This window comes from Parerythrobacter lutipelagi, assembly GCF_005434975.1.
GTDB classification, from domain to species: Bacteria; Pseudomonadota; Alphaproteobacteria; order Sphingomonadales; family Sphingomonadaceae; genus Parerythrobacter_A; species Parerythrobacter_A lutipelagi.
In genome coordinates this window covers 509,789-565,295 of record NZ_SKCJ01000002.1, presented here as the reverse complement: position 1 = coordinate 565,295, position 55,507 = coordinate 509,789, and the positions used below count along the sequence as shown (strand labels likewise).

At 60.1% G+C, this 55,507-nt stretch carries 63 protein-coding genes and 1 riboswitch (2 of these 64 cut by a window edge); of the genes, 22 read left to right on the top strand and 41 right to left on the bottom strand.

The genetic code is table 11. The features are described from left to right. A riboswitch (cobalamin riboswitch) is annotated at positions 1-46 on the bottom strand (it extends 153 nt beyond the left edge of the window). A gap of 191 nt (positions 47-237) precedes the next feature. The 16 genes from E0502_RS11085 (at position 238) to E0502_RS11010 (ending at position 17,793) form a co-directional block, all read left to right on the top strand. Then, on the top strand, positions 238-1,371 hold the full coding sequence (locus tag E0502_RS11085; protein ID WP_137678067.1) for a cell wall hydrolase: 1,134 nt from the start codon (positions 238-240) through the stop codon (positions 1,369-1,371). A 114-nt stretch (positions 1,372-1,485) separates the two neighbouring features. After that, positions 1,486-1,791 (top strand): hypothetical protein, encoded by a 306-nt coding sequence (locus E0502_RS11080; protein WP_137678066.1) that lies wholly within the window; start codon positions 1,486-1,488, stop codon positions 1,789-1,791. 100 nt (positions 1,792-1,891) lie between these two features. Next, complete coding sequence (locus E0502_RS11075) at positions 1,892-3,856, top strand: putative bifunctional diguanylate cyclase/phosphodiesterase (RefSeq protein ID WP_137678065.1); 1,965 nt, start codon at positions 1,892-1,894, stop codon at positions 3,854-3,856. A 272-nt stretch (positions 3,857-4,128) separates the two neighbouring features. After that, complete coding sequence (gene mdh / locus E0502_RS11070; protein WP_137678064.1) at positions 4,129-5,103, top strand: malate dehydrogenase; 975 nt, start codon at positions 4,129-4,131, stop codon at positions 5,101-5,103. Next, positions 5,100-5,558, top strand: coding sequence for a hypothetical protein (locus tag E0502_RS11065; RefSeq protein ID WP_137678063.1), 459 nt, complete (start codon positions 5,100-5,102; stop codon positions 5,556-5,558). The genes mdh and E0502_RS11065 overlap by 4 nt, the downstream gene beginning before the upstream one ends. Continuing rightward, positions 5,558-6,448: a succinate--CoA ligase subunit alpha gene (sucD, locus tag E0502_RS11060; RefSeq protein ID WP_137678062.1), complete on the top strand. Its 891-nt coding sequence runs from the start codon at positions 5,558-5,560 to the stop codon at positions 6,446-6,448. Before E0502_RS11065 ends, sucD begins: the two co-directional genes overlap by 1 nt. Before the next feature lie 33 nt (positions 6,449-6,481). Further along, positions 6,482-9,328, top strand: a complete 2,847-nt coding sequence (locus E0502_RS11055; protein ID WP_137678061.1) for a 2-oxoglutarate dehydrogenase E1 component — start codon at positions 6,482-6,484, stop codon at positions 9,326-9,328. An 11-nt stretch (positions 9,329-9,339) separates the two neighbouring features. Further along, entirely contained in the window at positions 9,340-10,614 is a 1,275-nt protein-coding gene (odhB, locus tag E0502_RS11050; protein WP_137678060.1) for a 2-oxoglutarate dehydrogenase complex dihydrolipoyllysine-residue succinyltransferase, read from the top strand. Between the two features lie 21 nt (positions 10,615-10,635). Beyond that, the gene (locus tag E0502_RS11045; protein ID WP_137678059.1) at positions 10,636-10,959 is read left to right on the top strand and encodes a hypothetical protein; all 324 of its coding nucleotides are present in this window, start codon (positions 10,636-10,638) and stop codon (positions 10,957-10,959) included. After that, on the top strand, positions 10,952-12,382 hold the full coding sequence (gene lpdA, locus E0502_RS11040; RefSeq protein ID WP_137678058.1) for a dihydrolipoyl dehydrogenase: 1,431 nt from the start codon (positions 10,952-10,954) through the stop codon (positions 12,380-12,382). The genes E0502_RS11045 and lpdA overlap by 8 nt, the downstream gene beginning before the upstream one ends. Before the next feature lie 11 nt (positions 12,383-12,393). Further along, positions 12,394-12,807 (top strand): VOC family protein, encoded by a 414-nt coding sequence (locus E0502_RS11035; protein ID WP_137678057.1) that lies wholly within the window; start codon positions 12,394-12,396, stop codon positions 12,805-12,807. 71 nt (positions 12,808-12,878) lie between these two features. Continuing rightward, positions 12,879-14,246 carry a serine hydrolase gene (locus tag E0502_RS11030; RefSeq protein WP_161593766.1) on the top strand — a complete coding sequence of 456 codons (1,368 nt, stop codon included), beginning with the start codon at positions 12,879-12,881 and terminating at the stop codon, positions 14,244-14,246. Between the two features lie 59 nt (positions 14,247-14,305). Beyond that, entirely contained in the window at positions 14,306-15,643 is a 1,338-nt protein-coding gene (locus E0502_RS11025) for an amidase family protein (RefSeq protein WP_137678055.1), read from the top strand. A 10-nt stretch (positions 15,644-15,653) separates the two neighbouring features. Continuing rightward, complete coding sequence (locus E0502_RS11020) at positions 15,654-16,340, top strand: PepSY domain-containing protein (RefSeq protein WP_137678054.1); 687 nt, start codon at positions 15,654-15,656, stop codon at positions 16,338-16,340. Then, on the top strand, positions 16,337-17,131 hold the full coding sequence (locus E0502_RS11015; RefSeq protein ID WP_137678053.1) for a hypothetical protein: 795 nt from the start codon (positions 16,337-16,339) through the stop codon (positions 17,129-17,131). The genes E0502_RS11020 and E0502_RS11015 overlap by 4 nt, the downstream gene beginning before the upstream one ends. Then, complete coding sequence (locus E0502_RS11010; protein WP_137678052.1) at positions 17,128-17,793, top strand: trimeric intracellular cation channel family protein; 666 nt, start codon at positions 17,128-17,130, stop codon at positions 17,791-17,793. Before E0502_RS11015 ends, E0502_RS11010 begins: the two co-directional genes overlap by 4 nt. Positions 17,794-17,799: 6 nt before the next feature. On the opposite strand, the gene E0502_RS11005 is transcribed toward E0502_RS11010, so the two are convergent. From E0502_RS11005 to rpsL, 38 genes are all read right to left on the bottom strand, one after another. Next, positions 17,800-18,579 carry a hypothetical protein gene (locus tag E0502_RS11005; protein ID WP_137678051.1) on the bottom strand — a complete coding sequence of 260 codons (780 nt, stop codon included), beginning with the start codon at positions 18,577-18,579 and terminating at the stop codon, positions 17,800-17,802. A 125-nt stretch (positions 18,580-18,704) separates the two neighbouring features. Then, on the bottom strand, positions 18,705-19,253 hold the full coding sequence (locus E0502_RS11000; RefSeq protein ID WP_137678050.1) for a hypothetical protein: 549 nt from the start codon (positions 19,251-19,253) through the stop codon (positions 18,705-18,707). A gap of 181 nt (positions 19,254-19,434) precedes the next feature. After that, positions 19,435-20,886 carry a serine hydrolase domain-containing protein gene (locus E0502_RS10995; RefSeq protein ID WP_137678049.1) on the bottom strand — a complete coding sequence of 484 codons (1,452 nt, stop codon included), beginning with the start codon at positions 20,884-20,886 and terminating at the stop codon, positions 19,435-19,437. A gap of 9 nt (positions 20,887-20,895) precedes the next feature. Next, complete coding sequence (locus E0502_RS10990; RefSeq protein WP_137678048.1) at positions 20,896-22,044, bottom strand: saccharopine dehydrogenase family protein; 1,149 nt, start codon at positions 22,042-22,044, stop codon at positions 20,896-20,898. Further along, on the bottom strand, positions 22,037-22,705 hold the full coding sequence (locus tag E0502_RS10985) for a DUF4166 domain-containing protein (protein ID WP_137678047.1): 669 nt from the start codon (positions 22,703-22,705) through the stop codon (positions 22,037-22,039). The genes E0502_RS10990 and E0502_RS10985 overlap by 8 nt, the downstream gene beginning before the upstream one ends. Positions 22,706-22,854: 149 nt before the next feature. Further along, complete coding sequence (gene rplQ / locus E0502_RS10980) at positions 22,855-23,274, bottom strand: 50S ribosomal protein L17 (protein WP_137678046.1); 420 nt, start codon at positions 23,272-23,274, stop codon at positions 22,855-22,857. Between the two features lie 103 nt (positions 23,275-23,377). Continuing rightward, on the bottom strand, positions 23,378-24,433 hold the full coding sequence (locus E0502_RS10975; protein ID WP_137678045.1) for a DNA-directed RNA polymerase subunit alpha: 1,056 nt from the start codon (positions 24,431-24,433) through the stop codon (positions 23,378-23,380). Positions 24,434-24,551: 118 nt separating this feature from the next. Further along, on the bottom strand, positions 24,552-24,941 hold the full coding sequence (rpsK, locus tag E0502_RS10970) for a 30S ribosomal protein S11 (protein WP_137678044.1): 390 nt from the start codon (positions 24,939-24,941) through the stop codon (positions 24,552-24,554). A 55-nt stretch (positions 24,942-24,996) separates the two neighbouring features. Beyond that, on the bottom strand, positions 24,997-25,365 hold the full coding sequence (gene rpsM / locus E0502_RS10965; RefSeq protein WP_137678043.1) for a 30S ribosomal protein S13: 369 nt from the start codon (positions 25,363-25,365) through the stop codon (positions 24,997-24,999). 324 nt (positions 25,366-25,689) lie between these two features. Further along, a complete protein-coding gene (gene gdhA, locus E0502_RS10960; protein WP_137678042.1) occupies positions 25,690-27,051 on the bottom strand; it encodes an NADP-specific glutamate dehydrogenase in 1,362 nt (453 codons plus the stop codon). A gap of 171 nt (positions 27,052-27,222) precedes the next feature. Further along, positions 27,223-27,930, bottom strand: coding sequence for an SRPBCC family protein (locus E0502_RS10955; RefSeq protein WP_137678041.1), 708 nt, complete (start codon positions 27,928-27,930; stop codon positions 27,223-27,225). A gap of 62 nt (positions 27,931-27,992) precedes the next feature. Further along, a complete protein-coding gene (locus tag E0502_RS10950; RefSeq protein ID WP_137678040.1) occupies positions 27,993-28,640 on the bottom strand; it encodes an adenylate kinase in 648 nt (215 codons plus the stop codon). A gap of 32 nt (positions 28,641-28,672) precedes the next feature. Next, positions 28,673-30,037, bottom strand: a complete 1,365-nt coding sequence (gene secY, locus E0502_RS10945) for a preprotein translocase subunit SecY (protein ID WP_137678039.1) — start codon at positions 30,035-30,037, stop codon at positions 28,673-28,675. A gap of 105 nt (positions 30,038-30,142) precedes the next feature. Continuing rightward, the gene (gene rplO / locus E0502_RS10940; RefSeq protein WP_137678038.1) at positions 30,143-30,667 is read right to left on the bottom strand and encodes a 50S ribosomal protein L15; all 525 of its coding nucleotides are present in this window, start codon (positions 30,665-30,667) and stop codon (positions 30,143-30,145) included. Between the two features lie 87 nt (positions 30,668-30,754). Continuing rightward, positions 30,755-30,940, bottom strand: coding sequence for a 50S ribosomal protein L30 (rpmD, locus tag E0502_RS10935; RefSeq protein WP_137678037.1), 186 nt, complete (start codon positions 30,938-30,940; stop codon positions 30,755-30,757). A 6-nt stretch (positions 30,941-30,946) separates the two neighbouring features. Next, positions 30,947-31,669, bottom strand: a complete 723-nt coding sequence (rpsE, locus tag E0502_RS10930) for a 30S ribosomal protein S5 (protein ID WP_137678785.1) — start codon at positions 31,667-31,669, stop codon at positions 30,947-30,949. A gap of 228 nt (positions 31,670-31,897) precedes the next feature. Then, entirely contained in the window at positions 31,898-32,242 is a 345-nt protein-coding gene (rplR, locus tag E0502_RS10925) for a 50S ribosomal protein L18 (RefSeq protein ID WP_137678036.1), read from the bottom strand. A gap of 1 nt (position 32,243) precedes the next feature. Next, the gene (gene rplF / locus E0502_RS10920) at positions 32,244-32,777 is read right to left on the bottom strand and encodes a 50S ribosomal protein L6 (RefSeq protein ID WP_137678035.1); all 534 of its coding nucleotides are present in this window, start codon (positions 32,775-32,777) and stop codon (positions 32,244-32,246) included. After that, positions 32,777-33,172 (bottom strand): 30S ribosomal protein S8, encoded by a 396-nt coding sequence (rpsH, locus tag E0502_RS10915; RefSeq protein ID WP_137678034.1) that lies wholly within the window; start codon positions 33,170-33,172, stop codon positions 32,777-32,779. The genes rplF and rpsH overlap by 1 nt, the downstream gene beginning before the upstream one ends. 11 nt (positions 33,173-33,183) lie before the next feature. Then, entirely contained in the window at positions 33,184-33,489 is a 306-nt protein-coding gene (gene rpsN / locus E0502_RS10910; protein ID WP_137678033.1) for a 30S ribosomal protein S14, read from the bottom strand. 28 nt (positions 33,490-33,517) lie between these two features. After that, positions 33,518-34,096, bottom strand: coding sequence for a 50S ribosomal protein L5 (gene rplE, locus E0502_RS10905; protein WP_137678032.1), 579 nt, complete (start codon positions 34,094-34,096; stop codon positions 33,518-33,520). After that, positions 34,089-34,409, bottom strand: a complete 321-nt coding sequence (gene rplX / locus E0502_RS10900; RefSeq protein WP_137678031.1) for a 50S ribosomal protein L24 — start codon at positions 34,407-34,409, stop codon at positions 34,089-34,091. The genes rplE and rplX overlap by 8 nt, the downstream gene beginning before the upstream one ends. Continuing rightward, entirely contained in the window at positions 34,409-34,777 is a 369-nt protein-coding gene (gene rplN, locus E0502_RS10895; RefSeq protein WP_128892966.1) for a 50S ribosomal protein L14, read from the bottom strand. Before rplN ends, rplX begins: the two co-directional genes overlap by 1 nt. 71 nt (positions 34,778-34,848) lie before the next feature. Then, the gene (gene rpsQ, locus E0502_RS10890) at positions 34,849-35,145 is read right to left on the bottom strand and encodes a 30S ribosomal protein S17 (protein WP_137678030.1); all 297 of its coding nucleotides are present in this window, start codon (positions 35,143-35,145) and stop codon (positions 34,849-34,851) included. Between the two features lie 10 nt (positions 35,146-35,155). Beyond that, positions 35,156-35,374, bottom strand: a complete 219-nt coding sequence (gene rpmC, locus E0502_RS10885) for a 50S ribosomal protein L29 (RefSeq protein WP_137678029.1) — start codon at positions 35,372-35,374, stop codon at positions 35,156-35,158. A 3-nt stretch (positions 35,375-35,377) separates the two neighbouring features. Further along, entirely contained in the window at positions 35,378-35,809 is a 432-nt protein-coding gene (gene rplP, locus E0502_RS10880; RefSeq protein WP_137678028.1) for a 50S ribosomal protein L16, read from the bottom strand. Between the two features lie 20 nt (positions 35,810-35,829). Further along, a complete protein-coding gene (gene rpsC / locus E0502_RS10875; RefSeq protein WP_137678027.1) occupies positions 35,830-36,525 on the bottom strand; it encodes a 30S ribosomal protein S3 in 696 nt (231 codons plus the stop codon). A gap of 1 nt (position 36,526) precedes the next feature. After that, positions 36,527-36,904: a 50S ribosomal protein L22 gene (gene rplV, locus E0502_RS10870; protein ID WP_137678026.1), complete on the bottom strand. Its 378-nt coding sequence runs from the start codon at positions 36,902-36,904 to the stop codon at positions 36,527-36,529. After that, a complete protein-coding gene (rpsS, locus tag E0502_RS10865; RefSeq protein ID WP_137678025.1) occupies positions 36,904-37,179 on the bottom strand; it encodes a 30S ribosomal protein S19 in 276 nt (91 codons plus the stop codon). The genes rplV and rpsS overlap by 1 nt, the downstream gene beginning before the upstream one ends. 6 nt (positions 37,180-37,185) lie before the next feature. Then, a complete protein-coding gene (gene rplB / locus E0502_RS10860; RefSeq protein WP_137678024.1) occupies positions 37,186-38,022 on the bottom strand; it encodes a 50S ribosomal protein L2 in 837 nt (278 codons plus the stop codon). A 15-nt stretch (positions 38,023-38,037) separates the two neighbouring features. Then, complete coding sequence (locus E0502_RS10855; RefSeq protein ID WP_137678023.1) at positions 38,038-38,346, bottom strand: 50S ribosomal protein L23; 309 nt, start codon at positions 38,344-38,346, stop codon at positions 38,038-38,040. Further along, a complete protein-coding gene (gene rplD / locus E0502_RS10850) occupies positions 38,339-38,974 on the bottom strand; it encodes a 50S ribosomal protein L4 (protein WP_137678022.1) in 636 nt (211 codons plus the stop codon). Before rplD ends, E0502_RS10855 begins: the two co-directional genes overlap by 8 nt. 2 nt (positions 38,975-38,976) lie before the next feature. Beyond that, the gene (rplC, locus tag E0502_RS10845; protein WP_137678021.1) at positions 38,977-39,834 is read right to left on the bottom strand and encodes a 50S ribosomal protein L3; all 858 of its coding nucleotides are present in this window, start codon (positions 39,832-39,834) and stop codon (positions 38,977-38,979) included. Between the two features lie 281 nt (positions 39,835-40,115). Next, a complete protein-coding gene (gene rpsJ, locus E0502_RS10840; protein ID WP_061924928.1) occupies positions 40,116-40,427 on the bottom strand; it encodes a 30S ribosomal protein S10 in 312 nt (103 codons plus the stop codon). A gap of 146 nt (positions 40,428-40,573) precedes the next feature. Next, positions 40,574-41,749: an elongation factor Tu gene (gene tuf, locus E0502_RS10835; RefSeq protein WP_137678020.1), complete on the bottom strand. Its 1,176-nt coding sequence runs from the start codon at positions 41,747-41,749 to the stop codon at positions 40,574-40,576. A gap of 93 nt (positions 41,750-41,842) precedes the next feature. Then, complete coding sequence (gene fusA / locus E0502_RS10830) at positions 41,843-43,939, bottom strand: elongation factor G (protein ID WP_137678019.1); 2,097 nt, start codon at positions 43,937-43,939, stop codon at positions 41,843-41,845. An 86-nt stretch (positions 43,940-44,025) separates the two neighbouring features. Then, positions 44,026-44,496: a 30S ribosomal protein S7 gene (gene rpsG, locus E0502_RS10825; RefSeq protein ID WP_137678018.1), complete on the bottom strand. Its 471-nt coding sequence runs from the start codon at positions 44,494-44,496 to the stop codon at positions 44,026-44,028. Between the two features lie 292 nt (positions 44,497-44,788). Further along, a complete protein-coding gene (rpsL, locus tag E0502_RS10820) occupies positions 44,789-45,160 on the bottom strand; it encodes a 30S ribosomal protein S12 (RefSeq protein ID WP_137678017.1) in 372 nt (123 codons plus the stop codon). 604 nt (positions 45,161-45,764) lie between these two features. Here rpsL and E0502_RS10815 point away from each other — a divergent pair. The 3 genes from E0502_RS10815 (at position 45,765) to E0502_RS10805 (ending at position 50,000) form a co-directional block, all read left to right on the top strand. Beyond that, entirely contained in the window at positions 45,765-47,501 is a 1,737-nt protein-coding gene (locus E0502_RS10815) for an ATP-dependent nuclease (RefSeq protein ID WP_137678016.1), read from the top strand. A gap of 372 nt (positions 47,502-47,873) precedes the next feature. After that, on the top strand, positions 47,874-48,563 hold the full coding sequence (locus E0502_RS10810; RefSeq protein ID WP_240049025.1) for a hypothetical protein: 690 nt from the start codon (positions 47,874-47,876) through the stop codon (positions 48,561-48,563). Positions 48,564-48,866: 303 nt separating this feature from the next. Beyond that, positions 48,867-50,000 (top strand): endonuclease/exonuclease/phosphatase family protein, encoded by a 1,134-nt coding sequence (locus E0502_RS10805; protein ID WP_137678015.1) that lies wholly within the window; start codon positions 48,867-48,869, stop codon positions 49,998-50,000. A 29-nt stretch (positions 50,001-50,029) separates the two neighbouring features. Here E0502_RS10805 and E0502_RS10800 read toward each other — a convergent pair whose 3' ends face one another. From E0502_RS10800 to E0502_RS10790, 3 genes are read right to left on the bottom strand one after another with little or no spacing between them, the layout of a single operon-like run. Continuing rightward, on the bottom strand, positions 50,030-50,821 hold the full coding sequence (locus E0502_RS10800) for a LysR substrate-binding domain-containing protein (protein ID WP_137678014.1): 792 nt from the start codon (positions 50,819-50,821) through the stop codon (positions 50,030-50,032). Positions 50,822-50,861: 40 nt separating this feature from the next. After that, entirely contained in the window at positions 50,862-51,260 is a 399-nt protein-coding gene (gene apaG, locus E0502_RS10795; RefSeq protein ID WP_137678013.1) for a Co2+/Mg2+ efflux protein ApaG, read from the bottom strand. A gap of 50 nt (positions 51,261-51,310) precedes the next feature. Next, entirely contained in the window at positions 51,311-53,290 is a 1,980-nt protein-coding gene (locus tag E0502_RS10790; RefSeq protein WP_137678012.1) for an alpha/beta hydrolase family protein, read from the bottom strand. Between the two features lie 318 nt (positions 53,291-53,608). Here E0502_RS10790 and E0502_RS10785 point away from each other — a divergent pair, with 318 nt between their 5' ends. The 3 genes in view from E0502_RS10785 to E0502_RS10775 are tightly spaced (at most 6 nt apart) and all read left to right on the top strand, a layout consistent with a single transcriptional unit that may run on beyond the window. Then, entirely contained in the window at positions 53,609-54,856 is a 1,248-nt protein-coding gene (locus E0502_RS10785; protein WP_137678011.1) for a pilus assembly protein TadG-related protein, read from the top strand. Positions 54,857-54,862: 6 nt separating this feature from the next. Next, positions 54,863-55,342, top strand: a complete 480-nt coding sequence (locus E0502_RS10780) for a TadE/TadG family type IV pilus assembly protein (protein ID WP_137678010.1) — start codon at positions 54,863-54,865, stop codon at positions 55,340-55,342. Next, positions 55,342-55,507, top strand: the start of a protein-coding gene (locus E0502_RS10775) for a TadE/TadG family type IV pilus assembly protein (protein WP_137678009.1). Its footprint extends 227 nt past the window's final position; 166 of the gene's 393 nt are visible here — the first part of the coding sequence; the start codon lies at positions 55,342-55,344; its stop codon lies beyond the right edge, outside the window. The genes E0502_RS10780 and E0502_RS10775 overlap by 1 nt, the downstream gene beginning before the upstream one ends.

The following is a 55,507-nucleotide window of genomic DNA, read 5'->3' as shown; positions in this document are numbered from 1 at the left end:
CCCTCTTAGGCCCGCTCTCGCGAGCACCCGTGACGTGGCGCGTCCATTAGCTGCGGCGTTTGCGGCAGGCAAGCAATCTGCGCTTTAACCCATCCTTCACCTTGCGAATTAACCGCCGTTTGCCGCCTGTACCGCTAAGGGACGGCGGATACGCAAGTGTCGCGAGTTTCACCTTTTCGCGATACGCGCCAATGGCGCACCTTCGTTCAGGCGAAGCGGCACAAGCAAAGGAACGATTTGACCGAACAGCCCGCCTCGATCCGCAAGACCCGCCCGCCATCGCGGCACCGCGGGCGGCGTATCATTGCGCTGGCGGCAGCCGTAGCCGTTCCGGCCTTCGCCGCGCCGAGCGACTGGCAGCCGTTTGGCCAGCCTGCAGCAGAGCTGGCACAGGCCAGAGCCCCGGCCCTGATGCCGTTCGAAACCGCTGGCGAAAGCTTCCCCGGGTCGGCATTCTATTACCTCGAACAGGAGCCGGACCTCGCGTATGATTTCGAGCAGACGGAAACGCCCTTGTTCGACATGTCCGGTACGGGCGATCTTGGCGCAGTAGAGGAACTGGTTGCCAGCCGCGCCGGCCCGGCTGCCCGCGCCTTCAGAGGCGGCGGCAGCGGGATCGACAAGGCGCGCGCGCTGCAGTGCATGACGCAGGCGATCTATTACGAAGCGGCAAGTGAAGCGGTCGGCGGCCAGCGCGCTGTGGCGCAGGTCGTGCTGAACCGCGTGACGCATCCAAGCTATCCGAACAGCGTCTGCGGGGTGGTTTTCCAGGGCAGCGAACGGGTGACCGGATGCCAGTTCAGTTTCACTTGTGACGGATCACTCAGCCGCAAGCCATCGAGCGCCGCCTGGGCGCGCGCGCGCATGGTCGCGGCAGACTCGCTCGCCGGTCAAGTCTACGCGCCAGTCGGGCTGGCAACGCATTATCACACGATCTGGATTTACCCTTACTGGGCTCCCAGCCTGGACCCGGTAGGAACAATCGGCGCGCATCGCTTCTACCGTTGGAAAGGCAATGCCGGGAAGCCGGGCGCCTTCGTCTCGGCCTATCGCGGCAATGAACCACTCGCTGCGCCCAAACCGCGCAAGGCCAGTCCGGTTGAATCCGATCCAGCCGATCCGATAGCGCTGGCGCGCGCATTCGAACAAGCAAGGGCCAAAGCCGAAGCGGATAACCGCCGCAACGGAGTGCCTGAGCGCCCAGCTGCGCCGGTTTATGCACCACAAATCGAAAAGCGCGGCGGCGACCGGGTGTTCACCGCTGAAGACCTACCCGAATCCGGCGGCGTGAAACCCGAATATGCCAACAGCGGACGCTGGATTCGCGAGCCGGGCAAGGCAGCACAGGACGGGGCTGAAAACGGCCAATAGATTGCGCAAAGCGTCTAATTAATGCTCGCTAAACCTTGATTTCAAACCAAGGCTTAGCGGGACTTCAGTACAGCCTGCCCAACCAGAAAATTCTACCTCAGGAATGCCTTCGCCATGACGGTTCACTTTGCCGCTGCACGAACTCCCGCTCGTTCACCCGTCGCTCGTATACTGACGAGGCGGCCGGTCGAATATGCAGCCAACGACAACGGATCGCACCAGGGCGATGACAAGCTGTTGCACGCAGCATTGCGGCATTTTGCCGCGCACGGCCTTGGCGCTGCGCGCGCCGCGCGCCAGGAAGCGGAAAACGCCTTCTTCGCCGGTGACAGTGAACGCTATGAGTGGTGGGTCGGCGTTTGCCGGACATTGGACAAGCGCATGGCACAAGCCATTGCCACCGATCCGGTGGGCGTCTGAAGCATCGCCGCGAAAGCCAGGTAAACCCGCTCTTTTGCTGCGTAGATATGGTAAGAAATCCGTTAACCAGACGCGAACCTTTTACATTTAGTCAGAGCGAATGGATCGCTCGGCTCTGGCCAGAAAGCTGCTTGGCAGCCTTTCCCGTTTAAAAAGGGAGGACGCGCTGGACGAACGCGTTCGGCGCACTTTGGTTCGCACGCTGTATACGCAGCCAAGCAGCCTCGCGATCGGTGCCTTCAACGGCATCATGTCCAGCCTGATTGTTGCGATCTGGAGCGGTCAACAGCTGTTTGCGATCCTTGCTGCTGTTCTTTCCGTAATCGCGATAGCGCGTCTGGCTGCCGCGCTGCGCATGTCATCCGACGATAGCAGCCGGACAACCCGCCAGCTTGAACTGGTCTATGAAGTGGGCGCCTTTTCATACGCTTTTGTAATCGGAACGATGGCGGCGTTCACGCTCTATCTGGGGTTGAGTGCGGAACTCGAAGTGCTGATGATGGCGAATGCCACTTGCTATGGTGTGGGCATTTGCGCACGCAACGCCGGTCGGCCGACAATCGCACTTGGGCAATTGACGTTAGTGGTGCTGCCGATCCTGGCTGCGGCAGTGGCAATCGGCACCACACCGATGCTCTTCCTTGCATTCACCATGGTCCTGCTGCTGCCTGCGATGGCTTCGATCACGTTCAACGTCTTCAAGACCCTGCGCGATTCAATCGCCGCCGCCGAGCAGAGCGAACGGATGGCGCAACAAATGCGCAAGATCGCTCGGACCGATGTCGTCACCGGTCTGATAAACCGCGCCGGATTGAATCAGGATATCGTCGAAAAGATTATGGGGCTTCCTGAAGGTCAGATGCTCGCGCTGTTCTGGATCGATCTCGACCGTTTCAAGGAAGTCAACGATTTGCTCGGTCACCAGATCGGAGACAGGGTTTTGCTGGAGACCGCAAGCCGGCTACAGGAATCGACACCTGAAGGATCGACAATCGCCCGCTTCGGCGGCGATGAATTCGTCATTTTCGTTGAGGTCGCAGACCGGCGCGAGGCCGAACGCGTCGCGAGCGAGATCCAGGCTGAAATCATGACCCCCATGCGCGTCAGCGGTGATTTGCTTGAAGTGGCCGCGTCGATCGGTGTCGCGCTCCTGCCGGAAGACGGGATTGATGCTGACACACTGCTGCAGAATGCCGATCTCGCGCTCTATCACGCCAAGGTCAACGGCCGGAAACAGACCAGCTTCTACGCTCCGTCGATGAGCCGCGATCTGGTCCGTCGGCGCGAAATCGAGGCAGAACTGCGCTCTGCAATCGTCAAGGATGAACTGTCGATCTTCTTCCAGCCGATCGTCGATCTGGAATCCGGAAAAATCCGTTCGTTCGAAGCGCTGGTCCGCTGGTTCCACCCGAAAAAGGGCGAACTGCGCCCCGACGAATTCATTCCCGTCGCGGAAGAAACAGGTGTCATCGTCACGCTGGGCAACTGGATTACCGCGCGCGCGGCCAAGGTCGCAGCACAATGGCCGGAGGACGTCACGCTGGCGGTCAATCTTTCGCCGATGCAAATTCGCGCGCCCGGCGCCTCGCTCGGGATCCTCAATGCGCTGCGCCAGGCAAATCTCGACCCGCGCCGGCTTGAACTCGAAGTGACGGAAAGCCTGTTCATGGACGATCACACCGCAACCGACGCGTTCATCAGTGACCTGTCGGATGCCGGCGTGCAGTTTGCTCTGGACGATTTCGGAACCGGGTATTCCTCGCTTGCCTACATTCAGAAATACCCGTTCACGAAGGTAAAGATTGATCGCAGTTTCGTATCTGGGCCCGATGTCGGCACCAAAAGCGACGCCATCATCCACGCGGTTGCCGAATTGGGATCGAAGCTGGACATGGAAATCGTTGCAGAAGGCATCGAAACCATGGACCAACTGCGCAATGTCCGCGAAGCGGGCTGCACGCTCGGTCAAGGGTACCATTTCAGCCGCGCGGTGCCGGACTATCTGGCCACCATGCTGCTGGCGCAAGAACGTGACGATGATGCACCGAAGCAGGCCATCGCCTGATCGATGGCCACTGCGTGCCGCCAGCGTGCTGGTGGCAACCCAATCATCCGCACCAGATAGCCACATGATTTACGCAGTTCTGCGGCTCTTATTGCAATTGCGAACTATTTGCAGAAATTGTTTGTAAATCCTGACCTTTCGCGGTTGCATTCCCTTTTTCACAGGCCTAGGCCGACTGCGTTCACCGGGCGCGGCTTCCTCGCGGGACGCGGGCGCGCACCGGAAAGCTTCGGTTTAGCGGTCCCGCGCGCTTGGAAGGACAACTCCCGGATATGGCTCAGACTGTCGGACGCAAGAAGATCGCCCTAATCGGCTCAGGCATGATTGGCGGCACCCTCGCCCATCTCGCCGCAAAGAAGGAAATGGGCGACATCGTCCTGTTCGACATCGCCGAAGGCATGCCGCAGGGCAAGGCGCTCGATCTAAGCCAGTGCGGCCCGATCGAAGGCTTCGACGCCAGGATCACCGGTTCGAACGACTATGCCGACATTGCAGGTGCCGACGTCGTGATCGTGACCGCAGGCGTGCCGCGCAAGCCCGGCATGAGCCGCGACGATCTGCTCGGCATCAACCTCAAGGTGATGAAATCTGTCGGCGAAGGCATCAAGAACAACTGCCCCGACGCATTCGTGATTTGCATTACCAACCCATTGGACGCCATGGTCTGGGCGCTGCGCGAATTTAGCGGCCTGCCGCACACCAAGGTGGTCGGCATGGCCGGCGTGCTCGACAGCGCGCGCTTCGCGACCTTCCTTGCTTGGGAATTCGGTTGTTCGGTGAAGGACGTGAACGCCTTCGTCTTGGGCGGCCACGGTGACACCATGGTTCCGGTCAAGAGCTACACCACGATCAACGGCATCCCGGTTGACGATTACGCCAAGATCAAGGGTGTGTCGGCAAGCCGGATCGACGAAATTGTCGACCGCACCCGCAAGGGCGGCGGCGAGATCGTCGGCCTGCTCGGCAACGGTTCGGCCTATTACGCCCCCGCCACCAGCGCGATCAGCATGGCCGAAGCCTATCTGGGCGACCAGAAGCGGATCCTGCCCTGCGCAAGCTATGTCGAAGGCAAGTACGGCCTCGACGGGCTGTATGTCGGCGTCCCCACCGTGATCGGCGCAGGCGGCACCGAGGAAGTGATCGAAATCGAATTGTCGGACGAGGAAAAGGGCAACCTCAAGGTCAGCACCGACGCGGTCGAGGAACTGCTCGAAGCGTGCAAGGGGCTGGATAGCTCGTTGGCATGAGCTACGAAGTCATGGTCTTTGACCCGGCCTTCGCGCCTCGTGGACGCGAACCGTTCAGCGAGTGGTTCGCAAAGCAGGTCGATTGGGACATGGAGCACGACTACATGAACCCTCAGTCGACCACGCCAGCGCTCCGCGAATGGTATGATGGAATCCGGCTCGAATATCCTGCGATGAATGGGCCTGATGCGACTGACGATGACCATGAGATCGACCGGGCGGGCGACTACAACTTCGGCCCGCACTTCATATATGTGACCTACCCATGGTTCCTGGCCGAAGAAATCTACGACAGGGTCCGTGCAGTTGCCGTCGAAAAGCAGGTCGGGTTCTACGACGTCAGCAATGACGAAGACGAACAGGAAATCTATTTTCCGGGAGACGCACTAGCGCCTCCCTCGCAAGGAAGTTGGCGGTCAATCGCCAAGCAATATCGGGAGCTAAGCGAACACTAATGTCCATCCTCGTAAACAAAGACACCAAGGTCATCACCCAGGGGATGACCGGCGACACCGGTACCTTCCACACCCAGCAGGCGCTCGATTACGGGACGCAGATGGTTGCGGGCGTGACGCCGGGCAAAGGCGGCACGACGCATATCGGCCTGCCGGTCTACAACACTGTCGGCGATGCCAAGAAGGCGACCGGCGCGACCGCGACCTGCATCTATGTCCCGCCGCCCTTCGCTGCGGATTCGATCCTCGAAGCGATCGATGCGGAGATGGAGCTGATCGTTGCGATCACGGAAGGCATTCCGGTGCTGGACATGGTGCGCGTCAAGCGTGCGCTCGTAGGCTCCAAATCGCGCCTGATCGGCCCGAACTGCCCCGGCGTGCTGACCCCCGGTGAATGCAAGATCGGCATCATGCCGGGCTCCATCTTCAAGAAGGGCAGCGTCGGCGTTGTCTCGCGCTCCGGCACGCTGACTTACGAAGCTGTGCACCAGACCACCATGGTCGGACTTGGCCAGACCACCGCGGTCGGCATCGGCGGCGATCCAGTCAACGGCACCAACTTCATCGACGTGCTCGACATGTTCCTGAGCGACGATGAAACCCAGTCGATGATCATGATCGGCGAGATCGGCGGCAGCGCGGAAGAAGAAGCAGCAGAATTCCTCGCAAACGAAGCGAAGAAGGGCCGCAAGAAGCCGACGGTCGGCTTCATCGCAGGCCGCACCGCGCCTCCGGGCCGCCGCATGGGTCATGCCGGTGCAATCGTTTCCGGCGGCAAAGGCGGCGCGGATGACAAGATCGCAGCGATGGAGGAAGCCGGTGTACGGGTTTCGCCTTCGCCCAGCGAGCTTGGCACCACGCTCGACGCGATGCTTAAAGAACTCGCCTGATCCCTCCTCCCCCAGCCTCCCCGGGAGCCCGCCATGGGTAACGAGAACCACGATTTCCTGCCCGAGATGGGCGATCAGGAAGGCCCGCAGCCCGGGCCGAGCTGGGCCAATCCCGGCTGGCTCGCGTCGGTGGTCGATTCCGACGCCGACCTGACACAGGCGCTCGACCCGACCACGATGAAGCTCGCGGTCGAGCAAGCGGCGGCAAAATCGGGCAAAGCGATGAGCCGCGCCGATATCGAAGCGGCGGCGGGGGACTCGATCCGCGCCATGCTGCTCGTGCGGCTGTACCGGGTGCGCGGACATCTGGCGGCCAATCTCGACCCGCTCGGCCTGTCCCACCGCGAGGAACCGGAAGACCTGCAACTGGAATGGCACGGCTTTGCCGGACAGGAAGCCCGCGAGGTCTTTGTCGGCGGCGTGTTCGGCTTCGAATGGGTCACGGTGGGCGAGCTTTACCGGGTGCTGCGCGAAACCTACTGCGGCCACGTCGGCCTCGAATATATGCACATCTCGGACACCGAGGAACGCCGGTTCCTGCAAGACCAGTTCGAGAGCCCCGAAGACACGATCCAGTTTTCAGCCGAAGGCAAAAAGGCGATATTGCAAGCGGTGATCCGCGGCGAGGAATACGAAAATTTCCTCGGCAAGAAATATGTCGGGACCAAGCGTTTCGGTCTCGATGGCGGGGAATCGATGATTCCCGCGCTGGAAGCCGTCATCAAATACGGCGGTTCGCTCGGCGTGCGTGAAATCATTTACGGCATGGCCCACCGCGGCCGGCTCAATGTCCTCGCGAATGTGATGGGCAAACCGTACAAGGTCATCTTCCACGAATTTTCCGGCGGCAGCGCCAACCCCGATGATGTCGGCGGTTCGGGCGATGTGAAATACCATCTCGGTACCAGTACGGACCGCGAGTTCGACGGTATTTCCGTGCACATGAGCCTGGTGCCCAATCCATCGCACCTCGAAGCGGTCGATCCGGTCGTCCTCGGCAAGGCACGCGCGCAACAGGCCATCCGCGACGACCTCGATGATCACGAGCAAGTCCTGCCGGTACTGATCCATGGCGATGCCGCCTTCGCGGGCCAGGGCGTGGTGTGGGAAAGCATGAGCCTGACCGGGATCAACGGATACAACACCGGCGGCTGCATCCACTTCATCATCAACAACCAGATCGGCTTCACCACCGCGCCCAGGTTCTCGCGCGGGTCGCCCTACCCCTCGGATCTTGCGAAGGGCGTTCAGGCACCGATCCTCCACGTCAATGGCGACGATCCCGAAGCGGTGACTTTCGCCTGCAAGCTTGCGGTCGACTATCGTCAGACCTTCAAGCGCGACATCGTGATCGACATGTGGTGCTATCGCCGGTTCGGCCACAACGAAGGCGACGAACCCAAGTTCACGCAGCCGCTGATGTATGATGCGATCCGATCGCACAAGAAGGTCAGCTATCTCTACGCCGATTCGCTGATTGAAGAAGGCGTGATTGAAGCAGGAGCGGCCCCTCAGATGCGCGACGAATTCGCCGCTCACCTGCAGGACGAATTCGACGCTGCGAAAAGCTACAAGCCCAATCATGCCGATTGGTTTGGCGGGCGCTGGGCTGGCCTTAACAAGCCCGCCGATCCGGAAAGCGCCCGGCGCAATGTCGAAACCGCTATCCCGAAGAAGCTGTTCGACAGCCTTGGGCGTACGCTCACTACCGTCCCTGACGATTTGAACATCCACAAGACGCTGAGCCGCGTGATCGATGCCAAGCGAGAGATGTTCAAGAGCGGCGAAGGCTTCGACTGGGCGACGGCAGAAGCGCTCGCCTATGGCAGTCTTGTGACCGAGGGATACGGTGTGCGCCTGTCCGGACAGGATTCGGGCCGCGGCACCTTCAGCCAGCGGCATGCGGTGTGGGTCGATCAAACGGACGAACGCAAATACATCCCGCTGTGCCAGCTCCCGCACGGCAAATTCGAAGTCTACGACAGCCCGCTCAGCGAATATGGCGTGCTCGGTTTCGAATACGGCTTTGCCATGGCCGACCCGAAAACGCTGGTTCTGTGGGAAGCGCAGTTCGGCGATTTCGCCAACGGCGCGCAGATCATGATCGATCAGTTCATCGCCTCGGGCGAGGTGAAATGGCTGCGGGCCAACGGGCTCGTTCTGTTGCTGCCGCACGGTTATGAGGGTCAGGGTCCCGAACACAGCTCTGCGCGGCTCGAACGTTTTCTCCAGCTGTGCGCCAACGACAATATCCAGGTGTGCAACATCACCACCCCGGCGAATTACTTCCATGTGCTTCGCCGCCAGATGCTGCGTCCGTTCCGCAAGCCGCTGGTGATCATGACGCCGAAGTCGCTGCTGCGTCATCCGATGGCGAAAAGCCCGGAAGCCGAATTCCAGAATGAACACCATTTCATGCGGATCAAATCCGATCTGACCGAAATAGCGGACAAGAAGGTGCGCCGCCTCGTGCTGTGTTCCGGCAAGGTGGCTTACGACTTGATCGAACGGCGCGACGAAGAAGGGCTCGACGATGTGTCGATCGTGCGGATCGAACAGCTTTACCCCTTCCCGGGCGATCCGCTTTCGGTTCGCCTGAGCCGGATGACCAATCTCGAAGAGGTCATCTGGTGCCAGGAAGAGCCGAAGAACAACGGTGCCTGGTTCTTTGTCGAAAGCCAGATTGAACAATCGCTCAGCGATGCCGGCCACGATGGCATGCGGCCGCGATATGCCGGGCGCGAGGTCGCGGCATCGCCCGCGACCGGCCTGGCGAAACGTCACGCGGAACAGCAACGCTCGCTCGTCGGGATGGCTCTTGGCCTGAATGATGGCGGCGCGGCAGCACGCAACACAAAACCCAAGAACAAGAAGGCCTGAGGAACCATATTATGGCCACGGAAATTACAGTCCCAGCACTCGGCGAATCAGTAGCTGAAGGCACTATCGGCGAATGGCTCAAGCAGCCCGGCGATGCGGTTGCCGTCGACGAGCCGATCGTCAGCCTCGAGACCGACAAGGTCGCTGTCGAAGTGCCGTCACCGGTTGCAGGCGTCTTGCAGGAATTGAAAGCCGAAGTCGGCGACACAGTCGAAGTCGGAGCCGTTCTTGCTCTGGTAGAGGAAGGTGCCGCCCCCGCCGCGAAGGGCGAAGAGGCTGGCCGCAAAGCGCAGGAGGAAGACGCTTCTTCCGGTTCCTCTCCTGCCCCCTCGCCAGCTCCGGCACCCGCCGCAAGCGAGAACAACGACAACTCACAGACACTCAGCCCCGCTGTTCGCCGCGCCGTGCTTGAACACGGTGTCGATCCTTCGACCATCAAAGGGACCGGCAAGGACGGCCGCCTGACCAAGGAAGACGTGATTGCTGCGGCCAAAGCCAAGACCGCAAGCCCGGCACCGTCGCAAAGCGCCCCTGCAGCACTAGCAACAGCAACGGCAACCGCTACTGGCGGCGAGCGCCGCGAGGAACGCGTCAAGATGACGCGGATGCGCCAAACCATCGCCAAACGGCTGAAGGGCGCACAGGAAAATGCTGCGCTGCTGACGACGTTCAACGATGTGGACATGTCGGCGGTGATCGAAGCGCGGACGAAGTACAAGGACATGTTCGCCAAGAAGCACGACATCCGGCTCGGCTTCATGGGCTTTTTCGCCAAGGCAGCCTGCCTGGCGCTGAAGGATGTGCCCAGCGTCAACGCTTATATCGAAGGCCCGGAAGGTAGTCAGGAGATCGTTTACCACGACTATGTCGATATCTCGGTGGCGGTCAGCGCGCCCAACGGCCTCGTGGTTCCGGTTATCCGCGACGCGCAGGACAAGGGCTTTGCCCGGATCGAGAAAGACATCGCCGATTTCGGCAAGCGCGCCAAGGACGGCACGCTGACGATGGAAGACATGAAGGGCGGCACTTTCACGATCTCCAACGGCGGCGTCTTCGGATCGCTGATGTCGACCCCGATCATCAACCCGCCGCAAAGCGCGGTGCTCGGTTTGCACCGGATCGAAGACCGCGCCGTGGTGGTCGACGGCGAAATCGTCATCCGCCCGATGATGTATATCGCGCTCAGCTACGACCACCGCCTGATCGACGGCCGTGAGGCCGTGACCGCGCTCAAGATCATCAAGGAAGCGATCGAAGATCCGACCCGGATGCTGATCGATCTTTGATACCAGTCTGAGGAACGAGTTATGAAATTGCCCCCTTTCCTTGCCGTCGGAGCAGCCCTCGCACTGGTGGGATGCGATGCTGCGACAGATTTGGCAAAAGACCAGCTTGGCGAGCAGATCCGCACAACTGTGGTCGAACAATGCCAGTCAGTGAGCGAAAGCCTCAATATCGCCAACGAACTGGTCACTCCGGTCTGCGAATGCACCGCCGACACATTCATGGAGAAGAGCGCAGACGAGCTCACTCAGGTGGATCAGGCACGCGTCGAGGAGATCGTGCGCGCCTGTGCCAGTGAAGCTGGTGCCGCGACGCCTGAAACAAACACGGAGAGCACCGGTGGCTGAGCATTCTTACGATTACGACGTCCTTGTCATCGGTGCCGGACCCGGCGGCTATGTCGCAGCGATCCGCGCGGCGCAGCTGGGGCTGAAGACGGCTTGCGCGGAAGGTCGCGCAACGCTCGGCGGCACCTGCCTCAATGTCGGCTGCATTCCGTCCAAGGCGATGTTGCATGCGTCGGAATATTTCGACGCGGCGAGCAACGGCACCATGGCCGACATGGGCGTGGATGTGACCCCGAAGCTCAATCTCGACAAGATGCATGCCCAGCGGATCGACGCGGTCGACGGGCTGACCAAGGGCATCGAGTTCCTGTTCAAGAAGAACAAGGTCGACTGGAAGAAGGGTTACGCCAGCTTCCAGGATGCGCACACGGTCAAAGTGGGTGACGAAACCGTTACCGCGAAAGACATTGTGATTGCCACAGGATCCTCCGTTACGCCCCTGCCCGGTGTCGAAGTCGACAATGCCAAGGGCGTAGTGGTCGATTCCACCGGCGCGCTCGAACTGGCCAAAGTGCCCAAGAAAATGGTCGTCATCGGCGGCGGCGTGATCGGGCTGGAACTCGGCTCGGTCTGGCGGCGCCTGGGTGCCGAAGTCACCTGCATCGAATTCCTCGACGAGATCCTGCCCGGAATGGACGGCGATATCCGCAAGGAGTCGCGCAAGATCTTCAAGAAGCAGGGCATCGAATTCAAGCTGTCGACCAAGGTCACCGGCGTCGTTGTCAAAGGCAAGAAGGCGACTCTGACGTTCGAACCTGCTGCAGGCGGCGATGCAGAGACGATGGAAGCCGATTGCGTGCTGGTGTCGATTGGCCGCAAACCGAACACCGACGGGCTCGGCCTCGACGCCATCGGGCTCGAAATTAATCAGCGCGGGCAGGTTGAAACCGACCACGATTTCCGCACCAAGGTTGCCGATGAAAATGGGGGCGTGTGGGCCATCGGTGATGTCGTTCGCGGCCCGATGCTGGCGCACAAGGCCGAGGATGAAGGCATTGCAGTCGCGGAAAACATCGCGGGCGAGACCGGCATCGTGAACCACGATGTCATCCCCAACGTGGTCTACACTTGGCCTGAGATTGCCGGTGTCGGCCTGACCACCGAACAGGCGATCGAGAAAATGGGCGGCGACAAGTCCAAGATCAAAGTCGGCAAGTTCCCGATGATGGCCAACAGCCGCGCCAAGACCAACCACGAGCCGGAAGGTTTCGTGAAGGTCATCGCAGAAGCTGAAAGCGACCGCGTCCTTGGCGTGTGGGCCATCGCGAGCGTCGCCGGCACGATGATCGCCGAAGCCTGTGTCGCCATGGAGTTTGGCGCGACCAGCGAGGACATCGCCTACACCTGCCACGCTCACCCGACGCACGCCGAAGCGATGAAGGAAGCGGCGATGGGCGTACAGGGCAAGCCGATCCATATCTGAGCCAGCCGCTAGTGCCACCTTTCCACCTGGCCTTTCCCGTCCACGACCTCGCCGCCGCGCGCGAATTCTGGGGCGGGGTCATGGGCTGCGCGGAAGGGCGCAGCAGCGACGAGTGGATCGACTTCGATTTCTACGGCCACCAGATTGTCGCGCATCTCGCCCCCGCGCGCAGCAGCGATGCGGCGAGCAATCACGTCGACGGCCACGGGGTCCCGGTGCCGCATTTCGGCGTCGTGTTGCCGATGAAAGAATGGAAGGCGCTGGTAGCGCGATTGACCGCCGTCGGAACCGACTTCGTTATCGAGCCGACCATCCGATTTGCCGGAGAGCCGGGCGAACAGGCGACGATGTTCTTCCGTGATCCCAGCGGCAACGCGGTGGAAATCAAAGCGATGGCAAATCCGGACAATCTTTTCGCGACATAGTGAGCGCGCGGGGTTGAGCTTCGGCTTTCACGGTGTATTATATCTATAACTCACCTTGAAAGGCCATGCCGATGCTGCGCGATTACCGCTTTGTTCTGACCATTTCACCGATTGCTCTGTTGCTGAGCAGTGCGACAGTTCACGCTCAGGACACCGAGCGGATGGACGAAGTGGTGAACGAAGAGAGCAGCAACGGAAGTTTCATGGGTGCCGCGCTGGTTGCGCAGGACGGGAAAATCCTGTTCAACAAGGCTGTTGGTGATGCCAATCTCGAATGGGATATCGACAACACCACCGACACAAAGTTCCGCATCGGATCAGTCACCAAGCAGTTCACCGCTGCGGCCATCATGTTGCTGGTCGAGGAAGGCAAGGTCGATCTCGACGAACAGGTTCGCACCTATTGGCCGGAAAGCCCGAAAAGCTGGAATGCGATCACCGTGCGCAATTTGCTGCAGCACACATCCGGCATTCCCAACGTCACATCGTTCGACGATTTCGCAACGGTAAAATACCTGCCCAAAACCCGGGAAGAGATGATCGAGCGTTTCGCCGCTGAACCGCTGGATTTCGAGCCGGGCACCAAGTGGTCCTATTCCAATTCAGGCTATCTCCTGGCCACAGCGATCGTCGAGAAAGCGAGCGGCGAGCCCTATGAGGATTTTGTCCGGTCGCGCATTCTCAACCCGTTGGGCATGTCGAACACCGGGATCGACAAGACAGCCGACATTCTGCCGAAGCGGGCATCGGGCTATTCACCCGCTGCCAGTGGCGTAGCGAATGCCGATTTCGTCAATATGGGCATCCCGCGCGGCGCTGGCGCATTTTACTCTACGACCGGTGATCTGCTGAAATGGCAGCAGGGACTGTATGGCGGGCAGATCCTTTCGCCAGCGAGCCTGCAAACCTTCCTGACCGCGACCGAACTGGATTCCGTCGGCGATGACAAATACGCGCTCGGCGTGGTCATCGACAAGGAAGAGGCCGGGACAACGATCTACCATGGAGGCGGGATTGAAGGGTTCAACGCGTGGCTCGGCTATGACCCGGACCGCAAGGTCACCGTGGCCGTGCTGGCCAATCTCAACGGCGGCGCGGCCAACAAGCTGGGCGCCGCACTGATGGAACTGGCGCGCGGCGGCGAAGTGCGGCTGACGAGCGAGCGGGTCGCGGTTGACGTGGATACCGATACGCTGGGCGAATACCTCGCAACTTACGCTGTGACCCCGCAATTCAAGATCACCATCACGCAAGACGACGACGGGCTCGTCGCTCAGGCCACCGGCCAGCCCGCCTTCCCGCTGTTTGCCGAAAGCGAGGATGTGTTCTTCCTCAAAGTGGTCGACGCGAAGGTTCGTTTCGATCGCGGCGCAGACGGGGCGATAACCGGTCTGACCCTGTTCCAGAACGGCGCAGAGATCGCCGCCACGCGCGAATAGCGCATTCGATTGCGCCCAGGCCCCGCGCGCTATAGGCTCTGCGCAAAGGGGGAAGGTTGATGGATTATCCGAAGCTGACGGGCGAACCCGGTGCGCTCGAACTCGCGGCACTCATCCGTGAGGGCACGCTCTCCCCACTCGAAGCGGTCGATGCCGCAATCGGGCGCATCGAAGCGGGCGATGGCGCGATCAACGCGGTCGTCGTGCGCGACTTCGAACGTGCGCGCGATACAGCCAAGGCGATGGAAGGGCTCGACATCATGCCACACCAGCCGCTCTTCGGTGTGCCGATGACGATCAAGGAAAGCTTCGACATTGACGGACTGCCGACCTGCTGGGGGCATGAAAAATTTAGCGGCAATATCGCGAAACGCGACGCCAGAGTGGTACGGCAGCTCAAGACCGGCGGCGCAATCCTGATCGGCAAGACCAATGTCCCGCCTGATCTGGCCGATTGGCAATCGAGCAACCCGGTTTACGGCCGCACGGTCAATCCGCACGATCACACCCGCAGCCCCGGCGGATCGTCAGGCGGGGCCGCCGCAGCCGTCAGCGCCGGTTTTGTCCCGTGCGATTACGGCACCGACATCGGCGGTTCAGTGCGTGTCCCGGCCCATTTCTGCGGCGTGTGGGGCCACAAGACGAGCTGGGGACTGGTTTCCAAGCATGGCCACGATCATCCGGCCATGGCTGGCAAAGACGCGCATGATGGGGTGCTCTCGATTGCCGGACCGATTGCGCGCAACGCCGACGATATCGAGATACTGCTGCGACTGACTGCCAAACTTCCGATGGCTGAAAGCGCAAAACCGCTCAGGGAACTGAAATTCCTTGCCGTGCTGGATCAGCCGACATGCCCGGTCGATTCAGCCGTGCTCGGCCCGATAGAGTCGGCACTTGGTATTCTGGAAAAGGGGGGCTTGTCCATCGACCGGAGCAGCGACCTGCTGCCCGACCTCGCAGCGCAACACCAATCATATCTGCGCATGCTCAATGTCGCGATGGCGCGCGGAATGCCCGGGCCCGATGGTGAGCGGGCCACGGCGACGGACTGGTTCAATCTGCTCGATCAGCAGACGCAGAACGAGCTCGCATGGGATGCTCTTTTCGCGGAATATGATTTCGTGCTCGCGCCGCCTGCCCCGGTTCTTGCAGTCGAACATCGCGACGGGTCCGTATTCCGCGGCGAAATCACTATCAACGGAACCTCGCGCAATGCCGGCGATGGCCTGGCCTGGGCCGGAATAGCCACTTTCCCGAATTTGCCATCCACTGTCCTGCCGATCGGAGCCACTGGCCATCTACCGTGCGGGATGCAGGTCATCGGGCGGCACTGGCACGATCTCGACTGCATCGCCGCCGCGCGCGGCATTGCACAGCTTCTCGCGCACGGCTAGGCGCGCGCGCATGGCCAAAAAGCAATTCATGCAGCGCTTCGCCAAATGGCATATCTGGCTCAGCTGGCTGGTCGGCGTGCCGATCCTGATGTGGCTGGTGACCGGCCTGTTCATGGTCGCCAAGCCGATCGAAGAAGTGCGCGGCAACCATTTGCGTACAGAAGCCAAGGAGCAGGCTCTGGTCCTGCCGGGCGGTGCTTCTCCGTCCACTGGTCCGGTAAAGGAAATGCGCGCGTATATGCAGCGCGGCCAGGCGATCAGCCGGGTGACGATGATGGACGGTTCGGTGCGCCGATACGACCTTGCAAGCGGAGAAGCGATCGCGCCACTTGATGCAGCAGCCGCGCGGACCCTCGCCGAAAACGAAATCGTGGGCGGCGACAAGGTCGCCAGCGTGACCTACTTCGATCCGTCAGAAGTGCCGTTTGATTTCCGCCGGGAAATGCCCGTGTGGCAGGTCGCGCTGGAAGACGGGACGCATGTCTACATCGGGCGCGACACCGGAGAAATCGAAACGGTTCGGACGAAATGGTGGCGCGGGTTCGACTTCATGTGGGGGCTGCACATCATGGATTTGCAGGAACGCGAAGACACCTCGCATCCGATCCTGATCCTGTTTGCTGCGCTTGGCGTAATCGGAGCGTTGCTGGGTTGCATCCTCATGTTCCGTCGCCGAAAGGCTCGCGTAAAAACATGATCGCCCGGATGGCCGCGCTGACCGTGCCGTCGCTGGCAGGTGCTGCGTGGATGGCAATTGCCGGGTTTCCGCATGACCGGATCGCTATTCAGTGCGTGGCACTGCTGGTTGGTGCCCTGTTGATCGCTGCCGGTTCGCGGTTTGACATACCCCCCAAGCCATTGGGCGTTGTGCTGGTGGTCCTTCTGTATCTCCCGCTCTTGCTCGGCCCGGAGGTTGGCGGGGAACAGCGCTGGATTGGCGCGGGACCAGTCATTCTTACCACTGGCCTGCTGTGTGTGCCTGCCCTGTCTGTCTTGCTTTCCCGCGCGCGGCGCAGCTGGTTTGTCGCTCCGCTAGCGCTGATATTCATCGCCGGTCTGTTCCAGAGCGATCCTTCGATTGCTATGGCCCTCGCGTTCGTGATTCTTGTGCTTGGCGGGACCAATCTGGTTGCGATCGCCGCAGGGCTCCTCCTGCTGTGCATTGGCAGTATCCTCGCCATCCGTGACACGATGGAGCCGGTGCCTTTCGTCGAGGGAGTCCTTGCGGATGCAGCGTCAAGCCAGCCGGTAATTGCCGCTCTGTTGGCTTTCGCCCTCGCCGGCTGCATCATTCTGATTCTGCGCATTGGCAATGCGCCAACCATGCAGAAGCGCGCGCTCGCCGCGTGCATGTTTGGCTTCGTCTGCGCGTCGCTGATCGGACCGTTCCCGGTACCTCTGATTGGTTATGGTGCCGCACCGATTCTGGGACTATCGCTGGCGCTCGCAATCCTGAAACCGGAAAACGACGGAGGCCAAGCCGCATGACCCCGGCCATTGCCGACCCAACGATCATTCTCACACCGGTTCTCGACTTGCTGGACATTCTCGGAGTGGCGATATTTGCGCTATCCGGCGCCTTGCTTGCTGCGAAGGAGCGGCAGACCTTCGTGACCATGGGGTTCTTCGCTCTGGTGACCGGCGTTGGCGGGGGAACAGTGCGCGACCTGCTGATCGCCGCACCGGTTTTCTGGATCAGCGACCCGTGGATCGCCGCCGTCTGCCTGGGAACTGCCCTGGTTGCCTGGTTCACGCCAACGCGCTGGTGGGAGGGCCGTTTGCTGGATTATGCCGATGGCCTCGGACTGACGGCCTACGCGGTGCTCGGCAGCGCGAAGGCGATGAGCTACGGTGTGCCGCCAGTGCCGGCCATCCTGATGGGGATCATCACCGGAACCGTCGGAGGGATCATTCGCGATGTCGTAGCCGGTCGTCCGTCGATCATCATGCGCCCGGAACTTTATGTGACAGCGGCGGCCTGTTCCGCGGCCCTCTGTGTCATAGGCGCAACCCTGCTGCTGCCCAATTGGGCAGTCTGGAGCATAGCGACCCTGGCAGGCTTGATCCTGCGCAGCGCGGCCATTCGCTTCAACCTGTCATTGCCGTCTTATCGCGAAGGCCGCAAAGGCCTCAAGATCGACGAGGGTTAGCGCAGCTTAACCGCCGTACCCGTCTTCCGCGAGATCGCCGTCAACCGGCCCTCCGGGATAGGCAGGACGGGCATTGTCGTCGTAATCCGGACGATCATCGCGCGCATCGGCTTGCGGGTAATCCACATTCTCGCTGCCCTGGTACGGAACACCGCCGGTCCGCAGGCGAGCCTGCGCGTAGTCTTCATCCGACCACTGATTATCGTCTGCATTTCCGCTGTAAGTTGCCTGCTGGCCGGAATAGGTCACTTCGGAAATCTGCCCCTGATTGTCGATCCGGCAATTGAACCCGTCGCCATTGTAGATCCGGCCCGAGACGACCCAGCCATCGCGATCACGCGCGACATTGCTGACTTCGTCAACCCGCACGTCACGTTCGATTTCCGCCAGACACATGTCCACTGCACGGTCGAGACCTTCGCCGCTGTTGCTTCGGCGATAGTCGGTACGGGCGCGGCTGTCGCGGTCACGGTAGTCGCCGCGACGGTCGGTTTGCGGTCGCGAACGACGGTCGTCGCTGTTCGACGCTGCGCTGGCGATTGCAGCGATCCCGCCAAGTATAAGGACACCCGCGATCACGTCACCGGCATCCACCCGATTGCGGTGCCGCCAGCGTCGATGCCGCTCGACATTGGTTGCATCACCATCCCATTGCGCCACATTGGCCGTAGAGGCAGGCGCGTTGATCGTTGGAGCTGGAATATCTGCCGCCAGCACCGGGCTGGCCGCCATGGAAAGCGCCGCCGCCAATGCTGCGGCGGAAGAAAGTGTTTTCGTACGGATCATAACCGGACCCCCGTTGGAGCGAGGCGCCAAACGCGCCCTCATTGAAAAAGGCTAAGCGGCCCAGGCTTTCGATGGCCTGAACCGCTTCGCCCCTGTTGCGACGCCTTGTGGTGCGTCAGCGACAATTAACGCAGTCCGCGAATGCCGCTGTAGTCGATGTCGACCACCCGACCGCGTTCGAAGTCGCATTTGAACTTGCCACTATCGCGGTCGTAGCTGCGGTCATATCGACCGCGCCTGTCATACCGATCATACCGATCGTAGCGCGAGTTGTAGCGGCCGTAGCCACGGTTGCCTTCGACGACGATCCGGCCTTCGACTTCAAACCCGCGACGCTCACGATCGACATCACGGATTTCGGTCACATTGGCATAACGGTAGCCAGCGCGGCGGGCGTCTCTCTCGACAGCTGCGACACAGCGTTCGACCGCAACGCGCGGATTGCCATAGCCACGGTTGTAGGACCGGTCGTTGTAACGATAGTCACCGCGGTAACGGTCGCGCTTGTTGCTCGAAGACAGGATTGCAGCGATACCGCCGAGGATCACCGCACCGGCAATCACATCACCGGCGTCGATACCGTCACGATCACGTGCCACGGCGGGGGTTGCAGAAGCCAGAGCCATCGCACCTGCGGCGACGGTTCCGACAAGAGCTTTTTGGATGGTCTTCATGGATCATTCCTTGCTTGCGACCGAAGCAATGTGCCCCGATTTCAAGTGTGTTCTACCGGAGTATCCATGAGGTCAGGCTGAATTGCTGCGACAGCGAACGTTCATAAAAGTGCCGCTTTTTGTGAACGACCTCAAATGGTTGATTATTCGAGTAAATATGAAAGTTAGAGCGCCGATCCCGCTACTCTTCAGCGGTATCTCCAGCAAGGGCAGCCAACACATCCCGCGTGAAACTGACGATATCGAACCGGCTGCCGACCGGGTCTTCTCCGCGCCTGACAATCACGACATCGCGGCTCGGCACAATGACAAGATATTGCCCGCGATTGCCCATGGCAGCAAAAGTATCGGGCGGGATGCCATCGCTCTTGTTGAACAGCCAGAAGCCCGCACCATAGCCGAACGCACCGTCCGGCTGCGGTCCCGATGGGCTGGAGACATACTCAGTCCAGCCTTCGGGCAGGATACGCTCGCCTTCCCACACCCCGTCATTCAGATAGAGCTGGCCGAGATTGGCGAGATCCTCCGCCGTGGCCCAGACCTGGCTGGAGAGAATATAGTCGCCCGACCAGTCGGTTTCCGCGACTGTGCCTTTCATCCCGATCTGCTGGAAAAAAGCCTCCGGATCGAAGTCCTCGTGCCGGTCTGAAATCGCCTTGATCGCCATCAGCGTATCGTTGTTTGCATAACGATAGGTGGTCCCCGGCGGGTACAATAGCGGCCAGTCCGTCGCGGTTTCTTCAATCGTCGAACCGCCCGCATACAGGGGATCGGTTCGGTTTCCCGGCGTGTCGCTGTATCGCCCTGACGCCATCCGCAGCAGCTGATCGATAGTGATTTGCTTGCGCGCATCGTCAGACCACGCATCACGCACCGCCGGATCGCTCACAGCGACCTGCCCTTTGTGAACGGCAACACCGACCAGGGTCGCCGCGATACTTTTGGCGACAGACCAGGTGCGCTGCGGCGTTTGCTTGCTGAAGCCCTGGAGCCGGTCCACATATTCCTTCGCATTTTCCATGCAGCACCCGGCATACCGCGAGAAACCGCCGTCTTCATGACGGATCACGACTGCGGTTGTTCGCGCGCCTTCGCCATAGGTTCCGTCAAACGCCTGTTCGACCGGTCCAGCGAAAATGCGCCGATGCGTGGCCAACGAAATCTTGGGCGGGAAGGCCGGAGCGCCATCAGGCAGTCGCGGGAAGTTTTCTGGTATGCCCGCGTTCGGCGGCAAATCGGTTTCCGCAGGCCCCGGCGCCAGCCCGATCGGCGCAAGCCGGCAGCCATCCTTGTAGGATGCCTTGGCGAAGCGCGGCGGCATGTCTTCGGCCCAGTCGACTTCGACATGACTGATCGGGCCATTCTCCGCCCGCACAATGCGATGGTCGAGCGTCCGGACAATCGGATCGATCGCCGGATATACACCGGTCAGCTCCCACGCGGTCACACTGGTGACCGGCCGGTTCACCCCGTTTCGCTCTGCATTGGCGATGGCGCCGCACAGGAACAGCGCCTTGTAGCCTGCCGCGAGGGCACGGTCGTAGCGCGCGTCGAGTTCGTCCTGCTGGCTTTGCGCGAAGGCAGGAACAGGGGCGAGAAGCAGCGCAGTGGCTGAGGCAATGCGGAAAATCATGCGCGCAGGTTAGGCAGGCTCTACCATGGAAGACAAGCCCTTGTTCGCGCACCCATGCACCTCCACCAGCGAATGTGTGATGCCCAGCTTGGCCATGTCGGCTTCGAAGTCCTGCAGGCCCAGAATGCCCGCGCAAACATGCGCGCCAGCTGACGGCCCCCGGCCATCGCGGAACAGGCGGATCATCGCCAGTGCGGCCAGTGTCGGGACATAGGGGCCGCGATTCGCATCGGCCACCAGCGTCCAGCGCGATTCGATTGGACGTCCGGTCCCGTCCTCACCGCGAGCGACAACCGTCATTGCACCGCGGTCGGAGCCGAACGGCAGGAACAGCTGCGATAGCCCGAGCATTGCTTTGCTGAAGGGACGCAGGCTCTGCAGCCAGCCCCAACGGACAGGTTGTGAACACAATGCCAGACCGCAGTGGAGGATGCCAAGCTCGAGCCCGGCGAAAAACTCTGCCGAGCGGCGCGGTCTGTACCGCTCGACCAGCAGATCCTGCTCTGGCGTATCGCACACGCTGGACCAGCGCTTACCGACGCCGGGTATGGTCTCGCGGTGGGTCATTCCCCATCCCGGTACCCGCTGCCATTCGCCTGCCCGGAACACCCGAACCGGCTGGCCGACGTAAGACAGGATCGCCTCGACCACCGATAGTCCGCGCGGCGCGCGGTTGCCGGGGTAGATGCCGATGTGAATATCGTCGATCGCGCGCCAGCCTGCCGTCGATCGGTCGAGCACAGCATGGCTCAATGCAGGGATCGAGCTGGCGCCGGTGATGAGCGGAACTCCGCAGCGCCTCGCGGCATCGTCAAAGGCCGGAAAATCGCGAATGAACTGCCGCCCATCGGCCAAATCGACATAGGCTGTCCCCGAACCAAGGGCAGCAACGATGACTTGCGCTGCGCTGGCCTGAAACGGTCCCGCCGCATCGATCACAAGGTCGAACGGCTCGAGGTGCTTTGGTTCGATTGAATTGCGGTCGAGAGGCAAAACCGCCGGTCGCGGGACAAGGTCGTCGGCGACCGCATCGAGTTTCAATCTGGTCCGGCCCGCCAGTGTAAGTGCAACGCCCGGCTCCTTGCTCGCAAGCCGTGCCAGACGGCTGCCGAAAACCCCGCTCCCGCCGATGATCAGGACGCGAAACGGATTATTCATCGCGAAATTCCGCCTGTTGCACGACCAGCGCGCCGAACAGCGGATGGTCGAGCCTGAGGTCAAAGGCGAATCGGCTGTCACCCAGATCGCGATGGGTCACGGTCGTGCTCCCCGGACCCATCCAGTGGGGTATACGCAGCCGCCGTTTGCCGATGCGCAGGAAATAGTGATCGCTGCGAAACACCAGACCCTGTTCGTCGGCCTCTACCGTCAGCGCCATGCCGATGCCGCAGCCGAGATATTCCTCCAGCCCGGTCGGCCCGGAGAACTGCTTCGCGCTGTTGATGGTTTGGGGAAATCCGCTGTCACGGGCATAGACCCGCGTCCAGCATTGCCCGCCGCTTGGTGCATGTTCACTGACACTGACCAGCGCGGACCGCGCGCCGCCGCTTTCAAGCGGCAAAGGAGCGCCGACCGGACGCAGAAGTCGTGCGAGGAGCCACCCAAGGCGCGAATGGCGGGTAACAAGGACCTTGCCGCGATAGACAGCGCTTTCCATGGGGCCGATGCGGCTGGAGAAGCGAAGCTGCACCGCCTTGGGCAAATTCGACCAGGCTGCGCGGCCAACCAAGGAACGGAACCGGAGATCCACCGGCTTCGAGGCCTTGCCCTGCGGCCGCTCGAAAACCTCCGCACAGGCTTTTCTGGCGTTCTCACCCATGATCCGCTCCTTTCCCCTCGGCGGCTTGGATTTGGGTGACAGACTTTTATTTCTGTCAAAACAGAAATTACGTTAAACCATGCTGCAGTCAAGCAAAAAGGGCCGCAAGGTTTCCCCTGCGGCCCTTCCCGTGTCTCTCGGTGAGGCGCTTATGCGTCTTCGAATTCTACTTCTTCAGCAACCGGGCCGCTATCCTGGCCTTTGGCATCTACATCGCGATCGACGAACTCGATAATCGCCATCGGTGCTGCATCGCTACCGCGATAGCCGGCCTTGATAATGCGGGTGTAGCCGCCTTCACGATCCGCGTAACGATCAGCCAGAACATCGAACAGCTTCTTGAGCTGGGTTTCGTCCTGCAGCTTCGACATGGCAAGGCGGCGGTTCGACAGGCCGCCACGCTTGGCCAGCGTGATCAGCTTCTCGACATAGGGGCGCAGTTCCTTGGCCTTCGCGACCGTCGTCATGATCTGCTCGTGCTTGATCAGCGAGGCAGACATGTTGCGGAACAGGGCCTTGCGGTGGCCCGACTTGCGGCTCAGCTTACGCTGTGAAATTCCGTGACGCATAGTTCATTTCCTTCGTTCGTTAAGGGCCCGTGTGAGGTAGCCCGTAGCTGGCGACGCTTTCCCGTAACTGGGAGGTGCGCCGCCTCAACCTGTAGCCAATTGGTTAGCCGAGCAGCTCTTGCTCGAGCTTCTTGGCCATTTCTTCGATGTTCTCAGGTGGCCATCCGGGGATGTCCATGCCGAGACGCAGACCCATGCTGGAAAGCACTTCCTTGATCTCGTTGAGCGACTTGCGGCCGAAGTTCGGCGTACGCAGCATCTCGGCTTCGGTCTTCTGGACGAGATCACCGATGTAGATGATGTTGTCGTTCTTGAGGCAGTTGGCCGAGCGGACCGACAGTTCCAGCTCGTCGACCTTCTTGAGAAGGTAACGGTTGAGCTGGTTGGCGTCGTCTTCCTGTGGCTGCGCGGCCTGACCGATCATAGCGGCTTGTGGCTGCGGGATGCCGTCTTCGAAGTGGACGAACAAGGTCAGCTGGTCCTGCAAAATGCGGGCCGCGTAGGCGACAGCGTCTTCCGGCGAGACAGTGCCGTCGGTTTCGACTGTCAGCGACAATTTGTCGTAATCCAGTTCCTGACCAACGCGGGCGTTGTCGACCTTGTAGCTGACCTGCTGGATCGGCGAGTACAGCGAATCCACCGGGATCAGGCCGATCGGCGCATCGACCGGACGGTTCTGGACGGCAGGCACGTAACCTTTGCCGACATCGGCGGTCAGTTCCATGTTCAGGTTCGCGCCTTCATCGAGGTGACAGATCACAAGATCCTTGTTCATCACTTCGATGTCGCCCGAAACGGCGATGTCGCCGGCTTTGACTTCAGCCGGGCCGGTCGCGGAAAGCTGCAGGCGCTTGGGCCCTTCACCTTCCATCTTGAGAGCAATCTGCTTCACGTTGAGCACGATGTCGGTCACGTCTTCGCGCACGCCGGCGAGCGACGAGAATTCGTGCAGTACGTTCTCGATCTTGATCGAGGTGATCGCAGCACCCTGCAGCGAAGAAAGCAGCACCCGGCGCAGCGCGTTGCCCAACGTCAAGCCGTAGCCGCGTTCCAGCGGTTCAGCGACGAAGGTTGTCTTACGCGCTTTGTCAGCACCTTCCTTCAGTTCGAGGGTGTTGGGTTTCTTCAGTTCCTGCCAGTTCTTGGTATTGACGGACATGGATTTCCCCTAATTCGCTTGGAAGCGTGTTCAGATATGGGCAGGACCGGCAGCGCTGATAAAGCGCGTCCGGTCCGTGAAAATGTCGGCGGCCCGAAAGCCGCCAGGCAGGTACGGATCAGACGCGGCGACGCTTGGAAGGCCGGACCCCGTTGTGCGGGATCGGCGTAACGTCACGGATCGAAGTGATCGTGAACCCGACAGCCTGCAAAGCGCGAAGAGCGCTCTCACGGCCCGATCCGGGACCCTTCACTTCGACTTCCAGCGTCCGGACGCCATGTTCGGCGGCCTTCTTGCCAGCATCGTCTGCTGCGACCTGGGCGGCATAGGGAGTCGATTTGCGACTGCCCTTGAAGCCCATCATCCCGGCGCTGGACCAGCTGATCGCATTGCCCTGTGCATCCGTGATGGTGATCATGGTGTTGTTGAAGCTGGCGTTTACGTGCGCGACGCCGCTCGTGATGTTCTTCTTGTCGCGCCGCCTTACTCGGCCGGGTTCGCGTGCCATGGTGTCGGTATCCTGTTCTTAAGAAGTGGTTGAAAGCGAAGCTGCGAGAGTTCGCTTACTTCTTCTTGCCGGCGATCGGCTTCGCCTTGCCCTTGCGGGTGCGGGCGTTGGTGTGAGTGCGCTGGCCGCGAACGGGCAGGCCGTTACGGTGACGCAAACCGCGATAGGACCTGAGGTCCATCAGCCGCTTGATGTTCATCGATGTTTCGCGACGAAGATCGCCCTCGACCATGTGATCGGTGTCAATCGCCTCGCGGATCTGAACGACTTCAGTGTCGGACAGGTCCTGCACACGAGTGGCGTGATCAATTCCGACCTTGTCGGCGATCTCGACAGCCTTGGTCCGGCCGATACCGTGAATATATGTCAGCGCAATAATAACGCGTTTGTTGGTGGGGAGGTTTACCCCGGCAATACGAGCCACTTACTTCTCCATGCTCCACAGGGACCAAGGCGCTACGCCCTTCCCTATCTCATCGCTCAATTCATCGACACTTTCGTGCCCTACGGCAAAAAGCCCGGATGGCATGCATCAATGGCTGCCGCCTGCCGGACTCTTTCGAAACTGTCGAATGAGGGGCGCGCTTACGGCGATTCGCTTGCTGCGTCAACCGTGTAAGCACGCACAACCAGCGACGCCGTCCATATGGGAGGCGAGCCGGTATTTGCCAAGGGTTCTACACCAGCTTTGCAGCTTGTCAAAATCCTTGGCCGACAACCGGCTCGCCCAGCCCAGTTCTATGACAGCTCAGACGACGCCGAAGGCCAGCATGGCATCAGCGACTTTCTTGAAGCCGGCAATGTTCGCGCCTTTCACATAGTCGACGTGGCCATCGCCCTGGTCGCCATATTCCACGCATTTTTCGTGGATGCCTTGCATCAGTTCGGTCAGCATGTCGCCCAGGCGCTCGTGGTTCCAGCTGATGCGTTCTGCGTTCTGGCTCATCTCCAGGCCTGAAACCGCCACACCACCGGCGTTTGCCGCTTTGCCCGGCGCATACATCACCTTGGCATCGTGAAAGACATGCACGCCTTCGAGCGTGGTCGGCATGTTCGCGCCTTCGGAAACGGCCTTCACACCGTTCGAAACCAGTTCTTTGGCTTCGTCTTCATTCAGCTCGTTCTGCGTTGCGCAGGGCAGCGCGAGGTCGCAGTCGACCGACCAGGGCCGTTTGCCTTCGTGGAAAGTCGAGCCGGTATAGTGATCGCAATATTCGCTTATCCGGCCCCGCTTCACATTCTTGAGATGCTTGATCCAGTCGATCTTCTCCTGGTCGATGCCATCGGGATCGTGGATGAATCCGCCACTGTCAGACAGCGTCAGCACCTTGCCGCCAAGCTGGGTGATCTTCTCCGCAGCATGGGTCGCGACATTCCCGGACCCGGAAATGACTGCGGTTTTGCCGTCCACACTATCGCCTTTGTGCTCGAGCATGTTCTGGAGGAAGTAGACTGCACCATAACCGGTGGCTTCGGGCCGCATCTGCGAACCGCCATATTCGATGCCCTTGCCGGTCAGCACGCCTTCCCAGCGATTAGTGATGCGCTTGTACTGGCCGAACATATAGCCGATTTCGCGCCCGCCCACGCCAATATCGCCCGCCGGCACGTCGGTATCGGGGCCGATGTGACGATAGAGTTCCGTCATGAAGCTCTGGCAAAAACGCATCACTTCGCTGTCGCTCTTGCCCTTCGGATTGAAGTTCGAACCGCCCTTGCCGCCGCCCATCGGCAAGCCGGTCAGCGAATTCTTGAAGGTCTGTTCGAAGGCGAGGAACTTGAGCACGCTTTCATTCACGCTCGGGTGGAAGCGGATGCCGCCCTTGTAGGGGCCAATCGCATTGTTGTTCTGGACCCGCCATCCGCGCTGGACGCGGACGTTGTGGTTGTCGTCTTCCCAGCACACGCGGAATGAAACGACACGATCCGGCTCGGCTATTCGCCGCAGGATCTGGGCTTCGTGATATTCTTCCTTGTCTTCGATGAAATCGAAGATGTCCTGCGCGACTTCCTGCACCGCCTGGATGAATTCAGTCTGCCCTGCATTGCGCTTTTTCACGCCCTCCATAAAGGTCGGAAAATCGACGTGCCGTTCGTAAATTGAAGCCATGGCCTCCCCCTTTCGCATGCAGTTGCACCCAGTGTGCAGTGCTGCTGAATATTCGGCGACCACTTTGCGGCGCAGTTATCTGGACCGAAGGCCCGACTCACGCTCTTTGCTTGAGCGGCACCCTAGCGACGAATCGCCAGCTGCCAAACCCTTGTTTCTGCGGCGGGTCGGTTACTCGATTTCGCCGAAGGCCTCGTCAACCGATATACGTTCCGGCGCTTCCTCAACGGCCGTTTCCCCATCGGAAGCGTCCCCGTCGGAGGCATCACCCGCATCGCTTTCCTCAGATGCCTCGTCTTCAGCGGGGTCTTCGTCAGGCGCAGGCGCATCAACGCGGCCAAGAGTTTCCGCCAAATTGTCGAGCTGCTGGGTCATCACTCCGTCCACCGCCTTGGCAATGACCGGAGTCTCGAACCGCATGAACCCGCCCACGACATATTCGAAAACGATCAGCGTGCCTTCGTCAGTCTCGGACAACGCAATCGTCAGCACGCCATCGACCGGCTCGCTCTGCAGCGGGCCGAGCCCGCCCCGCATCCGCAGCACCCGGTCCGGCGCGGCATTCAGCACAACCATGTGCTGCACACTGCCATCAAGTCCGATGCGCTTGTCACCGTCTTCACCGGGAATACGTTCGCAGAAGCATCCACCCCCTTGCGGGGTCAGCATCATGTTTTCGGATTCGCCCGACCAGGTGTGTGCCGAATCCCACCATTCCCCTGGTGCGATCAGTTTGAGCCATGCCGTGCGAACATCTGCTTCAACCACGGCGCTGTCGCGCGTTACGAACGCGCCGTTGCCCTGGCTGACGACCTCCGCCTGCACAGGCATGGCAAAAGCAGCGGCCGCAAGTGACGCACCAAAGGCGAATTTTTTCATGGAGTACCCTTTCATATCGCGCTCCTATCCCATGGACCGGAGCGCTTGAAAAGGGTCAGCACTCAGGACGCGAGGATTGCGTTGAGCGCCTGCGTGACCTGGCTGATCGATGCCATTCCGTCGACCCGGGTGACAATGCCCCGGGCATCGTAGATCGGCAGGATCGGCGCCGTCTTGGCACGGTATTCTGCCATCCGGTTGCGCACCGTGTCTTCATTGTCATCAGGCCGGCGCTTGAATTCGGTCGAACCGCAGGCATCGCAGACGCCCTCAACCTTGGGCGGGTTGGCCGTATCATGATACAGCGCGCCACAACTGGCACAGGAAAAACGCCCGGTGATCCGTTCGACCAGCGCGTCTTCGTTAACTTCCAGCTCGATCACATGGTCCAGCTTGCGACCATGCTGTTCGAGAATTTCATCGAGCGAGGTGGCTTGCGCCTCGGTCCGCGGATAGCCATCGAAGATCACGCCGGTATCGTCGCTCATGGCAGCGAGTTCATCGCTGATCAGGCTCGAAACGATCTCGTCGGAAACCAGATCGCCGCGCTCCATCACCGCCTTGGCTTCAAGCCCGACAGGAGTCTGCGCCTTGACCGCCGCGCGCAGCATGTCGCCGGTTGAAAGCTGTCGCATCTTGTGATTTTCGACGAGGTTTGCCGATTGTGTGCCTTTCCCGGCACCCGGCGGACCCAACAGGATGATATTCACAAGCTTTGCCCCCTTGGAACGGCGTTGCGCGCTTAGCGCATCCGGCCTTTCAGCTTCGCTTTCTTGATCAGGTCACCATACTGATGTGCCAGCAAATGCGACTGGATCTGGCTGATCGTGTCAACAGTCACATTCACCACAATCAGCAAGCTGGTGCCGCCAAGGAAGATCGGAATGTTCATCTGGCCGATCATGTATTCGGGCAGGATACAAACGACTGTCAGGTAAATTGCGCCGACAACAGTGATGCGAGTCAGGACATAATCCAGGTACTCGGCAGTCCGGTTACCCGGACGGATGCCCGGGATGAAGCCGCCGTTCTTTTTCAGGTTCTCGGCCGTGTCTTCTGGATTGAACACAACCGCGGTGTAGAAGAAGCAGAAGAAGATGATCCCTGCCGCATACAGCGCGAGATAAAGCGGCTGGCCCTGACCGAGATACTGCAGCGTCTGCTGCAGGAACGCGCCGCCGCCGCTTTCCGTATCGATCGAATTGCCGGCAAACTGGGTAATGGTCAGCGGCAGCAACAGCAACGAGCTGGCGAAAATCGGCGGGATGACGCCCGCGGTGTTCAGTTTGAGCGGCAGATGCGACCGGTCGGCCTGCATCATGCCCCGTGCACTGGCGCGCTTGGGATACTGGATCAGCAGTCGCCGCTGTGCGCGTTCGAAGAAGCAGATCACCAGAATCAGCGCGATAACCATCAGCACAAACAGCGCGACGATGCCGCCACCCAGTTCGCCGCCGCGGGACTGGCCAAAAATGTTCGCAGCGAAAGTCGGGAATTGCGCAACAATACCGGCCATAATGATAAGCGATACGCCATTGCCGATACCGCGGCTGGTGATCTGTTCACCGAGCCACAGCAGGAACATCGTACCGCCGATGAGGCTGATAACTACGCCGATGCGGAACATATAGCCCGGATCGACCACCGCCTGGAGACCGTTCGATGCTGCAAAGCTTTCCAGACCTGCGGCCAGGAACCAGCCCTGAATCGCGCACAGAAACACAGTGCCGTAGCGGGTATACTGATTAAGCTTCTGGCGCCCGCTTGCCCCTTCTTTCTTCAGCGCGGCCAGCGTCGGGTGAAGCGACGCGGCGAGCTGAATGACAATCGATGCCGTAATATATGGCATCACGCCAAGCGCGATCAGGCTCATACGCTCCAGGCTGCCGCCGGTGAACGTGTTGAACATATCGAGAATAGTGCCGCTCGTCTGAGCACTCAGCGCCTGAAGCGCCCGCGCATCGACGCCGGGGAGCGGAATGAAGCTGAGAAAGCGGAATACGACCAGCGCACCGATCGTGAACCAGATCCGGTTCTTGAGCTCGGTCGCTTTCGAGAAGTTTGCAAAGCTCAGATTGCTTGCAATGTTATCGGCGCGTGTTGCCATGAGAGCGTCTTGAATCCTGCTTTTGCGCCGGACCCTCCCGGCTCAGGAAGGATAGATAGGGAGCGGATCGTCCGATGTCGAACCCCCGCTCCCCGATTATGTCGATTAGTTTGCCTTGGCAGCCTTGTTTGCTTCGGCGCGCTTGGCTTTCTTCTCGTGCTCAGGAGCACCGCGATCGATCACTTCGACCGAACCGCCAGCCTTTTCGACTGCTGCAACAGCGCCCTTGGAGGCACCAGCAACGACGAATTTGGCCTTTGCCTTGATCTCGCCCTTGCCGAGGAGACGGACGCCGTCCTTGCCGCCTTTGGCAAGACCGGCTGCCTTCAGCGCAGCGTGATCGATGTCCTTCTTGGCATCGAGCTTCTTGGCGTCGATGAACTTCTGGACCATGCCCAGGTTCACTTCAGCATAGTCCTTGCCAAACGGATTGTTGAAGCCGCGCTTCGGCAGGCGCATGTGAAGCGGCATCTGGCCGCCTTCGAAGCCCTTGATGGCGACGCCTTCGCGGCTCTTCTGGCCCTTCTGACCACGCGCGGCAGTCTTGCCCTTGCCCGAGCCGATACCACGGCCCACGCGCATGCGCTCTTTGCGGGCGCCTTCGTTGTCTTTGATTTCGTTGAGTTTCATGTCTGCACTCGCTTTCGCTTTTGTTCGCGCTGAATAGGAAATGGCCCGGTACAGGACCGGGCCACCCAATTCAATGATTGAGAATGATCAGTCGACCACCGTAACGAGATGCGGGATCTTGGCGATCGCGCCGCGAACTTCAGGGGTATCCTGACGCTCGACAACTTTGTGCATCTTGTTGAGCCCAAGACCGATGAGGATCTTGCGCTGGCTCTCCGGACGGCGGATCGGCGAACCGATCTGCTTGATCTTGACGGTCTTCTTGTCGGCCATCGTGCCTTACTCCGTTACAGCTGCGGCGTCGGCTTGAGCCTCTGCCTCGCTTGCGCCACCGCGACCAAGCAGGTCTGCGACCTTCTTGCCGCGACGCTGAGCGACCGACTTCGGCGAAGTCTGGTTCACTAGCGCGTCGAAAGTGGCGCGGATCATGTTGTAGGGGTTCGAAGTGCCGACCGACTTGGTCACCACATCGGCCACGCCGAGGCTTTCAAACACAGCACGCATCGGACCACCGGCGATGATACCGGTACCCGGAGGCGCGGTGCGGATGGTGACCTTGCCAGCGCCGAAACGGCCCTTGGCATCGTGATGCAATGTGCGGCCTTCCTTGAGCGGAACGCGAACCATTTTCTTGCGTGCAGCAGCGGTTGCCTTGGTAATGGCTTCCGGCACTTCGCGTGCCTTGCCCTTGCCGAAACCGACGCGGCCCGAGCCGTCACCCACGACGACCAGCGCTGCGAAACCGAATCGCTTACCGCCCTTCACCGTTTTCGAAACGCGGTTGATGTGGACCAGCTTCTCGATGATGCCATCATCTTCTTCCTGGCGACCACCGCGGCGGTTATTGTCACGTCCGCCACGACCACGGCCACCGCCGCCACCGCCACGGTTGTTGTCGCGGCCGCCACGGCCACCGCGCGCATTCTGCTGTTCGCGCGGCTTGCCTTCGGCACCCTGCGCAGGCGACTGGTTGGCTGCAGCTTCCGACGGTGTGTCGGCGATAGCAGGCTCTTCCTTGGTCACCGCATGCTCGGTTTCCGCTTCGACAACGCCTGCATCGGCCTTAGCCTTTGCAACTTCCGGCGTCTCAGCCACGGCCGGTGCTTCTTCAGCCGGCTTTTCTTCGGCCTTCGCCTCGGCCTTGGTTTCTTCCGCCTTGGTCTCTTCGACCTTCGCGTCTTCTACCTTGGCGTCTTCAGGCGTCGTTTCGGTTTTTTTGTCAGCCATCGATCAGAACTCCAGCCCGCCTTCGCGGGCGGCATCGGCCAGCGCCTTGACGCGGCCATGGAACAGGAACCCGCCGCGATCGAACACGACAGTGGTTACGCCGGCCTTCTTGGCTGCGGCTGCGATATCCTTGCCCACCTTGGCAGCGGCATCGACGTTTCCGCCGGTGCTTTTGCCACCCAGGGTCGACGCAGCGGCCAGCGTACGGCCTGCCTTGTCGTCGATGATCTGAGCATAGATGTGCTGGCCGGTGCGATGCACCGACAGACGCGGTTTGCCACCGGCACGAGCGCGCAGTGCCGTGCGCACACGGCGTCGGCGACGTTCAAAGAGAGAAAGCTTTGCCATCTTACTTCTTCTTCCCTTCCTTGCGGAAGACATACTCGCCGCGATACTTGATACCCTTGCCCTTGTAAGGCTCAGGCTTGCGCCAGCGGCGGACTTCTGCGGCAAACTGGCCAACGGCCTGCTTGTCGATGCCCGAAATTTCGACAGTCGTCTGGTCCGGAGTTTTCACTTCGAGACCTTCTGGAACATCGAGGTCGACGTCATGGCTGAAACCGAGCTGAAGCTTGAGCTTCTTGCCCTGTGCCTGCGCACGATAACCCACACCGGTAATCTCGAGGACCTTGGAATAGCCTTCGGTTACGCCTTCCACGAGGTTGGACACCAGCGTACGCTGCATGCCCCAGAAATCGCGGCTGCGACGGGTGTCGTTGGCCGGCTTGACGGTGATTTCCTCACCTTCAACCGAATATTCGATCTCGTCGACGAGGCCCATTGTAAGAGTGCCCTTGGGGCCCTTTACAGTCAGCACACCGTCTTCGATGTCGGCAGTTACCCCGCTAGGGATCGCTACCGGCTTTTTGCCAATGCGGCTCATCAGAAAACCTCCGCGAGCACTTCGCCGCCGACATTCTCAATGCGCGCTTCGGCATCCGAAAGCACACCCTTGGGCGTCGAGACGATGGTGATGCCAAGGCCGTTGCGCACGATCGGCAGTTCTTTCGAACCCGAATAGACGCGCCGGCCAGGCTTGGAGACGCGAGCGACATGCTTGATAGCAGGTTCGCCCTCGAAATATTTCAGTTCGATCCGCAGCGCAGCATGTTTGCCTGAAGCGTCTTCGCTATAGCCACGGATGTAGCCTTCGCGCTGAAGCACTTCGAGAACATTGGCACGCAGTTTGGAAGCGGGAGAAAGGACGGAATCCTTCTTCGCACGCTGACCGTTGCGGATGCGGGTGAGCATATCACCCACGGGATCAGTCATAGCCATCTATCGATTCCTCACCAGCTCGACTTGGTCAGGCCCGGAATCAGGCCCTTGTTGCCAAGGTTGCGCAGTTCGATGCGGTTGATACCGAACTTGCGATAGTAGCCGCGCGGGCGGCCGGTGGTCGAGCAACGGTTGCGCACCCGGGTCGGGTTCGCGTTGCGCGGGATTTCAGCCATCTTCAGGCGGGCGATGAGACGTTCGCTTTCGTCGAGCGAAGTGTCATCGGCAATTGCCTTCAGCTTGGCGTATTTCGCCGCATATTTCTTGACGAGAGCTTTGCGCTTCTCGTTCTTGTTGATGGAACTCAGTTTCGCCATTGGACTTAAGCTCTCTTCCTGCAGCGGCTCACGCCGCTTCCTTTTCTGCGGCTTCTTCAGCCGGGAACGGGAAACCGAACAGGCGCAGCAATTCGCGTGCTTCCTCATCGGTCTTCGCGGTGGTGGTGACGATGATGTCCATGCCACGCACCTGGTCGATCTTGTCGTAGCTGATCTCTGGAAAGATGATCTGCTCTTTAAGACCCATTGCGTAATTGCCACGACCGTCGAACGATTTCGGGTTCACACCACGAAAGTCACGGATACGCGGCATAGCGACGGTCACCAGACGATCGAGAAATTCGAACATGCGATCACGGCGCAAGGTAACCTTGCAACCAATCGGCATGCCTTCGCGCAGCTTGAACTGAGCGATCGACTTCTTCGCTTTGGTGACAACCGGCTTCTGGCCGGCGATCAGCGCCATTTCTTCAGCGGCAACCTGAACCTTTTTCTTGTCCTGGCTGGCTTCACCAACACCCATGTTGAGCGTGATCTTTTCCAGCTTCGGGACTTCAAGACGGTTCTTGTAGCCGAACTTCTCTGTCATCGCCTTGACGACCTGATCGTCATAGCGCTGCTTCATGCGGGGCGTGTAATCAGCCATCAATGGTCTCCCCACTCTTCACGGCGATACGGACCTTCTTGCCGTCCTTGTCCTCGAAACGGACCCGGGTCGGCTTTCCGTCCTTGGGATCGGCCACAGCGACTTTCGCGAGATGCATCGGCGCTTCGAAGCGATCGATACCACCTTGCGGGTCGGCCTGGCTCGGCTTGCGGTGACGGGTTGCAACATTCATGCCTTCAACCACGACCTTGCCTTCTTTCGGAAGAACCTTGGTCACGGTACCGGTCTTGCCCTTGTCCTTGCCGGACAGGACAACAACGCTGTCACCCTTCTTGATCTTTGCGGACGCCATCACAGCACCTCCGGAGCAAGCGAAATGATTTTCATGAAGCCGCGGCCACGCAGTTCACGAACCACTGGGCCAAAGATACGAGTGCCGATCGGCTCTTCGCTCTTGTTGACCAGCACGGCTGCGTTGCTGTCGAAACGGATCACGCTGCCATCGGGACGGCGAACGTCCTTCTTGGTGCGCACGATCACTGCACGGTGAACGTCGCCTTTTTTGACGCGCGCACGCGGCTGGGCTTCCTTGACGGAAACCACGATCACGTCGCCGACGGACGCAGTACGGCGCTTTGAGCCACCCAGTACTTTAATGCACTGGACGCGCTTTGCGCCGCTGTTGTCCGCGACGTCGAGATTGGATTGCATCTGGATCATAGATCCGGTTCCTTCTCATTGGCTTGCCGGGACGCCCCACTCTCAGGGGCCCGGCAGTTCCTACGTCTAATTCAGTTACCCGGGGTGGCAGCTTCGACTTCGAGGTCGGCTTCGACAGCCACACCCTTCGATGCCTGAACCCGGTCGATGACGGCCCATGTCTTGGTCTTGGAGATCGGTTTGGTCTCCTCGATGCGGACGGTGTCGCCAATCGTGTATTCGTTCTTCTCGTCGTGGGCGTGATACTTCTTCGAACGACGGATGATCTTCGCGTAGAGCGGGTGCTTCACCTTGCGTTCGACCTTCACGGTCACGGTTTTGTCGGTCTTGTCGGAGGTGACGGTCCCGATCAGGATACGTTTGGGCATCGTATGCTCCTTAAGCCGCAGTGTTCTTGGGCGCGGACGCTGCAGCGCGTTCGGTCTGCAAAGTCTTGATCTGCGCAATCATGCGGCGGACATGCTTGATCCGTGCCGGGGCTTCCAACTGATTGGTTGCCGCCTGAAAACGGAGGTTGAACTGCTCGCGCTTCAACTCGGTGAGCTGCTCGTCGAGCTGATCATCGCTCTTAGTACGAAGGTCTTCGATCTTGGACATCTATCAACCCTCCAGGTGCGAGGTGTCGCCAAAGCGGGCAACGACCTTCGTCTTGATGGGAAGCTTCATGGCCGCGCGCTCGAAAGCGGCTGCAGCCACTGGGCCGGGAACGCCGTCCAGTTCGAACAGGATGCGGCCGGGCTTGACCCGTGCAGCCCAATATTCGACCGAGCCTTTGCCTTTACCCTGACGGACTTCGGCAGGCTTCTTCGACACTGGAACATCGGGGAACACGCGGATCCAGAGACGCCCCTGGCGCTTCATGTGACGCGTGATTGCACGACGCGCAGCTTCGATCTGGCGCGCGGTAACCCGCTCAGGCTCAAGAGCCTTGAGACCGTAGGAGCCGAAGTTCAGCGTGGTGCCGCCCTTCGCGTCGCCCTTGATCCGGCCTTTGAAAGCCTTGCGGTACTTGGTTTTTTTCGGTTGCAGCATTTTCTCTACCTATCCTGCAATCAGCGAGCCGGCCGGACGCCGGAAGTCTGAGCTTCCATCATCAAGCGGTCCTGAGCGGTCGGGTCGTGAGCGAGGATTTCACCTTTGAAGATCCAGCACTTGATACCGATGATGCCGTATGCGGTCAGCGCTTCGGCTTCGGCATAGTCAACATTGGCGCGCAGCGTGTGAAGTGGAACGCGGCCTTCGCGATACCATTCGACGCGAGCGATTTCAGCACCGCCGAGACGGCCACCACAAACGATCTTGATCCCTTCCGCGCCAAGGCGGAGAGCGGACTGAACGGCGCGCTTCATGGCACGACGGAAAGCCACGCGGCGGATCAACTGATCGGCGATACCCTGAGCGACGAGCTTCGCATCGATTTCCGGCTTGCGGATTTCAACGATGTTCAGCTTCACTTCGCTGTCGGTCATCGAAGCCAGCTTCGTGCGAAGCTTCTCGATATCCGCGCCCTTCTTGCCGATGATGACACCGGGACGCGCAGCATAGATCGAAACCCGGCACAGCTTGGCCGGACGCTCGATCACAACCTTGGAAATCGCGGCCTGTGGCAGCGAGTCCATGATATGCTTGCGGATCTTGATATCTTCGCTGAGCAGCGCGGCGTAGTTACGCCCTTCAGCGTACCACCGGCTATCCCAGGTGCGGTTGATCTGCAGGCGCAGACCGATCGGATTGCTCTTCTGGCCCATCTTACGCCTCTTCCTGCTCGCGAACCACGATCCGCAGCCGGCTAAACGGCTTGAGGATACGGGTCGACTTGCCGCGACCGCGCACGTGGAAACGCTTCATGGTGATCGCCTTGCCGACGGATGCCTCGGCAACCACCAGCGCATCGACGTCAAGATCGTGATTGTTTTCCGCATTGGCGATTGCCGAAGCAAGCACCTTGCTGGCGTCGCGCGCCATCGCCTTCTTGGAGAAGGAGAGGATGTTCAAGGCCTCTTCGGCCTTCTTGCCGCGGATCAGCTCAGCGACGAGGTTCAGCTTCTGGGCCGAACCACGGATCGTGGTGCCGACAGCCAGTGCCTCGTTATCGCCAACACGGCGGGGGGATTTTGCCTTGCCCATTAGCGCTTGCCCTTCTTGTCGGCGATATGCCCGTTGAACGTGCGCGTAGGCGCAAATTCACCGAGCTTGTGGCCGACCATCTCTTCCGAAACGGAGACGGGAATAAACTTGTGCCCGTTGTAGACGTTGAACGTCAGACCAACGAACTGCGGGAGGATCGTCGAACGACGCGACCAGGTCTTGATCGGCTTGCTGCTGCTTGCCTCCTGCGCGGATTCTGCCTTCTTGAGAAGGCTGAGCTCGACGAACGGACCTTTCCAGACGGAACGTGCCATGTCCGATTACCTCTTCTTCTTGGAATGACGCGAACGGATAATCATCTTGTCCGTCTGCTTGTTCTTGCGAGTGCGGGCACCCTTGGTCGGCTTGCCCCACGGGGTAACCGGATGACGGCCGCCCGAGGTCTTGCCTTCACCACCGCCGTGCGGGTGATCGACCGGGTTCTTGGCGACGCCACGGGTGAGCGGCTTGATGCCCATCCAGCGGCGACGGCCGGCCTTGCCCAGATTCTGGTTCTGGTTGTCGGGGTTCGACACCGCACCGACCGTACCCATGCAGTCAGAGCGCAGATAGCGCTGCTCACCGCTATTGAGACGCACGATGACCATTCCGCGGTCACGTCCGACGAGCTGAACGTAGGCACCTGCCGAACGGGCAATCTGCCCGCCCTTGCCTGGCTTCATCTCGACATTGTGACAGATCGTGCCGACCGGCATCTGACCCAGCAACATCGCGTTGCCCGGCTTGGTATCGGTCTTTTCGCCTGCAATGACCTTGTCACCAACCGCAAGACGCTGCGGCGCAATGATATAGGCCATTTCATCGTCGGCATATTTGATGAGCGCGATGAAAGCGGTGCGGTTCGGATCATATTCGATCCGCTCGACTGTGCCTTCGACGTCCCACTTGCGACGCTTGAAGTCGATAAAGCGATACTTCTGCTTATGACCGCCGCCGATACCACGCGAAGTGATATGGCCCTTATTGTTGCGGCCACCCGTCTTGCGCTTGCCTTCCGTCAGCGACTTGACCGGCTTGCCTTTGTACAGGCCGGACTTGTCAACGAGGATGAGGCCGCGGCGCGCCGGGCTTGTCGGTTTGTAATTCTTGAGTGCCATGATCTATTCCTGCCCTCAGAGACCGCTGGTGACGTCGATGGAGTCACCCTCGGCCAGCGTAACCACAGCCTTTTTCAGGTCGTTCCGCTTGTAAGGACGACCCTTCCAGCGCTTGGTCTTGCCTTTGACATTGATCGTGTTCACGCCGGTGACCTTCACGCTGAAAAGCGCCTCGACCGCTTCCTTGATCTGCGGCTTGGTCGCATCGTTCGACACTTTGAATACAACGGCGTTGTGTTCCGACGCCAATGTTGCCTTCTCAGTGATGTGCGGTGCGAGGATCACGTCGTAATGACGGGCGTCGATTTCCTGCTTTTTAGCCATTGAAACGGGCCTCCAGCTTTTCGACCGCGTCCTTGGTGAGGACCAGCGTGTCGTGCTTCAGGATGTCGTATACGTTGGCACCCATCGCCGGCATCACGTTGATGCCCGGAAGGTTGCTCGATGCATTCTTGAAGCCTTCATTGACGGCATCGCCATCGATGAAGAGAACCTTGCCGCTCCAGCCCGCTTTGTCGAAGTGACCCTTGAGGGCCTTCGTCTTGGCGTCCTTGAGATCGAGGCTATCGACAACCACGAGGCCGTCTTTCGCCTTGCTCGACAGAGCCATCTTCAGGCCAAGCGTGCGGATCTTCTTGTTGAGCGACGGCTCGAAGTCACGCTTGCGAGCACCATGCGCCTTACCGCCGCCGATGAAGATCGGAGCGCCGCGGTCGCCATGACGTGCGCCACCCGATCCCTTTTGGCGGCCGAACTTCTTGCCGGTGCGGTTGACGTCGGCACGCTCACGGGTCGGACGAGCCGTGCCGCGACGCTTCTCGAGCTGCCAGGTGACAACACGGTGCAGGATGTCTGCGCGTGGCTCGACACCGAACACAGCATCATTGAGGTCGATTTCGCCCCCAGCGCCGCTGACGGCCTTACCGTCGATTTTCTGGACCTTGACCTTCACGATCAGGACTCCTCGTTCTTGGCATTGGAGCCGGCTTCTGGGGTTCCGCTTTCGGTACCCACACCCGAGTCCTGCTGCTGAGCCAGCTTTTCCTGCTGTTCAGCAGAAACTTCTGTGCCGACTTCGTGCTCTGCTGCGCTTTCGATCAGGCCCGCATCGGCATCTTCCGATTTGAACTCGTCTTCGTTGCGGCGCATCGCACCGGGAAACGGCAGATCGCCATGCTTCACTTTCACCGAGTCACGGACAACCAACCAGCCATTCTTATGGCCCGGCACCGAACCCTTAACGAAAATGAGCCCGCGGTCCGCATCTGTGCGAACTACTTCGAGGTTCTGCTGGGTACGCTGGCGGTCACCCATGTGACCGGCCATTTTCTTACCCTTGAACACCTTGCCCGGATCCTGGTTCTGACCAGTCGAACCGTGCGAGCGGTGGCTGATCGAAACGCCGTGCGATGCGCGCAAGCCGCCGAAGCCCCAGCGCTTCATCGCACCGGCAAAACCCTTACCCTGGGTGTGCCCGGTAATATCGACCTTCTGGCCGGCAACAAAATGCTCTGCCGAAATGCGCGCGCCGACGGGAAGAAAACCTTCTTCGTCGTCGAGGCGGAATTCCGCCACACGCATCTTAAGCGGCACTTCCGCTTTCGCGAAATGCTCGCGCTGCGGCTTGTTGACATTTTTCTGTTTCGCCACGCCGGAACCGACCTGCAGAGCGAAGTAACCATCGCGGTCTGCGGTGCGGTGTGACACGACCTGACAATCTTCCAGAGCAAGGACAGTCACGGGAACGTGACGTCCATCCTCCTGAAACAGGCGGGTCATCCCGACTTTTTTCGCGATCACGCCAGTGCGCATCGTCAAAACTCCTAACACAGAGGCACAACGGGCCCATCCCGAGGTGCTTGCCAGCCCAGTTTGTGATGCGTCGCCCCGTCCGGGCTGAGTGCTCGTACAGCCAGGATGGCTGCTTGAGCGAGACGGAGGACGCAGACCCGGCCAAATCTCTTGCGAGAGATGTCCGGCGGTATCCCTATGTCTTGCCGAACGCTGGATTTCTCTGGCGAACAGCGGGGCCTAGGAGCCCCGAAATTTGCGACCGGTTTAAAGTCCGGGTCACGGACCGAAAATCAATCGCCTTAAGCGAGCTTGATTTCAACGTTTACGCCAGCAGCAAGGTCCAGCTTCATCAAAGCGTCGACTGTCTGAGCGTTCGGCTGCACAATGTCGAGCAACCGCTTGTAGGTGCGCACTTCGAACTGCTCGCGCGACTTCTTGTCGATGTGCGGACCGCGGTTCACGGTGAACTTCTCGATCCTCGTCGGCATCGGAATGGGACCCCGGATGAGCGCGCCAGTGCGGCGGGCCGTTTCTGCGATTTCGCCAGTTGCCTGGTCGAGAACGCGGTGGTCGAACGCCTTGAGGCGTATGCGAATGTTCTGGGCTTCCATGTCCGTGTACCGATGAGAAAGAGCAAACAAAAATCAGCCGCCCCGCCCCCTCCCGTCTCCGAGGGAGAGCGGGGCTGCTGACCGAATTTTTATCCGAAGCGAGTCCGGCCAAGGAGACGAATCCCCTTTGCTTGGCCGGCTCTATATTACTTCGTGATCTTGCTGACAACCCCTGAACCGACGGTACGACCGCCTTCACGGATTGCGAAACGAAGACCTTCGTCCATAGCGATCGGAGCGATCAGCTTAACGTTGATCGTCACGTTGTCGCCCGGCATGACCATTTCCGTGCCCTCGGGGAGGATCACTTCACCGGTCACGTCGGTGGTGCGGAAGTAGAACTGCGGGCGGTAGTTGGCGAAGAACGGCGTATGACGGCCCCCTTCGTCCTTCGACAGCACGTAGACTTCTGCACTGAATTCAGTGTGCGGCGTAACCGAACCCGGCTTGGCGAGAACCTGGCCACGCTCGACTTCTTCACGACCAACACCGCGAATCAGGGCACCGACATTGTCACCGGCTTCGCCGCGATCGAGCAGCTTGCGGAACATTTCAACGCCAGTCACGGTCGTCTTGCTGGTGTCCTTGATGCCGACGATTTCGACTTCGTCACCAACATTCACAACGCCGGTTTCAATACGGCCGGTCACAACCGTACCGCGACCGGAGATCGAGAACACGTCCTCGATCGGCATCAGGAAGTCCCTGTCGATCGGACGCTCAGGCTGCGGGATGTAGCTGTCGACAGCGTCCATCAGTTCCTTGATCGAGTTTTCACCGATTTCAGGATCGCGACCCTCGAGAGCGGCCAGAGCCGAACCCTTGACGATTGGAATGTTGTCGCCGTCGAAGTCATAATCGCTCAACAGTTCGCGAACTTCGAGTTCGACGAGCTCAAGCAGTTCCTCGTCGTCAACCTGGTCAACCTTGTTCAGGTAGACCACCAGCTGCGGAACGCCAACCTGACGGGCAAGCAGAATGTGCTCACGAGTCTGGGGCATCGGGCCGTCAGCTGCGTTCACAACCAGAATAGCGCCGTCCATCTGGGCAGCACCGGTGATCATGTTCTTCACATAGTCGGCGTGACCCGGGCAATCGACGTGCGCATAGTGACGTGCGTCGGTTTCATATTCAACGTGAGCCGTTGAAATGGTGATGCCACGCTCGCGCTCTTCCGGAGCTTTGTCGATGTTAGCGAAATCGACAGCCGAACCCTGCACCTTGGTGATAGCCGCAGTCAGCGTGGTCTTGCCGTGGTCGACGTGACCGATGGTGCCGATGTTGCAGTGCGGCTTTGTCCGCTCGAATTTTTCCTTAGCCATTTCTCAAAAAACCTCTGAGTTGAAATTGAATCCCTGCGGGAGGTTAGGCGGCACCCGCTGAATCAGGCGCCGCCCCTAAACGCATCGCTCGCCTTAGGCAAGCTTCTCCTTGACTTCCTGTGCCACACTTGCCGGAACTTCGTCATAGTGGCTGAATTGCATCGTGTACTGGGCACGGCCCTGAGTGAACGAACGCAGCTCATTGACGTAGCCGAACATGTTGGCCAGCGGCACGAACGCATCGACGGCTTGCGCGTTGCCGCGAGTGTCAGTGCCCTGGATCTGGCCGCGACGGCTGTTGAGATCGCCGATAACGTCCCCGAGATAATCCTCAGGTGTAACGACCTCAACCTTCATCACCGGTTCGAGCAGCTTGATACCGGCTTTCTGAGCCGCTTCACGCATTGCACCGCGACCAGTGATCTCGAATGCCACCGTGCTCGAGTCGACATCATGGTACTTGCCGTCGATCAGCTGGATGGTGAAATCGATAATCGGGAAGCCGACGAGGTAGCCGCTTTCGGCCTGTTCGCGCATGCCTTTTTCGACCGAGGGAATATATTCGCGCGGGATGTTACCGCCCTTGATATTGTCCTCGAAAATGATGCCTTGGCCGCGCTCACCCGGGGTGACGATAACCTTGGCTTCACCGAACTGACCCGAACCACCCGATTGCTTCTTATGGGTGTAAGTCACTTCGACCTCACGGCCGAGCGATTCACGATAGGCCACCTGCGGAGCACCGACATTGGCTTCAACCTTGAATTCGCGCTTCATGCGGTCGACCAGAATGTCGAGGTGAAGCTCGCCCATGCCCTTGATGATCGTCTGTCCCGATTCGTGATCGGTGCTGACCCGGAAAGAGGGATCCTCGGCGGCCAGACGATTGAGCGCGACGCCCATCTTTTCCTGGTCGGCCTTGGTCTTCGGCTCCACTGACAGTTCGATGACCGGCTCGGGAAACTCCATCCGTTCGAGGATGATTGGAGCGTTCGATGCGCACAGCGTATCCCCGGTGGTGGTGTCTTTCATCCCGGCAATTGCCACGATGTCGCCAGCGAAGGCTTCATCGATGTCTTCGCGATTGTTGGAATGCATCAGCAGCATGCGGCCGATCTTTTCCTTCTTGTCCTTCACCGAGTTCAGAACCGAACCCTTCTCGAGCTTGCCTGAATAGATGCGGGTAAAGGTCAGCGAACCGACGAACGGATCGTTCATGATTTTGAACGCCAATGCCGAGAACGGCGCATCGTCGGATGACGGACGCGTGTCTTCCTCGTCGCTGTCTGGCTTCACGCCCTTGATCGCCGGAACGTCGAGCGGAGACGGCATGTAGTCGACCACTGCGTCGAGCAGTGGCTGCACGCCCTTGTTCTTGAATGCCGAACCACACAGCACCGGAACGAACGCGCGCTCCATAGTGCCCTTGCGGATCAGTTTCTTGAGCGTTGCCGCATCAGGGGCTTCACCGGTCTCGAGATAGGCTTCCATCGCGTCGTCGTCTTGTTCGACAGCGCCTTCGACCAGCTTCTCGCGATACTCGGCAGCCTTGTCAGCCAGTTCTGCGGGGATATCGACATAGTTGAAATCCGCGCCGAGGCCGTCGTTTTCCCACACGATACCGCGCATGTTCACGAGATCGACGACACCCTTCAGATCGGCTTCTGCGCCGATCGGAAGGTAAAGCACCAGCGGCGTCGCGCCGAGGCGGTCGATGATCGACTGGACGCAGTAGTAGAAATCTGCGCCGGTACGGTCGAGCTTGTTGATGAAGCACATCCGCGGGACACCGTACTTGTCGGCCTGGCGCCAGACGGTTTCGGATTGCGGTTCTACACCGGCGACGCCGTCGAACACGGCGACCGCGCCGTCGAGCACGCGCAGGCTGCGTTCGACTTCAATGGTGAAGTCGACGTGGCCGGGGGTGTCGATGATGTTGATGCGGTGCTTTTCACCCTTGCCGTCTTCGTTCTGCCAGAACGTGGTCGTGGCAGCAGACGTGATGGTGATGCCGCGTTCCTGCTCCTGCTCCATCCAGTCCATCGTCGCGGCACCATCGTGCACTTCGCCGATCTTGTAGGACTTGCCGGTGTAGTAGAGGATACGCTCGGTCGTGGTGGTCTTGCCGGCATCGATGTGGGCCATGATGCCGATGTTGCGGTACCGCTCCAGCGGATATTCGCGAGCCATGTGGAATTCCTCGTGTGGTCTGGGGGTGGCACTGGGCCGACCCCCATATAGTTACGATTGTGACGATCAGAAGACCGGCGCCAACCCTACCAGCGGTAGTGGCTGAACGCGCGGTTGGCTTCCGCCATGCGGTGGCTGTCTTCGCGCTTCTTGACCGCGTTGCCGCGATTGTTCGACGCATCCATCAGCTCGCCCGACAGGCGGGCCGCCATGGTGGTTTCAGCCCGGCCACGCGCGGCCGAGATCAGCCAGCGGATCGCCAGCGCCTGGGCACGCTCGGGGCGAACCTCGACCGGCACCTGATACGTGGCACCACCGACACGGCGGCTGCGCACTTCGACCTGCGGCTTGATGTTGTTCAGCGCATCATGGAACAGCTGGATCGGATCGGCCTTGGCCTTGTTCTCGACCGTTTCAAGCGCGCCATAGACGATGCGCTCGGCAACGGACTTCTTACCGTCGAGCATGAGGTTGTTCATGAACTTCGACAGAACCTGATCACCAAACTTGGGATCGGGCAGGATTTCCCGCTTCTCGGGACGACGACGACGTGACATTTTTCAAAACTCCTTCGGAGTGCGGCACCACCTCCGTGGTGCCTTGCGGCTCCAGCCCGCTCCGTGTTTCCGGCTTTTTGGCCGGCCACCCAAATTCTACCGCTTGGGGGTAGCCGGGTGGGGGAACGTGCTAAATCCGCGTGAAACTCAATCTTCTCTGGCGTGGGGCCTGTCCGGCTCCGCCTCCCGGCCATCCGATACTGGTTCGGACAATGATCGGGTGGTTGGGAGGGGGAGACGGGCTGGCACCGAGGTTGTCACGGACGTGACAACCGCACCAAACAAAGACTCCTTATTTCGGGCGTTTCGCGCCGTACTTCGAACGGCTCTTGCGGCGGTCCTTGACACCCTGCGTGTCGAGCACGCCGCGCAGCACGTGGTAACGCACACCGGGAAGGTCGCGCACACGGCCGCCGCGGATCAGGACAACGCTGTGCTCTTGCAGGTTGTGGCCCTCACCCGGGATGTAGGAGATGACTTCGCGCTGGTTGGTCAGGCGAACCTTGGCAACCTTACGCAGCGCCGAGTTCGGCTTTTTCGGGGTCGTCGTATAGACGCGGGTGCAAACGCCGCGCTTCTGCGGGTTCGCTTCCATCGCAGGGACCTTGGACTTGGCCTTCTGCGGGGTGCGGCCCTTGCGGACCAGCTGGTTGATCGTCGGCATAGAATTCTTTCTCTTCACCGTGTGCCCGGCCCGAATGGACCAGGGCGTTGATGGCGCCACGATACCGGATGGAGAGAGTTGGTCGCGCCCCGTGCCGTCACCCCGGACTTGATCCGGGGTCCAGCTAAACAAGAACGCCCGCAAAGCGGACATCTTGCGATGCGCGAACTGACCCACTCCACCCGGCACGAACACCGGGTTACTTTGACGGCAGCCCCAAAGCGCCTCCCGAAGGAACCGCCCCAATAGAAAAGAGCCACGCCGCAACTGCGACTGGACCCCGGGACATAACCGGCAATGTTCAGCTCTATTGACCGTGGCGGGGACAGAGCCCCGTTTCGGTTGGTGGGCGCTTAGGGGGATTCGGGTGGGGGGTCAAGGGAAGGATGTCTTCGGAAGGATTTAGGTGGAACCGCGAAAACTAAGCGCAATTTCCGGAACCGCCTATCGGATGGCGCTGTCTCGATAGCGACCCGTGAACATTGCGCGCATGAGACCTTCTTGCATTTACAGTTAAGTATCCGGACTGAATATTTATTCATTTCGGCATGCAGCACCGATCATGATATTGCCCTCATGATCGTAAGCTTGCATAACGTCGATCATGATCCATGGCTTTGAAATATCGCATTTTAGAAATTTCGGCGAAGAGCCGCAAACTATCGCCCCCCTTGGAAAGATTAATATATTCGTAGGCTCCAACAACAGTGGAAAATCAAACGTACTTCGTTACATCCGTGATTATCTCGCTCCATCACTAGCCGACACGCGCGGTGATAAGGTTCAATTATCGGCGGAGAACCGATCTCGGTTTTGTCAAACCGACCCTGACAAGTTCATTATCTACGTCCCGATTGACAACGAGACAATAGACTCAAAGTTTACAGCGCCCAGTGGCCCGCAACAAGAGGCCTTCAGAGCCACCGTGAGAGGCTTCCCGAAAACAACAAGCGATGGACAATACATAGGGATACCAGTCAGGCGCCAAGCCACAAATGCTAACCAGCGCGCATTTGCAGAAATGTCAGACACCGCAAATGTCGATGCAAGAAATCTTGAGATCCTCGCAAGAATCTCTGGCGCTGGACACTTAAACACCCAACAAGCGATGAACTTCGTCCTAAACAGACTGCTAGTTGGTAACGTTGACCAGATCTCGACCGTCTATGTTCCTGCGTTCCGACAAATAAAGACGCGGCTGAGCGTTTTCTCAAATGAATATGAAAATGCTGGAAACGACGACACGCACATTATCGATCAGTTAGTGGAGTTTTCAAACCCGACGTATGGTCAACAGCAAAAGCGGAAGTCGTTCGAGAAACTCCAGAATTTCATCGCAGATATTACGCTCATCGACGATATATCAATTGACATCCCACATGACCGATCAACCATCAATGTGGAAATTGGTGGGTACAAAAGACCGATAGAAACTTTAGGCTCGGGAGTTCATGAGCTCTTCATGCTAGCTTCACTTATAGTACTAAATGAAGGAAAGACTATTCTATTAGAAGAGCCTGAAATTCATCTCCACCCTGCTTATCAAAGAAAACTCATGTCTTTTTTGAGGGATGAAATCGAAGGGCAGTTTTTCGTCACAACTCATTCACCCGCAGTTATAGATACACCAGAGGCGAAAGTTTTTGGCGTAAGGAGTGACGGCGGTGCGGCTACAATCGAGCCCCTTATCAAAAGTCAACGCCGGCATGAGATATGTCGCGAACTAGGTTATCGTGCAAGCGACTTGCTGCAATCTAATTGCATTATCTGGGTCGAAGGCCCTTCTGATCGTTTGTATTTAAACTATTGGATATCTTCGTTAGACCCTGCCGTAAAAGAAGGAATTGATTATAGTATAATGTTTTACGGTGGAAAACTTCTAAGTCATTTGAGCGTCGAGGATTCTTACGTCGAAGAATTCATTTCTCTTTTGCCTATCAACCGCCACGTCGCTATAGTTATGGATAGTGATTTGGGTGCGGCGCACCAAGAGCTCCGTGGAACGAAAATCAGAGTTCGCGAACAGATCGAAGCTAGCGGGGGCCTGTCTTGGGTTACAAAGGGTAGAGAGATAGAGAATTACGTCCCGGCCGAAAGCCGCGAATTGGCTATCCAGAAAGCGCACCCCAGCGCAGTCAAACTGTCGGGATCGCGCAATCGATTTGGAAAGCCATTAAACTACCGAAAGCGCAACGGAGACGAGGTGACGAGCGGCTTCAATAAGATACGCATCGCTAAGGAATGCGTCGCCGCAGGCTTCAGCATGACTGAGCTCGATCTGACTGAACGGGTGGAAACACTCGTCAAATTTATCCGCAAGTCGAACGATCTCCCTACATGAGGGAAAGATAAACTGAAGAACCGACTCCTCTGAACGTTGGCTATCCCCAGCGATCTAGTAGCCTTCGACCGAGCGCAGGATCATCATCCACCCGAATCTACGTTCCGATACGATGAGAATCTTTATCCTGCACGTATCCATATTCGACTTCGCCTTCTTTCGATTCTTTTATCAACGCCCCTAATCGCCGATTGGAGGACGTGAGGGGCCCTTGGCTATTTAACAGAAGCTCGGGCGACCTCGCAGACGGCCTTGGTCCGTCTGCGACTTTGGTTTGAACTCCGCGCTTGCGGTCGGCTAATCGCCGACCGGATCAGCGCTCGTAACAAACCATTTTCCTACACGCGCGATTTGTGCATTCTGGGAGTGGTCATGCCGGACCACCCCACCCCCACCAGAGCCACGCCTCGCCAGGCCACCTCCGCCGTTGCCCACGTCTCCGCGCCGCCGGAGGAGGACGATCCGTTGCTCGGCTTTGCGCCCTATCTGCACACCGCGCCGCGGCGGAATTCGATCACGCCTGATCTCCAGCGCCGGTTCATCGCCACCCTCGCCGCGACCGGCATCGTCAAGCAGGCGGCGAAGTCGATCGGGCGCAGTCTGGAGGCGCTTTACAAGCTCCGCCACAAACCCGGGGCGGAGGAGTTTGCTGCCGCGTGGGATGCGGCTTTGGCGCGGGGTGTGCAGCGGCTGGAGGATTGTGCGCTCGAACGCGCGATACAGGGCACCGCCACGCCCATCGTCAGCGGGGGCGTGCTGCTGGGCACGTGGGACAAGCCGGACAACAATCTGCTGCGCTTCCTCCTCCAGCACCGGCTGCCGCAGAAATACGGGGTGCAGAAGCTCCAGCCGGGCAATGCGGTGTATGACAGCATCGCGCGCGAGGCGGTCGAGGCGTACAAGGCCACGCGCCCCACCCCGGCGCAGGCCCGCGCGATCATCGATGCCAAGCTGGAAGAACTGCGCCAGAAAGTCATCACCCGCCGCCGCGCGCAGGGGCTGGAAGACGACTGGGACGAAGCGCCCCCGCCCGAAGACTTCGGCGATGGCGGGGGGATTTGAGGGGGGTTGTTTGTTTTGGCCTCAAGCGCCGGGCGCGGGCCGTCCGGCCCGCTTGGCTTCGGCCTACCGGCCGTCGCGCAGTCGCGCTCTGGCTGCCGCGACCAAGAGGATGGCGGATCAGCGCTAAAACGCGAGCCGCAGGCGAGTGCAAGGGCGACCGCCCGCCCGCAGCGAAGCGACCTTCAGGTCGCGAAAGCGAGGAAAGCCAAGTGAGCGGACGCGAACGCCGGCGCTTGAGGCCCAAACAAACAACACACGCAACCTTTCGCCGCCTCGTGCGTCTCTCTCCCAAGGGGAGTGACCATGCAATCGCAGACGAAATCCACGCTGAAATCCGCCGCCGTGTGGGGCATGCGCTTGCTGGCGCTGGTGCTGACCGCGGGCGTGCTGTTGTCGACCGGAGAGTTCAACCAGTGGTGGATCCGCATGTGGGATTTCCCCCGTGTCCAGCTGGTCGCGGCGATGGTCATTCTCGGGCTGCTGATCCTGCGGTTCGATCGCGGGGAAGAGGGCAGCTGGAAAACCTGGCGGCTGGCGTTGCCGCTGGCGATGGCGGCGCTGACCGTCTGGCAGGTCTACCGCATCTATCCCTACACCCCGCTCGCGCCGACCACGGTCGCCAAATTTGCCGCCGATACGGAGGGCGGGGACGCGTGTTTCTCCGTCCTCTCGCTCAACGTGCTGCAGGACAATCGCGAATACGGGCGCACGCTGGAGCTGATCGAGCGGATCGACGCCGACATGGTGCTGCTGATGGAAACCGATCAGGCGTGGCTCGACGCGATGGCGCCGGTGCGCGCGAAGTATGACACCGCGCTGGAGCGGCCGCTGGACAACAAATACGGCATCGCGTTCTACACCAGCATGCCGGTGCGTGACGCGGCGATCCGCGATCTGGCGCAGAAGGACACCCCCTCGGTGTTCGGCACTATGACCGCGGGCGGGCTCGACTTCCGCATGATCGCGCTGCATCCGCGACCCCCTCAGCCGGGGCAGGACACCGAAGAACGCGACGCCGAGCTGGTGGTTGCCGCGCGCCACGCCCGCGATTTGCCGATGCCCGCAATCGCGATCGGCGATTTCAACGATGTCGCCTGGTCCAGCACGACCGAGCTGTTCATGCAGACCGGCCAGTTCCTCGACCCGCGGATCGGACGCGGAACCTACGCGACCTTCCCCGCCGACATGACCTGGCTCGGCTGGCCGCTCGACCATCTGTTCGTAACCGACGAGTTCCTGCTGCGCGAGATGGAGGTGCTCGGCCCGGTCGGATCGGACCACCGCCCGATCCTCGCCCGCCTGTGCCTGGACCCGGCCACCGCCCGCACGAACAATGCCGAGGCAGAAGATGCCGATTCCGCCGACAGGAAAGCCGCCGACGAGGTGATGCAGGAATTCGAGGAGGACACGGCCAAGGACCGCGTCGAAGGCGAATAAAGGCTTGATTGCCCGCGATTGGGGGGACGTCAGGCCTCGGTGAGGAAGCCGACCAGAGCCTTGACCTTTTTCTGCCGCCATTGCGGCAACGGGGCAACGAGCCAGTAGGCGCGGCGGCCTTCGTCCGGCCCCTCCAGCACGGCAACCTTGCCGGCCTCGATCGATTCCTCGACCAGCAGGTACGGCAGGATCGCCTTGCCCATCCCGGCAACAGCGCTCGACAGCGCCTGCCCGGCATTGCCGACCTGCACCGTGGGCTGCGCGCCTTCGGGTAGCGGCGCCCCGGGCCAGTCGATCCATTCGTCGGGCGCGCCTTGCTTGGCGACGACCACGCGGCGCGCGGGCGCGAGTTCGACCCCTTCCAGCTCGCCCGGCCCGTCGACCAGCCGGATCGCGACATCCAAGTTCGCTTCCGTAAAGTCGGCGTTCTCGTTCTCCACCAGCTGGAACCGGATGCCGGGGTTGGCAGCGCGAAAATCGGCCAGACGCGGCGCGAGCCATTGCGCATAAAATTCACGCGGCGCAGCGATGGTATAGCGGTCGGACGCTTGACCGGCCTGCATCGACTGCACGCTTTCCTCGAATTTCAGGAAGCCTTCGCGCAGCGCATCGAGACCCGCCAGACCTTCCTCGGTCAGCTCCAGCCCCTTGCTCGTCCGGCGGAACAGAACCGTGCCGAGATGATCCTCCAGCGCGCGAATCTGCTGGCCGACAGCGGCAGGCGTCACCGCCAGCTCGTCCGCCGCCCGGGTGAACGAGAGGTGCCGCGCGGCGGCATCATAGACGCGCAAGGCGTTCAAAGGCAGATGGGTACGCTTCATGAGAGGGGCGGTTTAGTGCTGCATTGCAGCAAGAGCAAGCCTACTCCGCTTCAGCAGGTGCCGCGAGCGGGAAATAGGGGATGCGCACTTCCCATGGTTCGCCGCCTTCGTCGGTGAAGGTGTAGAAGCCTTCCATCGAGCCATGCGGCGTCGTCAGCGGGCAGCCCGAGACATAGTCGTGGCTGTCGCCCGGTTTGAGGACCGGGTGTTCGCCGACCACGCCTTCGCCATCGACATGATTGACCATCCCGCGCCCGTCGGTGATCCGCCAATGCCGCGTGCGCAGCTTGAGCGTTTCACGCGACCGATTTTCGATCCGGATGTGATAGACCCAGAACCACTTGCCGGATTCCGGCTGCGACTGCTCGGGCAGAAAATTGACGGCGACCCGGACAGTTACGTCGCCCGTGGTGGCGGAATGCTGGAAAAGTTCCTTCATGACTCGCACAAGTTAACGATGCGCGGCTGAATGGGCAATTGCCGCACGCCCTACTTCGCCGGATTATGCTCAGCGAGGAATGCCAGGAGCGCGTCGTACCACGCCTTTTCGTTCTGCCACTTGGTGAAGCTGTGGCCTTCGTCCTCGATCACGAGGTATTCGACGTCGGCGTCGGTCTTTTCCAGCGCGCCGCGCATCTTCTTGAACTGGCTGAAGGGCACGACGCTGTCGTCTTCCCCGTGGGCAAGAAGGATGGGGCGGGTCAAGCGCGCCGCATTGCTTGCCGGCGAGATCGAGTCGAGATCGAAATCGGCCCCGCCCTCGACACGTTCGCGCCAGCGCCGCCCCGCCTTGCGGGTAAAGAAATTCCGGTCGTATTTCAGCTGGCTGTCGAAATCGGTCACCCCGGCCCAGCTCGCTGCGCAGCGATAGCGTTCCGGATTGCGGATCACCGCCCATAGCGCGGCATAGCCGCCGTAGGACCCGCCGACGACGCACACCTTGTCCTTTGCGGCGATGCCCTGCTCGATAGCCCAGTCCATCGCATCGTCCAGATCGTCCTGCATCTGCCGGCCGATCTGCCCGCGGCCAAGTTCCATGAACGCCTCGCCATAGCCGCCCGACCCGCGATAATTGGGTTGCAACACGGCGTAGCCGCGATTGGCAAGCAGCTGGACTTCGTCATTGTATTCCAGCTTGTCGCGGATCCCGTAGGGGCCGCCATGCGGCAGGATGATGAGCGGCAGGCCCTTTGCCTCGCGGCCGCGCGGCAGGGTCAGGTAGGCGCGAATGTCTTTCCCGTCGCGCGACTGGTAGGTTACGCCCATCGGTCTCGCCAGCTGGCGGAAATCGACCCCGGGTCGCAATTCGGCAAACTGGTCGAGCTTCTTTGCGTTGGGAGAGAAGACGTATAGCGCGCCCGGATCGTTCTCTCCCCCGCCATAGACCAGCATGCGCGAGCCGTCTTCCGAGGACGAGCTGATCCATACCTGCTCTTCCTTCATTGCGCTATCGAGCATCGACTGCATCCGCTTGCGATCCTCGTCGAACCAGACCACCCGCTCGCGATCGTCGGTGTAATAGGCGGCGTAAGGTTTGCCATCTCGGATCGATACGGAGTCGAGATCCCAATCGGGATTCTCGTAAATGGTCTCGACGATTTCGCCCTTGGCATAATCGAACAGGTGCAGGCCGACGCGGCCGTTATCGTTGCTGCGAAGCACGTAGCCCTGATCAGACCCGCCGATGATGGCCGCGACATCCCAGAAGCGTTCGATCGGGTCGTCTTCCTCGAATTTGGCGACCAGTTCGAGATCCTTATCACCATTGGCGCGATAATAGACCCTGAGGCGATTGCGATACCAGCCGGTCCCGACCCGAACGACACCGGTGTTGTCGGCATACCACGTCCACACGCCGGGGCGCGGATGCTGCACGGTGGATGGCGACTTGTCCTCGTTCAGCTCGAACCGCAAAACCGACGGATATTCGTTGACTGCCTTCTGCATCGAGACCAGCGCGTATCGCCCGGCGTCGTCGACATGGATCACATTGTCCCCGTCGACGACCGAAGCGCGACGCCGCGAACCGCGCGGCTCGAGATAGTGCGTTTCCAGCGTGGCAAGATTGACCAGCAGCAGGCGCGTGTACAGCACCTCGTCACCGTAGAAATCGCCCGATTCCGATATGCTCACGAGCAGCTTGCTATTGCCCGCCCAGCGCAGCCATTCGATATCGTATTTCTCGCCGGTGCCGAATTTGCCGGTCGGTTGCCGGGTTGCGGCATCGAACAGTACCACCGTCGGAATGCCTTCCAGGTCGAGTAGGCCGGCGATTTGCTTTCCGTCGGGCGATACCCGGGCCATGCTCAGCTCGCTACGCGCCGCAAAGTTCGCGGTGGTTATAAGTGGGGGCGCAGGCTCCAGCTGCGGTGCGTCCGAAGCGGACGGCTGCCTGTCCTGTGCTGCGACAGGCGAAACGACGAATGTCGATAGCGCCGCCAGAGCGGCCAAGACGGTGCGACCCGGCATAACGTGAAATCCCCTCCTGAAACCGGTCGAAAGACTACCCGCCCTTGGCCGATTGGCAAGCCCGGATTCGGTCCGGACGCACTTTCGGCATATCGCGCCGGATCGAGCGGTGAATTATTTCCTACCGCTGATTTTCCAGGAAATTAACCATGCAACGCGGCGCGCGATACCGGGCGACCCGACGACCGCTGGACAGGTGCTAACCACATCGGCGTATGGTTAAATTCGCGTGAACCCCGATTGCTGCGAAATTCTTAGGCAACGGCGCGCGTATTGGGGGGCATATTCACTCGATCGTAACCAAACGGGGAGCGCGAAATGATCAGAACCTTGCGGAAGTTGATGCGCAATCGCGATGCCAATGTGCTGATGATTTCTGCAATCGGTGCAGCCTCCATGGTCGGTGCAGCCGGCATCGGGGTCGACACGGTCCAGTGGTATCTGTGGAACCGCCAGCTGCAACAGGCGGTCGACTCCGGCGCGCTCGCCGGGGCCTTGAGCATGCATCAGGGCGCAAACGTGACCACCACTGCAACCGGCGAGATCGATCGCAATTTTGTCGACGGCTTTACGGTCGAACGGATCGTCACTCCGCCGCAACAAGGCGACTATGCGGGTGATACCGCTGCGGTCGAAGTGGTCGCCACGACCAGCCGCAAGCTGCCGTTCTCAAGCCTGTTCCTGGAAAGCGCACCGACGATCCGCGTTCGCTCGGTCGCGGCAACGGTTGCCGGTGCCGAACACTGCGTCATCGCCCTCGCAGAAAACGGCACCGGCATCTATGTCCACGGTACCGCCGATGTGAACCTGGGTTGCGGCGCGGCGGCCAATTCCAAGGTTGCCAGCGCGGTCGACCTGACCGGCAGCAGCATCCTCAACGCCGATCCGATCAGCGCGGTCGGCGGGATCGAATATGGCGACCGGAACATTCCGTCCGACACCACGCTGCTGCCTTACGGCCTGCCGGTGGTCGATCCGCTCGCATCACGCACCCTCGCACCGCCCAGCAGCCCGGCCGGCTGCACGTACAACAATTACACTGTCCAGCCGAGCCAGAACACGACGATCTATCCCGGGCGTTATTGCAACGGTCTCAGCCTCAAGGGCACTGTGACGATGTCCCCCGGTGTCTACATCATCGACCGGGGCGCTTTCGACGTGTCAAGCCAGGCGAATGTGATCGGCGAAGGGGTCACTATCGTCCTGACGGGCACCACTTCGGCCAATGTCGCGGAAATCAAGATCAACGGCGGTGCAGAGCTCGACCTGCGCGCACCGACCAAGCTGGAAGATCCCGACTGGTACAATATCCTGTTCTTCCAGGATCCGATGGGTAGTGGCGTGGAGAACATCATCAATGGCGGGTCGGACCTGAACTTCGAAGGGATCGTCTATTTCCCCAACGGCAATGTTCGTTTCAACGGCAACGCCGGTCAGCACGCGAACTGCCTGCTGATGGTCGCCCAGCGGGTCAATTTCTCCGGCACCAGCTCGCTCGATAACGATTGTTCGTCCGATTACGACGACGTTTCGACCCGGTCCCGCATCATTCGCGTAGTGGAGTAAGACACCATGAGCATACTCTCTCTTGCCCGCAGGCTTCGGTCCGACCGGTCAGGTTTCGGCGCGATGGAGCTGGGACTGTCGATGCCATTCATGATCCTGCTCGGCCTTGGCACAGTCGATGCCTCGCAGATGATCAGCACCAAGATCGATTTCGAACAGGCCGCGCAGCGCACCACCGACTTTGCCCTGGCCAAGCGGCCCAACGGATCGAACGGAGCCTATCTCAAGACCGAAGCCGCGCGTGAAGCCGGGGTTTCGGAACAGGATGTCACAGTGCAGATTTTTCTCGAGTGCAACGGGATCAAACAGACCAACTTCGACAGCACCTGCCCTTCCGGGCAGAGCGCGGGACGGTTTGTCAGCGTCAATATTACCAAGCAGGTACCGACAGAATTCGACTGGAGCTTCTTCGGCAAAGTGCTGGGCGTGGATGCCTTCAGCGAAGTCGTGACCGTTTCGGGTGACAGCCTGGTGAGGTTCCAGTGATGCTGCGCCGCCTGCTGCGCAGCCGTGAGGGTTCAAGCACGGTCGATTTCGCTTTTGCGATGCCGGTCCTCGTCACGTTGATGCTGGGCACCGTCCAGATGGGTGTGTCGATGCATGCGTCAGGCGCGCTGCGCCACGCCGCCGGTGAAGGCGTGCGGCTGGCCA

Excerpts from the sequence above, each read along its gene's own strand:
- E0502_RS11080 (WP_137678066.1), top strand. The coding sequence starts at position 1,486 with ATGACGGTTCACTTTGCCGCTGCACGAACTCCCGCTCGTTCACCCGTC.
- E0502_RS11075 (WP_137678065.1), top strand. The coding sequence starts at position 1,892 with ATGGATCGCTCGGCTCTGGCCAGAAAGCTGCTTGGCAGCCTTTCCCGT.
- mdh (WP_137678064.1), top strand. The coding sequence starts at position 4,129 with ATGGCTCAGACTGTCGGACGCAAGAAGATCGCCCTAATCGGCTCAGGC.
- E0502_RS11065 (WP_137678063.1), top strand. The coding sequence starts at position 5,100 with ATGAGCTACGAAGTCATGGTCTTTGACCCGGCCTTCGCGCCTCGTGGA.
- sucD (WP_137678062.1), top strand. The coding sequence starts at position 5,558 with ATGTCCATCCTCGTAAACAAAGACACCAAGGTCATCACCCAGGGGATG.
- E0502_RS11055 (WP_137678061.1), top strand. The coding sequence starts at position 6,482 with ATGGGTAACGAGAACCACGATTTCCTGCCCGAGATGGGCGATCAGGAA.
- odhB (WP_137678060.1), top strand. The coding sequence starts at position 9,340 with ATGGCCACGGAAATTACAGTCCCAGCACTCGGCGAATCAGTAGCTGAA.
- E0502_RS11045 (WP_137678059.1), top strand. The coding sequence starts at position 10,636 with ATGAAATTGCCCCCTTTCCTTGCCGTCGGAGCAGCCCTCGCACTGGTG.
- E0502_RS11030 (WP_161593766.1), top strand. The coding sequence starts at position 12,879 with ATGCTGCGCGATTACCGCTTTGTTCTGACCATTTCACCGATTGCTCTG.
- E0502_RS11025 (WP_137678055.1), top strand. The coding sequence starts at position 14,306 with ATGGATTATCCGAAGCTGACGGGCGAACCCGGTGCGCTCGAACTCGCG.
- E0502_RS11020 (WP_137678054.1), top strand. The coding sequence starts at position 15,654 with ATGGCCAAAAAGCAATTCATGCAGCGCTTCGCCAAATGGCATATCTGG.
- E0502_RS11015 (WP_137678053.1), top strand. The coding sequence starts at position 16,337 with ATGATCGCCCGGATGGCCGCGCTGACCGTGCCGTCGCTGGCAGGTGCT.
- E0502_RS11010 (WP_137678052.1), top strand. The coding sequence starts at position 17,128 with ATGACCCCGGCCATTGCCGACCCAACGATCATTCTCACACCGGTTCTC.
- E0502_RS11005 (WP_137678051.1), bottom strand. The coding sequence starts at position 18,579 with ATGATCCGTACGAAAACACTTTCTTCCGCCGCAGCATTGGCGGCGGCG.
- E0502_RS11000 (WP_137678050.1), bottom strand. The coding sequence starts at position 19,253 with ATGAAGACCATCCAAAAAGCTCTTGTCGGAACCGTCGCCGCAGGTGCG.
- E0502_RS10995 (WP_137678049.1), bottom strand. The coding sequence starts at position 20,886 with ATGATTTTCCGCATTGCCTCAGCCACTGCGCTGCTTCTCGCCCCTGTT.
- E0502_RS10990 (WP_137678048.1), bottom strand. The coding sequence starts at position 22,044 with ATGAATAATCCGTTTCGCGTCCTGATCATCGGCGGGAGCGGGGTTTTC.
- E0502_RS10985 (WP_137678047.1), bottom strand. The coding sequence starts at position 22,705 with ATGGGTGAGAACGCCAGAAAAGCCTGTGCGGAGGTTTTCGAGCGGCCG.
- rplQ (WP_137678046.1), bottom strand. The coding sequence starts at position 23,274 with ATGCGTCACGGAATTTCACAGCGTAAGCTGAGCCGCAAGTCGGGCCAC.
- E0502_RS10975 (WP_137678045.1), bottom strand. The coding sequence starts at position 24,433 with ATGTCCGTCAATACCAAGAACTGGCAGGAACTGAAGAAACCCAACACC.
- rpsK (WP_137678044.1), bottom strand. The coding sequence starts at position 24,941 with ATGGCACGCGAACCCGGCCGAGTAAGGCGGCGCGACAAGAAGAACATC.
- gdhA (WP_137678042.1), bottom strand. The coding sequence starts at position 27,051 with ATGGCTTCAATTTACGAACGGCACGTCGATTTTCCGACCTTTATGGAG.
- E0502_RS10955 (WP_137678041.1), bottom strand. The coding sequence starts at position 27,930 with ATGAAAAAATTCGCCTTTGGTGCGTCACTTGCGGCCGCTGCTTTTGCC.
- secY (WP_137678039.1), bottom strand. The coding sequence starts at position 30,037 with ATGGCAACACGCGCCGATAACATTGCAAGCAATCTGAGCTTTGCAAAC.
- rplO (WP_137678038.1), bottom strand. The coding sequence starts at position 30,667 with ATGAAACTCAACGAAATCAAAGACAACGAAGGCGCCCGCAAAGAGCGC.
- rpmD (WP_137678037.1), bottom strand. The coding sequence starts at position 30,940 with ATGGCCGACAAGAAGACCGTCAAGATCAAGCAGATCGGTTCGCCGATC.
- rplR (WP_137678036.1), bottom strand. The coding sequence starts at position 32,242 with ATGGCAAAGCTTTCTCTCTTTGAACGTCGCCGACGCCGTGTGCGCACG.
- rplF (WP_137678035.1), bottom strand. The coding sequence starts at position 32,777 with ATGAGCCGCATTGGCAAAAAGCCGGTAGCGATCCCTAGCGGGGTAACT.
- rpsH (WP_137678034.1), bottom strand. The coding sequence starts at position 33,172 with ATGGCTATGACTGATCCCGTGGGTGATATGCTCACCCGCATCCGCAAC.
- rpsN (WP_137678033.1), bottom strand. The coding sequence starts at position 33,489 with ATGGCGAAACTGAGTTCCATCAACAAGAACGAGAAGCGCAAAGCTCTC.
- rplE (WP_137678032.1), bottom strand. The coding sequence starts at position 34,096 with ATGGCTGATTACACGCCCCGCATGAAGCAGCGCTATGACGATCAGGTC.
- rplX (WP_137678031.1), bottom strand. The coding sequence starts at position 34,409 with ATGGCGTCCGCAAAGATCAAGAAGGGTGACAGCGTTGTTGTCCTGTCC.
- rplN (WP_128892966.1), bottom strand. The coding sequence starts at position 34,777 with ATGATCCAGATGCAATCCAATCTCGACGTCGCGGACAACAGCGGCGCA.
- rpsQ (WP_137678030.1), bottom strand. The coding sequence starts at position 35,145 with ATGCCCAAACGTATCCTGATCGGGACCGTCACCTCCGACAAGACCGAC.
- rpmC (WP_137678029.1), bottom strand. The coding sequence starts at position 35,374 with ATGTCCAAGATCGAAGACCTTCGTACTAAGAGCGATGATCAGCTCGAC.
- rplP (WP_137678028.1), bottom strand. The coding sequence starts at position 35,809 with ATGCTGCAACCGAAAAAAACCAAGTACCGCAAGGCTTTCAAAGGCCGG.
- rpsC (WP_137678027.1), bottom strand. The coding sequence starts at position 36,525 with ATGGGCCAGAAGAGCAATCCGATCGGTCTGCGCCTGCAGATCAACCGC.
- rplV (WP_137678026.1), bottom strand. The coding sequence starts at position 36,904 with ATGGGCAAGGCAAAATCCCCCCGCCGTGTTGGCGATAACGAGGCACTG.
- rpsS (WP_137678025.1), bottom strand. The coding sequence starts at position 37,179 with ATGGCACGTTCCGTCTGGAAAGGTCCGTTCGTCGAGCTCAGCCTTCTC.
- rplB (WP_137678024.1), bottom strand. The coding sequence starts at position 38,022 with ATGGCACTCAAGAATTACAAACCGACAAGCCCGGCGCGCCGCGGCCTC.
- E0502_RS10855 (WP_137678023.1), bottom strand. The coding sequence starts at position 38,346 with ATGGCTAAAAAGCAGGAAATCGACGCCCGTCATTACGACGTGATCCTC.
- rplC (WP_137678021.1), bottom strand. The coding sequence starts at position 39,834 with ATGCGCACTGGCGTGATCGCGAAAAAAGTCGGGATGACCCGCCTGTTT.
- rpsJ (WP_061924928.1), bottom strand. The coding sequence starts at position 40,427 with ATGGAAGCCCAGAACATTCGCATACGCCTCAAGGCGTTCGACCACCGC.
- tuf (WP_137678020.1), bottom strand. The coding sequence starts at position 41,749 with ATGGCTAAGGAAAAATTCGAGCGGACAAAGCCGCACTGCAACATCGGC.
- fusA (WP_137678019.1), bottom strand. The coding sequence starts at position 43,939 with ATGGCTCGCGAATATCCGCTGGAGCGGTACCGCAACATCGGCATCATG.
- rpsG (WP_137678018.1), bottom strand. The coding sequence starts at position 44,496 with ATGTCACGTCGTCGTCGTCCCGAGAAGCGGGAAATCCTGCCCGATCCC.
- rpsL (WP_137678017.1), bottom strand. The coding sequence starts at position 45,160 with ATGCCGACGATCAACCAGCTGGTCCGCAAGGGCCGCACCCCGCAGAAG.
- E0502_RS10815 (WP_137678016.1), top strand. The coding sequence starts at position 45,765 with ATGATCCATGGCTTTGAAATATCGCATTTTAGAAATTTCGGCGAAGAG.
- E0502_RS10810 (WP_240049025.1), top strand. The coding sequence starts at position 47,874 with ATGCCGGACCACCCCACCCCCACCAGAGCCACGCCTCGCCAGGCCACC.
- E0502_RS10805 (WP_137678015.1), top strand. The coding sequence starts at position 48,867 with ATGCAATCGCAGACGAAATCCACGCTGAAATCCGCCGCCGTGTGGGGC.
- E0502_RS10800 (WP_137678014.1), bottom strand. The coding sequence starts at position 50,821 with ATGAAGCGTACCCATCTGCCTTTGAACGCCTTGCGCGTCTATGATGCC.
- apaG (WP_137678013.1), bottom strand. The coding sequence starts at position 51,260 with ATGAAGGAACTTTTCCAGCATTCCGCCACCACGGGCGACGTAACTGTC.
- E0502_RS10790 (WP_137678012.1), bottom strand. The coding sequence starts at position 53,290 with ATGCCGGGTCGCACCGTCTTGGCCGCTCTGGCGGCGCTATCGACATTC.
- E0502_RS10785 (WP_137678011.1), top strand. The coding sequence starts at position 53,609 with ATGATCAGAACCTTGCGGAAGTTGATGCGCAATCGCGATGCCAATGTG.
- E0502_RS10780 (WP_137678010.1), top strand. The coding sequence starts at position 54,863 with ATGAGCATACTCTCTCTTGCCCGCAGGCTTCGGTCCGACCGGTCAGGT.